The following is a 57,671-nucleotide window of genomic DNA, read 5'->3' as shown; positions in this document are numbered from 1 at the left end:
GGGGGGCGTTTTCGGCCGATGTCACGCATGCCGACAGCATACTGGCGGACGAAAATCGTCATCGCGGACAGTCCGTGCGCTTTCTTTACAGTCGCGGATTTGAGACTACCGGCACAACCTTTCAGCTGGCAGGTTATCGCTACTCCACACGGGGGTTTTATACCCTGGAGGAGAGCCAGCGCAGCGTAATGCAGGGCTGGCAGTATGAACAGCGCCGTGATGCTGCTGGCAGGCTGATACCCCGGCCGCTCACCGACTGGTATGACCTGAATGACAATCGCCGTGAACGTATGGAAGTCAATATTAACCAGCGCATGACGGGCAATGCCTCGCTGTATCTTACCGGCAGCCGCCAGACCTACTGGCATACCAGGGGAGCAAGTACATCATTGCAGGCTGGAGTAAGCGCATCGGCAGGAGGGATTGGCTACAGCCTGAGTTACAACGAAAGCTACAGCCCGTCCCTGAAGAGCACGGACCGCGCGATAAATGTCTCACTGTCAGTGCCCCTGAACAGATTTCTGGCCGGGAATAGTAACTCCATTTACGCCTCTGTAAGCGCAGGCCATAACAGCCGCGGTGAACTGGCGCAGCAGACCACGCTGAGTGGTAGTGCGCTTGAGAGGAATAACCTCAACTGGAGCGTAAATCAGACTCACTCACGCCGGAGCGGTGGCAGAGCTGGCTTGAGACTTAACTATCGAGGTACCTACGGTGAGACGGCTTTCGGCTACAGCCACGGGCGTGACTATCAGCAGATAAGCTACGACGCCTCCGGTGGGCTTATCCTGCACCGCAATGGCCTGACAGCCGGCCAGTCGCTCAGCAGTGCCGCTGTACTGGTCGAGGTGCCGGGTGGCCCCGATATCCCGGTCATCGGGGGGAGCGGCGTAAGAACGGACTGGCGCGGGTTTGCTATTCAGCCGTGGGCCAGTGAGTTTCGTGAGAATCGTGTGGCACTTGATGTGGCGCACCTGGATCCGCGCACCGAGGTGAAAGATCCGGTGGTCCGGGTGGTGCCGACCCGGGGGGCGGTGGTCAGGGCAAGGTTTGTGGCGAAAACCGGGCACCAGATGCTGATGACGCTGAAGAAAGACGGTAAACCGTTGCCGTTTGGCACGGTTGTCAGCCTGGATAACAGCAGCAGTATTGTGGGTGAGGACGGTCAGGTTTACCTGAGTGGGCTCGCCGACAACGGAACCCTGACCGCAAAATGGGGAAATGGCGACGGGCAGTCCTGCCGTGCCGCCTGGCACATCAGTGGATCTGACGACACAGCCTCTGTACTGAGAACCAGTGCGGTCTGCCGCTGAGAAAATAAACCGATAATATTAACGCTGAAAACCTGCCTTTAAGGATAAATATGATGAGTACGTTTAAAAAATTCACGCCCGCATTACTGGCGCTGTTTACCCTGAGCCTGTCAGGATCGCTTCAGGCGGCCCAGGACACAACGGAGGTCCTGGTCACGGCCACGGTTCCCTCATGGGTGAAAGTAGACACGGCAGATTCTGTCGATTTGGGAAATGAGAGCAATAAAGAAACGTCACATCCAATCAGGATAAGCAGTAATAACACTAATCAGGTGACGCAGATTACAGTGAAGCAGAAAGGGACTACGGAAGATCATATGATGCTGAGCCATACGGATAAAAACAAGACAGACAGGATGAAAGTGAAGGTTGATATAAAGGAAAGTGAGGTGAAAGAGGGTGAATTCTCGTCAGGCCAGATTGTCAGTAAGAAACTTGCAGCCACTCAGGCCGGTGCAAAAATGACACTTTTACTTACGCCCGTATCGGATTTCAGTAAACTGGAAACGGGTTCCTATCAGGGAACACTGTCAATAACCGCCCTGGTGAATTAATCAGGCCCATCAGCCCCTGTCGGCAGATTACCCGGGGGCAGTCTTCCGGCAGGGGCCACAGACGCTGCGTTAAGTAAAAAGTCGATTATGGCTATCCAACAGAGACCTGCCCGAATCACTGTCCAGACTGGAAGCTCTTTTTTTTCTGTGGAGATTTATGAAAAGTAAACTGCTGGCCGTGTGTCTGTTTTTTTATTCGATAGCCTCTTCAGACGCGTCTACGGTCATTACCGCAACCGATCATCAGAGTAGTGAAATATATACGGTGACACGCGTAACAAACATGCATGGTGACAATGGTAAGAGAACTAACAAATTGTATTTTTGGGTGAAACTCATGAACGCACCACCATCATGTGAACTCGTTGAAATAACCGGGGGTAACATCTCATATAAAACAACGATACTGATTTGGCAAGAGGTAAAGAAATGGTCTCTGGACTCATCTGACTTTAATCACCAGTCAGATGGTTCCTTTTTTTTCGAGAGTAATTACCTGGATAGCCGGACTCTTTTGGATGTGAAGGTCACTGCCAGAATAAGGTGCCGGGCACCAACACCCGAAACGAGAGCCACACTTCACTTTTCTCTTTCCAACCAATATTATGGCATCGATAAGGATGTTTCTCCTCCCGTAATGATAGATAACTTCAACCCAACAGTCAGCATTGATGTCTTTGATGAACAAAATTTCGGAACAATTTTCGACACAAAACCGACTGAATGGAAATCCCTCTGGCGTGGAAATACGCCAGAACATGCAAAAGTCACCGTTGACGGACACAGAGTGCTGGCTGAGGGGAGCGTGGCGGATCGCTTTAAAATTAACGATGATATTGGAGACCTGGAATTTAAAATTAACGGATGGGTAAGATTTATCCCGAACGGGAAACCCGGCATATTGCGTCGGTATTTACATATAAAAATAGAGTATGAATGAAATACCGGCTTTAGACAGTAGCGTATTCTGCTGTCCGGGCTGCTCGTCACGGCAGTGATTTTATTAATCCGGATTATGATACTGCCATTAAACCATCTGTGTACTGATGTTATTAACAGAAGAAAACCTGGAGTATCCAAACACTTTAATGGCTGAAAAAAAAGGATGAAATATGAAATTTAAATTTAAATTTAAATTTTTATCATTAGCACTGACCCTTTCGGCGGGCATCGTTCATGCTGATCCTACGATATTTTATGAAGCCCCGAGTGGACATGGCTATGATTCCATGTCGGCGGCAGTTCAAATTGACAGCATGACTAAACAGAAAGGGTATTTCTGGGCAAATACGTATATCTTTTATGAAGGAAACCATCAGGGATATATAGGGATCCAGCCTCGTGCAGAGGGGGAATCAAATCTTGCCATCTTCAGTGTATTTGGTTATGGTGCTAAATCTACTTCACCAAACTGTAATTCTGGCGCTGATGCAGGAAAGGGCGTTTCCTGTCGTGTGGCTTATGAATTTGAAGAAGGGCGAAAATATTGGCTTAAGATTGAAAAAGAAGAAGGCGGTGATTCAGGTTACAATAAATGGCTGGGTACAATAACGGACCGTGATACAGGCGAACGGGTCACTATAGGAGAATATATGACCCCGAAATCCTGGGGGATGTTGTGGCGTAAATCAACGTTTTTTGATGAATGGTTTCCATTCAACGGGGGGCCATCCGATGCTTCAAAACGTAACTGCGTACCTTACGCAAAACTAACTACCTACAATCCCGTATTTAGCGTAAACGGTAAGCTGGTAAATACAGATGTAACCAGGTCACGCATAACCGCGGGCCAGGATAAATGTGCCGTAGCACATGGCTCCCCAAATGCCCGTCTGACACCTGGAGCAGATAGTCACCTGGTGGAAAATGGTATTTTTACGGAAAAATAGACATCATTAAAACGTAATGTGTTCGAAGGTGCTTTCACGATCGCGTGGCGTAGTGAGTTCAATCTCACCATCATCACAAAGCAATGTTTTTGACGAGTAGCCATTGCGGGTATTGGAGCCTGTTTTGGGGGCGTTCTTCTCGTGGGCGATGTGATCATTCAGCTCAGCATTGAGTGCTGTTTCAACGGTAAGCTTTGTCAGCATGCGGGAAAAATGATTGAGATCGGCTTCGGTTTTAAGGCCTTTAGCCAGTTCAGCCGCAAGGGCCCTGAGTTTCTTTTCGTCCATAATTTTCCTGTCTCCGTTGTTGGAGTGAAGATATTAAAAACAGGCAGATACACAATTTAAATTACAGGCTCGCAGTGCCGATTATTTAAGGTCCACTTTAATTTAGAAACGGCCTGGTAATATTCTTATTTTTTTATGAACGCGATCTCCCGCGTTAAGTTTATATGGATCTTTTCTCCGGGCAGTGATGATAATGCCATTAATAGTATTAATCTTATGCCGCGCTGCGTGAATGCCTGCTGAAAAGCGGGCATCGCTCTGGTATTACGGCGGGATTTTTTTAAGGCATGAATTTTTCTCTCTGGAGGATACATCCTTGTTTAAATTACATCCCCTTTTCCTGAGCCTTATTGCGGCGCAGGGAATCCTTATTCCTGTCTCACAAACCTCGGCGGCCACGCTGAAACCTTTCTCGCCTTATCTTAATGACAACAAGGCGGGTGTTTTCTGCGTCTGTAATGGCTCAACGCAAACGCTGAGCGGCGTGCAGCGGTTTGCCTCGGGACTGAGCGGCACGCAGAGCTTCACGCTGGGCGAGCTACAAAACCTTGGCGGCAGCACGGATTACTCTCTGGTGGGTAAACCGCGTCTCGATCCGGGAAATAAGGATTACCCTATTAGCATCCCCGCTGCCAACGGCGACACCGACACCTTCGAGGTCTATAATTCAGCCAATATGATCGATTTGCCACCCGTCGGGCTGGATACGCAAGTGCCCAATTACATTGACGTTAAAGGCGGACAATATATCAATGCCCGCGTGGCGCAGGTCAGTAAAGGGACAATCAACGTTGATATTGGCGCAAAAGGCGCGACAACTACCGCTGAAACCAACGGCTGGAGTATGGCTGCTAAGCAGAGCCGACTGTTTGCCGCCACCGGCAGCGGGAATATGAACTGGAATAGCGACAACCGCATTACCTTCACGTCCATTCTGCAGCCCGACGGCGAGCCTTATCTGACCCTTCCTGCCGACAGCGTGGCGACCTATAAAGGCGAGTTTAGCGTCACCACAAGGGATAACGAGACCACCCGTTTTAACGTCACCCGCTTCAGCGACTTTCAAAATTACAATAACTGGCTGATAAATCAGTTAAAAATTGGCAGGCTCAGTCCGGACAGCTACAGCAATGAGCTGGATAAGGCGGTTTCGATCACCAGCGGCGAAATTGTCTACAGGAGGGTAGCGCAGGACCCTGGCGATGAGGCCGCACAGGATATTGGCGAACTGGTGGTGCTCAGCGCCGACGGGGCAAAAGCGACCGCGACGGTGAATAAAACGCTGGAGGTGATCAACGGCAGCAGCGCCGTACTGGCCGCTAATGGCGGTAGCGCCGTGATTAACGGTAAAGTCTCGAGCATCAGTACGGGTACCCCTGGCGGCAGCGCGCTTACGCTGCAAAGCGGTGCTACCGGCATTAATAATGGTGTCATTAATGGCAGCTTCCTCAACCTGGCGGATGGCACCGGCGTGGACAGCGCCACGGTAAACAGCTCCGTTTTCAGTTACACCGTGCTGATGGGAGATAACAGCCGTTTTCGCAACAAGGGTGTGATAAACACGGCAGGCAACGGCACCGCGCTGGGCGTTTTTGCTGGCAGCGCCATTAATAATGGCAATATCAACGTCGGCGTAGCGAACTGGTCGACGGCGGATGGTATTTTTGTTAATGGCAAAGAGGCCAGTTTTGCTAATGCCGCGGGCGGCACGCTCTATCTCGGACGTGCACTGCAGAATAGCCTGACGGATGAGGCGGCGGACGTCAGGCTGAACGATTCGCTTGGTATTCGCGTGGGAGGAGACGGCAGCGCCATCAATGACGGTCATATCGTGATTGGCTCACTAACTCAGGGCAGCACCGCAATGCGGGTGGATGCTGGTCCGAACGCCCGTTTGCAAAATAACGGTATCCTCGATGTCAATGGCCATGCAGATTTCCGGCCGGATGAAAATATTGCTATGTCGGTAAATGACTCCGGCAGCGGCGGGCTGGTCGGCAACGCGGGCACCATCAATCTGAATGGCGATAACAGCACGGCGATTAAAGTCCTTGCCACCAGCGGCAACCGCGCCAGCGCGTATTCGGACGGCACCATAAACGTTAACGGCAGCGCCGATCCGCTCAACGGCACTTACAACACGGCGGTGTGGGTAAAAGGCGAGGAGGACGGTAGCGCTTATGCCAATATCACCGGCCCGATAAACCTTGGTGGTAAAGGGGCCGTCGGTATCCGCGCGGAAGGCAATGCGACGGTGGATACCGAAAGCCTGTTCAATATCCGCGGCGGCGAGTATCAAACCGGCTATCTGGTGATTGGGCCAGAGGCAAAAATCAATCTTCCGGTAAACGGTCGCTATGGCGCTTACGATACCGCCTGGTACTCCACAATTTTCAACTATCAGAACGGCGCGAAGTTTGATGGCGCGGGTATGACCATCACGCCGGACGCCTCTTTTTCAACCGGGATTGCCGGCAGCGGTAGCGGAACCGGGATCAACACCAGGGGCGCGATAATTAACGTTGGGCGGTACTCAACCGGTATCAACCTCAGCGGCGGCGCGCAGGGTACCCTTGATGAGGCGACCCGACTTAATCTCACCAGCTTTAATGCCACCGGCGCAGCGGTGGATGGCGACAGCACGCGGTTAACCAACTATGCCGACATCAGCGGTTTTTTCAACGGTGAAGTGGGCCTGACGGCGCAAAATAAAGGCCAGATAACCAACACCGGCAATATCAGCCTGCAGGGAGAAGAGGCATCGGGTATCAGGGCGCTAAGCAGTGCCTCAGTTGATAACAGCGGCACCATTGATGTCAGCAATGGCAGCACGGCACTTTATGCCGAAGGATTCTGGTTTCCCGGCGACGACTCGTCAACCACCATTACCAACAGCGGTACGCTGAACGTAACGGCAGGCAATGCTCCCGATTTTGCCTCGACGCACGGGGCGATCGCCCGGGGAGAACTGGCCCGCGTCAACCAGAACGGCATTGTTAATCTGTATGGTACCAACGCCATCGCCGGGCAGGTCCTTGACGGCGGCACGATTGTTACCGGCGGCTCGGTGGTGTTCCACGATCCGCGCCAGAGGGGGTATGTGGCAGGCGATTGGGAAGCCAGACTGGTCAGCAATGGCGGCAGTACCGATGTCAGCACGGCGAACTCAACGCTTTACTGGCTGAACGACCACGCCTGGCTGCAGCAGATCAATCCGGCGGAGGTCACCCTGAGCGGCGAGAATTCCGTGGGGATTGCCGCCTTCAACGGCGCTTACGTGGAGGGCACCGATCGTTTCATCGTTAACGGCGAGGGCGCAACGGCAATCCGGCTGCAAAACGGCGCCAGCGCGGTGATCAACAACCCCATCACTTTGAACGGCAACAATACGCTTGGCGGATTCAGCGACGCGGCCTTTAGCAACTTTGATAACCGTTCCGTGGTTCAGGGGGCGGGTAATAATGTTACCGGCTTCGATGTGGGCTACAGCATGACCAACAGCGGGACCATCGACCTGACGGGCGTGAACAGCACCGCTGTCCGCCTGCATGGTGGATCACTTTATAACAGTGGCGTGATAAAAGTGGCATCGGGAATAGGTATAGAGGCCAGCGAGGGTGAGAATACCTACTTCCCTGAAAGTGCGCAGCTTGCTGCCTCAGACGGCATCGCCGCCGTGCGGGTCAACAATAACGCCAGCTTCAGGGTGCTGGGCGACGGCATTTTCCGCAACTCAATCGAGGGTGACGGCAGCGCCGATGCTATTTTGCTGGATAAAGGGGCGACGGGGCTGGCGATTGATGGCACCACCCTGACCTCTATGGGCAGCGGCAGCGCCATTAATAACCTGGCCGAAACCAGCAATATCGCCATGACCAACACCTATATTTACGCCAGAGGCAGCGGTAGCGGCATCCGTTCCGCCACGTCGTTTAATCCGCAGGGTTCCGTCACCATCGAACCGTCAGGAAGCGCCACGGGCTACACCTTTGCTAATGCCGACGGTTCTACCACCCGCAATGATATGGTTATACCGCGCGGCATCGCCATACTGGTGGGATCGGGCGGCACGGGGGTGCGGGCGAACACCAGCGGGCAGGTTATTTCAGAGGGCAATATCTACGTTACTACCGAGAGTGGCGGCTCGGCGATTGTCACCAGCACCGCCAGCGAAGTGATTAACCGGGGGGATATTTACTCCTGGAGTACCGTTGCGCCCGTTATCGATCTGCGCGGGGGCAGCACGCTTTTTATCAACGAAGGGACCCTCGGCACGCAATATCCCGAGACGCCGCTGGTGGTTGGTGGGGCCACTAACGATCGGATCGCGTTAATTGATGGCGCGGTCAATGGTGATGTCGATACCGGTAACGGCACCGATACGCTGGTGCTAACCGGGGGCACCATTAACGGCAGCCTGACCATGGGCAGCGGCGTGAATAATCAGGCTTACGTACAGAATGTCAGCCTGAAGGACGTCAGTCATATCACCACGGCGGGCGGCGAAGGCAGCACGCTGAGCCTGAGCGACATCGCGGCCAGCGGCGGCTCCTTCACCCGCGACGATCTCAGCCGCGGCGTCAATCTGGGCGCGGGCTGGAGCACCATCAACTTTCTTGACACCGACTGGACCCTGACCGACAGCCTTAAGCTGGCGCACAGCACTATCAATATCGACGGTGGCTCGACGCTGTTTGCCGGGAACGGCGTCAATCCGGTACTGGCGGGCGCAACCGGCGATTCGCTGGTGGTGAACAACGCCGGAACGCTGGATCTGACCAACGGCAGCGGATTACCGGGCGATACGCTGACCATTAACGGCACGCTGAATTCGCTTTACGGCCGGCTGCGGCTTAACAGCGTGTTAAACGGCGGCGGCGCGTTAAGCAACCAGAGCAGCGATACCCTGCGCGTGACCGGCGATGCTAACGGCACCGCGCTAATTGAAGTGACGCCAGCGGCGACCAGTACCGGCTTGCTGAGCGATATTAACCATAACGCGGTTATCGAAGCGAATGAAGGCGTATCGCTGGCGCAGGTCGCCGGTAACGCCAGTGCCGACAGCTTCGCCTTGCAGGGGGGATATCTGGCAGCCGGGCCGTGGAGGTACGCGCTCTACAGCTTTGCGCCGGGCAGCAGCGAGGCCGACCAGCGGCTGGTGGCGGGCAGCGGTAACCAGTTCTGGGACTATCGCCTGGCAAACGACTTCGTCACCCGCGGTGCCTCCTCCCGCGCTGCGGTAGTGCCACAGGTGCCAGCTTACGTTTCCGCACCGGTCGGGCTGATGTATTACACCGCCGCTGTCCTCGGCGATTTGCAACAGCGCCTGGGCGAGCTGCGCCATCAGCAGGATTTGCCTGCCGGAGACGGCGGCGACATGTTCGTGCGCTATACCGGCTCGAACCTGCGCTATAAGACCAGCCAGAGCTTCAATGACTTCGGCTACAATTTCGATCTGGATTACAGCGCGTTACAGGTGGGCGGGAATCTCCTGCGGCTGGACGGCGACAAAGATAGCCTGCGCGGCGGGATTGCTTATACGCGCGGCAATACTCGTCTGCGTCCTGATGCGGCTGACGGCTACAGCAGCACCACTTTCAACAGCGACAGCCTCGCGCTTTACAGCAGCTGGCTACGGGACAGTGGCCTCTATCTGGACGGCACGCTCGCTTATCACTGGCACCGTGGCGAAACGGACATTGGTCGTAAGCAAGACGTGGCGAAGATCAAAGGCAAGGGCTGGAGCGCCTCATTGCAGAGCGGCTATCCCTTTGCGCTGGGCAACGGCGTGCGCCTGGAGCCGCAGGTACAGCTGATCTACATGCATCTGGCGATGGACAGTTTTACCGATAAGGAGAACCTTGCTGTCAGCTACAACGATTATAACCAGACCGCTGGACGCATTGGCGCGAAGCTTGATCGTAGCTGGAGCGATGACGGCGGCCGTCAGTACACGCCATATCTGCGTGCTAATTACTTTAAAGGCTGGGGCGGCAATGCGAAAACGACCGTTGGCGCGAAGGATATCGACGGGCTCGATCACACCTTCACCAGCGGCAAGTTCGGGCAGATGTGGGAAGCTGGCATCGGCGGCACCGCTACCTTTAGAAATGATGTGTCGCTCTATGCCGAAGCGGACTACCGCAAAGAGATTGACAGTAACGGCGCTAAGGGCTGGGACTACAACGTTGGCGTAAGGTGGACATTCTGATCGGGAGGGGCCAGGCGAAAGAGACCTGGTCCCCGTTGATTAACACACCGCGATGTGAGTAATGTCTTCATTCCGTCCGGGACGATTATTATGGTGGCAAACTGAATCACTCATAATTTTTAGCACCGTTTTATTTAGGTGTATTCTGTTTTATCTCAGCGTAACGGGCCGTTAATTGCTTCAGATGCATCTCCAGCTGAGCCCTGGCAGCAACAGGTAAAGGTTCTCCTGCAGGGTTTTGTGACAACATCCGCAGTTGCTCTTCAGCCGGTATAGAGTGATTAAATGACTGCATGGTGGAAAATACCACTGATTTCAGCTCACTGACCGTCATGTATTTCCCCTTCTTCTCATCCAGCTTGCTCAGCCGGTCGCTCAGTTGCTGTAGCTTCGTCATCCCCTGATGCCAGCCATTCAGGTTTTCCGACGGTATGCTGACAGCGTTCAACTGCCGCTGCCACTGTTTCACCAGAGGCTTAGCCTGCTCCGGCCACAGTGCGAACGCCTGTTCAACCAGCTGACGACTGTAGTCGATACTCCAGTCAGGGGGTAACTGACCCAGACGGGCTAGCTGCTGCTGTGTTTGCGTGATAAAGGCCTGCGATAAGGGTGATTGCTGGCGCAACGTATCCCGCTGGGCGGGTGTGAGTAGTTGAGGTATCGGTGTGAGGGATGCGGCAAACTGCGTATATAGCGGGTTAGGTCGGTGTAGGGCATGCCAGCCCCATGCTGCTCCCGCGCTCAACACCAGCATGGTACACATCCCGGCGGCGAAGGATTTCCAGGGTTTTATCGGCGCCGGTACCGGCGTCAACACTTCAACATTCGGCTGATGTTCCGGCTGCGCCACATACACCCATTTCACCATGTTAACCGGTTCGTTTTTCCCTACAGCGGGAATACCGGACAAAGTATCCGCAGACGTGCCCGCGCTATTCATTGCCGTTGCAGGCAGCACCATCCCGGGCTCAATGGCAGTCCCTGGACTGGATGTACTGTCACTGTTTTCCAGACGAGCCGCACTGTTGTACATCAGGGTACGCAGCGCATCAAACTGACTAAGATGCTTAAGCTCCAGACGCTGTAGTACCGCGCCCAGGCGGGTCAACTGCTGCTCCGCAAGATAAAGCTGGCTGAGGTCGCTGTAGCTTAGAGGGAGTGTACGCATCCGTTGCTGCAGACGCTGGCTCAGGCTACTGAGGATTTCCATACGCGCATGGACCGGCTGCGGCCAGAGCGCGCCCCACTGAAGGCTAATCAACGCCTCCAGGATGGACAAACCTTCAGTCAGGCCAAACAGCCCAGCCAGTTGCGTACGGGCAAGCGTGTACCAGGCTGCCGTCTGCAGCTCCACGCCATTTTGCTCAAACAGCGAAAGACAGAGTTTTTCAACATACTGCCAGTTCACATCCGGGCGCGCCGGATGTGACAGTTTGCTCAGCTCATCGCGCAGGGCGGTATAATCCGTTAGTGCGCGCGGGTCGCCGCCGGTTTTAAGATAACGTTCAGAAAAATGCGGCATAGGGATAGCTCAAGGAAGTAAAAAAATAAAAGTTTTTGCCAGTCAGTATGCTGACGTCAGAGGATCAAGGAATTGTTGTTGCTTTAGATGCCGCAGCAGAATTTTCCCCTGAGGCATAAATTCAGTTCCATAACGCACGAGGCCGAGATCTTTCAGCTCGGCATCAATGGCGTAACGAAGTTCACCGGGCTGCGTCTGCTCCAGTATCACCACATCAATGTTTTTCAGGCGCGGCTCATACTTAAGCAGTACCTCTGAAAGCGTACCCATCATCTGGTGTGCGGTACCCGGCATTCCCTGCAGGATTCTGGTCATATCCGGCAGGCCGTAGTCCGGCAGATGCGCCAGCGTACCGGCGCGGCAGTTAAGGATGCGCTGCATGTTGTCGAGTACCGACAGAATGATCTGGTTTTCTTCGCTGACCTGATGCAGGTGAAGCCCGCCGGTAAAATTGCCGTAAAGTATTTCACATAGTGAGGGATTCCTATGCGACATGAGTGGTTCTCCTCTCAATAGCTGACTTCGATACACTGAAAAGCATTAATATATAAAACATTAATAGTCCGGCATCGATTAAAAATGATATTAGATTTATTCTTACCATGATACTAAGCACCTCCGAAAACAATGCTAATAAAATCAGCACAATGCTGATAACTCCCGGATACCGATATCCTATATCTCGCAGTCGCTGGATATCAAGAATCATTAAAACACCTACTCCAACGATTAAAATCGTCGAATAAATAAATCCATAACAAGGGGATATAGAAAACCCAAAATCAGGCAACCTGTCTACTGGTTGTTTGATTTTAATGGCAGGGAAAATATTTACGTAAACTGAAGTGGCCGTATTAATGGTTATAAAAATTAATATACGAACCATGAGACTGTTAAAAAAATAACTCAACCTTACTCTTTTGCGGAGTAGAATTGCATGTTTGATTTTACTTAACATTATGTGACACCCCCTAAATTTTATTAATGTAAATTACCTGCCAGTTTATCGATTCTTTCGCATTAAGACAGCCCTCAATAACCTATCGCTTCTGATGCTGCTCACCAGAATATTTCTTATTCATAATCCATTTAGATATCTATGCAATCGATGTTATTTCTCAGTCTGTTTGTTGGTCTCTGACTTACGCAATGAGTTTGTGTAATCCGAAGAGTTCATGGCTGAGCGCGAGGGTAAACGGGCATAGCCACGATTGGCGGCACCATCAACTTTGTTAAAGGTTTTAAAAAAAACCATCATTTATATCCCGTGTTAGTCGCACACCCTTGCTTTATGGGTTTAAATATCTGTGCCGATGCTCAGCATTTTTAAGCTATAAAGTGAATCAGCACATCTGCCAGCGTTACCTGTTCAGAGGTATCATCATTACCGCCTCGGGGAATGGGCCGCCGTAACGGCTCGACCCGTCAGACAGAGCCAGATAGTTGTCCCAGAAACAGGCGACTGATTAATTTTCTTCCGGTTTGATATAAACACTGCCTTCATCTTCCCTTTGCAAAAGGCTCCATGTTGCCGGAATACGTATTTCAGGCGCGTACATATCACTCTGATATTTCGTCGCCTCCGGCATCAACGTCCCTGCCTCAACATCAATAAACTGCTGATGCCCTCCGGCGATGGTTGCCCAGTGGCCGGAGTGCAGACAACGCTCCCCGCTCTGGCAGGTAATACGTTTACCCGGCGCATCATCCAGAAAGTATTCCGATTCATCAGGGATAATCCCGTCACAATAACGGGTATCCTCCCAGACCAGGCGCCAGTGAACATTGCGATAGCGAATGGGATCGTCGGTTATCAGCATTTCCGTAGTACTCTCCATTAACACGTCGTAATAAACCTGGCGGGGAGCATTCATTCCACGAATAAAATAGTTATAGGCACCCAGATTTTTAAACCCGCTGATACCAGCTTTAATCACCAGAAGTTTATGGTTATACAGAATCTTCACCGGCTCCCAGATACCGTCGCAGGGAACCGGATCGTCGGTTTCGATAACAATGTCGCTACGCTCCGGTACGGGCGGGAGATTTTTCGGGAATACCGGATAGGTTAAGTGGCTTAAATTATAAATATAATTACTGGGGTCCAGTAAGCTCGCTGCATCAAAAAAATTACAAACGTTATTTTGTGGTGGATAGAGCAGATTATCGCCTTCAAATTCTGCCGCAACCCGCCACTTATTAATTTTTTCTATTTCCGGAGGATAGGGCTCCCGTTGCCCGCCCCGTTCACTATGACAGGGCCAGTAAAAATAAGCTCTTATTAAACTAACCGGCCGAAAGAGTTGATCGAACTCACCTGTTTTAATTTGCCATACCTGCCGATTTCCCGCCGCCAGTTCCGTTAGCCCTTCATCATAAAGACGCAGGGCATCGTATGCCCAGATAATAACCTTAGGATGAAAACCCTTGGTTATTTCCTCCGGCCAGGTTTTCAGCGCCTGTTCATAGAGTTGTGTAAAATAAGCCCAGTTATCCCGTTTGCGTTGCCACAATGTATAGCTGCTTAGGCGCTGTAACAGCCAAAATAACCTGCGCCTCACGACATCATCGGTCATCGGGTATCTGGTTTTTTCAATGGACATCATGGTTCATTTCCTGTGGTGGTCTGGTGTTCAATGCGGGCCGCGTTAATCATCATCCGGTCCTTCACTTTGCTGCGCAGCTCATCGTCATGCAGTTGCCGGGTATAGGTGGCATAGGGCGGTTCAACCCCCTCTGGCCGGGTATAACCATGCACACCTTCAACCTCTTTCCAGCCGGAAGGATAAAATTCCGCTCTGACGCCATTAATTTCAATACTGGCAGGTTTTCCGGTCGCTTTTACCTGCTCCCCGATTCTGTTCAGTTCTTTTTTTAGCAGTTCATCCAGATTAATAATGACCTGCTCACCACCACCTTTCAGATACTGAGCAGGAACCTCGTTCCCAAATTGTTCCGCAATTCTGCCGTGCCAGGCGTTAGTACCGGGCATTCTTGCAGCCAGGTCTTCCGGCAGATGCAGTACCACCAGAAAACCATTGCCATTCCACTCATCCAGTACCGCCGATAATTGTCGCCATTCATTTGCGTCACCAGGCACTTTTTGATAGCCCCAAAATCCCCCTGCCGCCCAGGAGCCGCCGGACTTAGTTGCCAATGCAGTCTCGTTTCCGAAAGCCCGGAAAATCGTACTGCCTGCCATCTCCCGGGCACTTTTAGCAGTGATTTCACCGCTAAAAGAAGCGATATCTGTAAAGACCTGTTGTCCTTTAACGAATGACGGGCTTTCTCCTTTCCAGTTAACAATATCTGGATAACCTTTTTTCGAATACTTACGCCGTAACCTGTCTTCATGAAATTTTTCCGCATGAATACTCGGAAAACGCGTTCCCTGCTTTGGCGCATCCCGCAGCGGGCGTTCTATCAGATAGGCTTCCGCTTCACGCCGCACTTCAGCCCTGCCCTTACCCGTTGCCACCGTATGGATTTCACCTTTATACACCAGCGCCTGCAATACCCGCAGTTTCGCATTCAGCTCCTTCAGCGCCTGCGGGATCATCCTGGATGCCAGCGGTTGCAGGGCGGCAAATCCATCCCGCACACGCAGTAAATCGGCCTGCCATTTCTCCGGCAAAATCCGCCCCACTCTGGCTTTCAAAATCTGGTTTATCGCGGTGATCATCGTGGTGCAAAAATCGCTCATTTTCTCAATCAGCTGTGCCTGATACTCCACCACGTTCAGTTTATTCAGCCACTTCACCGCATCGCCTTCGCCTACACGATTCAGAAACTTAATCACATCACCAAGCGTTTCCACATTCTCTGCCGCTTTGGTTGTGACACGCAGCGCCAGACGTCCCACCCCTTTAATCACCCCACCAATTACCGGGATCAGCGCAAACAGTAAAATAACCAGAAATACCCATTCAGTAACGCTTTCCCGCTTCTTTGGTTCTTTGGCAAGCCCAATGGATACCGCAATCAGATCGCGTACAGCAGTCACATCACCAACCAGCGGGATCATGCCAGTTACCGCATCGACAATGATCTGTCCGATGGTCTGTTTTTCATTAAACGCGCCCTGAAGCGTGCCCCAGATCCACTGCCCGGTTTCCAGGCTGGTTTCTTTAAACCAGGCAACACTTACCTCACTCATTGAACACCTCCGTTGTGTTTCTCTATCAGCGCATCGATATCAGATTCACTCAGTGATGACCCCGTAAATTGCTGATTATTTATGGTGCCTTTTCGCATATAACGCCGTGTATCCGGCCCAAACTCCACCTGCATACTTCCTGCCGGAATATCGTCCAGATGCAGATACCCCGCACCGTCCAGATTTCCGGTACGTACTGACCCATCCGCCAGTGTTGCCATAAACGGCGCCCCCACCACAGGCGCGTCGTCGTGATAGCGATATTGCATCAGCGCATCCGTGCTGTTTTTGACCGGATCTGCCAACCACAGCATGTCCGGTTCTTCTGTCGCTTTCCCCGTCAGGTGAGTACGCTTAACCTTCCGCGTATAGGTCATATCCGTGCCGTACTCTATCTTTCCCGCCTTCTATTATCAGATAGCTGCCCCCACCTATCAGCGTCACTTTCTTCTTACCCGCAAACAGCATGTCGCTGGCCGATATCAGGCTCAGCTTCTGCTCCGCACTGATGTGCATCTTCCCGTTCTGCGCCTGTATCTGCACCGGGCCTTCGCTGGCGTTCAGGCTGAGTTTGCCCGCTCTGGCAAACAGGCCTGTCTGCTCAGTTCGCGCTCGTGGTGAATACGGGCATAAAACGCCCCGCTTTCGGTTACCGGCTCAGAGATGTTGTCGTCGCCCGCCTCGGGGAATGGGCGGCCGCAATGACTCTGCCCGTCAGACAGAGCCAGATAGTTGTCCCAGAAACAGGCGACTGATTAATTTTCTTCCGGTTTGATATAAACACTGCCTTCATCTTCCCTTTGCAAAAGGCTCCATGTTGCCGGAATACGTATTTCAGGCGCGTACATATCACTCTGATATTTCGTCGCCTCCGGCATCAACGTCCCTGCCTCAACATCAATAAACTGCTGATGCCCTCCGGCGATGGTTGCCCAGTGGCCGGAGTGTGGGCAGCGCTCACCGCTCTGGCAGGTAATGCGTTTACCCGGCGCATCATCCAGAAAGTATTCCGATTCATCAGGGATAATCCCGTCACAATAACGGGTGTCCTCCCAGACCAGGCGCCAGTGAACATCGCGATAACGAATGGAGTCGTTCGACAAAATAGCCTCCGTATCACTTTCAATCAATACATCGTAATATATCTGCCGGGGGGCATTCATACCGCGAATAAAATAGTTGTAAGCCCCGAGGTTTTTAAAACCACCGATGCCGTCTTTAACCACCAGAAATTTATGGTTGTACAAAATCTTTACCGGCTCCCAGATACCATCACAGGGTACCGGATCGTCGGTTTTTATAATAATGTCTCTGCGTTCAGGAACGGGGGGAAGGTTTTGGGGGAATACCGGGTAGGCAAAAAGGGTTAAATTATAAATATAATTTTCAGGTTCCAGTAAATACTCTGCATCAAAAAAATTACAGACATTATTTTGTGGCGGATACAGCAGATTATCCCCCCAAAACTCCGCCGCAACACGCCACTTATTAATTTCTTCTATTTCCGGGGGATAAGGTTCCCGTTGCCCGCCACGTTCGTCATGACAAGGCCAATAAAAGTACTTCTCAATTAAACTCACCGGCCGAAAAAGTTGATCGAATTCACCTGTTTTAATCTGCCACACCTGCCGGTTTCCTACCGCCAGTTCAGGTAAGCCTTCATCATAAAGACGCAGGGCATCGTATGCCCAGATAATAACCTCTTTATCAAACCCCTTCGTGATTTCCTCCGGCCAGGTTTTCAGCGCATGTTCATATTTTTCAGTAAAGCATGCCCAGGCATCCCTTTTGCGCAGCCACAGGCTGTAGCTGCTCAGACGCTGTAACAGCCAGAACAGTTTGCGGCGAACCAGGTCATTACTCATTGGATACTGAGTTTTGGGTATCGTAATCATTGTTCACTTCCTGTCGTTGTCTGGCGCTCCACACGGGCGGCGTTAACTATCGTTCTCTCCTTCACCTTGTTGCGCAGTTCATCGTCATGCAGTTCTCGCGTATAGGTGGCATAGGGCGGGTCAATTCCCTCAGGTTTGCTGTAACCGTGCACGCCTTCCACATCTTTCCAGCCAGAAGGATAAAACTGAGCTTTTACCCCGTTAATCTCCACGCTGGCAGGCTGCCCGGTGGCCTTGACCTTCTCACCGATGCGATTAAGTTCTGTTTTCAGCATTTCATCCAGATTAATTATCACCTGCTCGCCGCCGCCTTCAAGGTACTGGTTGGCTCTCTTTTGTCCGAACTGTTCAGCTATTTTACCGTGCCAGGCATTAGTGCCCGGCATCCGCATGGCAAGGTCTTCCGGCAAATGCAACACCACAAGAAAACCGTTGCCGTTCCACTCATCCAGTACCGCCGATAGCTGCCGCCACTCTTCCGCGTTACCAGGCACTTTCTGATAGCCCCAAAACCCTCCCGCAGCCCAGGAGCCGCCGGGCTTTGTTGCCAGCGCAGTCTCGTTGCCGAAAGCGCGAAAAATCGTACTACCCGCCATTTGTCTGGCGCTTTTTGCGGTGATCTCACTGCTGAAAGAGGCTATGTTTATGAAAATTTTCTCTTTTCCAAAGGCCGGGCTTTTTTCTTTATATCCCAATAAGTCCGGGTAGCCTTTTTTGGAATATTTACGCCGCAGTATAGTTTCGTGCTGCTTCTCCGCATGAAGACTCGGAAATCGCGTTCCCTGCTTTGGCGCATCCCGCAGCGGGCGTTCTATCAGATAGGCTTCCGCTTCACGCCACACTTCAGCCCTGCCCTTACCCGTTGCCACCGTATGGATTTCACCTTTATACACCAGCGCCTGCAACACCCGCAGTTTCGCATCCAGCTCCTTCAGCGCCTGCGGGATCATCCTGGATGCCAGCGGTTGCAGGGCGGCAAATCCATCCCGCACACGCAGTAAATCGGCCTGCCATTTCTCCGGCAATATCCGCCCCACTCTGGCTTTCAAAATCTGGTTTATCGCGGTGATCATCGTGGTGCAAAAGTCGCTCATCTTCTCAATCAGCTGTGCCTGATACTCAACCACGTTCAGTTTATTCAGCCACTTCACCGCATCGCCTTCGCCTACACGATTCAGAAACTTAATCACGTCACCAAGCGTTTCCACATTCTCTGCCGCTTTGGTTGTGACACGCAGCGCCAGACGTCCCACCCCTTTAATCACCCCACCAATTACCGGGATCAGCGCAAACAGTAAAATAACCAGAAATACCCATTCAGTAACGCTTTCCCGCTTCTTTGGTTCTTTGGCAAGCCCAATGGATACCGCAATCAGATCGCGTACAGCAGTCACATCACCAACCAGCGGTATCATGCCAGTTACCGCATCGACAATGATCTGTCCGATGGTCTGTTTTTCATTAAACGCGCCCTGAAGCGTGCCCCAGATCCACTGCCCGGTTTCCAGGCTGGTTTCTTTAAACCAGGCAACACTTACCTCACTCATTGAACACCTCCGTTGTGTTTCTCTATCAGCGCATCGATATCAGATTCACTCAGTGATGACCCCGTAAATTGCTGATTATTTATGGTGCCTTTTCGCATATAACGCCGTGTATCCGGCCCAAACTCCACCTGCATACTTCCTGCCGGAATATCGTCCAGATGCAGATACCCCGCACCGTCCAGATTTCCGGTACGTACTGACCCATCCGCCAGTGTTGCCGTAAACGGCGCCCCCACCACAGGCGCATCGTCGTGATAGCGATATTGCATTAGCGCACTGCTGCGGCTCTTCGCCGGATCAGCAAGCCAGGGCATATCGGCCTCAGCGCTCGCAGCCCCCGTCGTCGCCGAACGCTTAATCTTCCGCGTATAGGTCATGTCCGTCCCGTACTCTATTTTCCCGCCTTCGATAATGAGGTAACTCCCGCCCCCCATCAGCGTCACTTTCTTCTTACCCGCAAACAGCATATCGCTGGCCGATATCAGGCTCAGCTTCTGCTCCGCACTGATGTGCATCGCACCGTTCTGCGCCTGTAGCTGCACCGGGCCTTCGCTGGCGTTCAGGCTGAGTTTGCCCGCTCTGGCAAACAGGCCTGTCTGCTCCCCCGCCAGAATGGCGGTGTTACCCATCGACCCGCTGCTGAAATCCCCTGAAGCATTCATTGCGACGTTCTGACTGGCGGCCAGCTGCATATGCTCACCGCTGGTGAACGCCACGCCCTGCGGGCCGTGGCAGTGAATCATCCCGTTCAGCGGCTTCAGCCTCTGCTCAAACATCGCCTGCTGGCTGGCGATATCCGCCTCCAGCGCCTGCGCCTGTTCTGCCGCCGCCGCTAACTGCTGAAGCTGATTGCGGCAGACAGCGATTTCCTTCAGCGCCGTTTCCATGTCCAGTACCTCACCTGCCGCTTTGCTCTGCCCGTCTGTGGTAATAAACAGCCCTTTTGCCACGCGGATGACGCCGTACTCGTCGGTGCGCAGTTCAAAGCCGGTGCCCCGCTGTTTATTCTGCCCGTCGGCGATATGCCCCTGGTTCAGCTGCGTACTGCCGAAAGGCGTGGTCAGCGCGATATGCTCCTGCCCGCGCTGGTCTTCCATCCGCAGTTCATTGGCAGCAGGGGTGCGCAGAACGTTCTGGCTGCGGTTGTCACGGGTGACCACATCCTGATGCTCTGAGTCGTGAAACGCGTGGGCGATATACGGCCTGTCGATGTTGCCGTCGTCAAACGCAATGCCCACTTCAGTGCCATCGATAAGCGGCGTGTGCCAGCCGTAAGTGTCGCCGGAGTAAGGCTTCGCCTGGCGTACCCACAGAGAGTGGTAGCCCGGCTCTGCGTCTTCACGGCTGAAGTCCAGCTTCACCCGGTAGCGACCCTGGCTGTCCAGATGCGCGTAGATGTCGTGCTTCTCCCGGCTCTCGATACGGGCCGGCAGCGTGCCGTGTATCTTTGGTCGGGGCAGTTCAGCCGGACGAAAGCAGAACTGTTCGCTGTAGGGCATGCCCCATACCGACACGTGCAGGCGTGTGTCGCGGGCGGCGCTAAATGTGGCCAGCGTAATCAGCAGTCCGTCCTGCAGGTCATTCAGGGTGCTGTCGTCGGCTTCCAGAACCATCCCCGGCGTCAGATGTGCGGCGTTGCTGAACAGATGCAGACGGACGGACTGATTCAGTTCGCGCTCGTGGTGAATACGGGCATAAAACGCCCCGCTCTCCGTTTCCGGCTCAGAGGTGCTGTCGTCGCCCGCCTCGGGGAATGGGCCGCCGTAGCGGTAGTGCTCCCCGGTGGTGGTGGCACTGTTTCTGACGGCGACCGCCGAGTCCATCGGCGTGCTCGCCGTGCGGTAGTTATAGTCCCGGGTGCGGACCAGACCCGTCACCGTATTGTGCCAGCTGCGCAGGTCCCACACCGATTCCGCTGCGCCGTCATAAAGCGCCGACGGCTCCTGATACGGCACATGGACATCAAACTGATAAAACTGCTGGCTGGCCATCCACAAGATGGCCGATATTCAGCTGAGTCTTGCCGTATTCAGTTGCGAGCTTGATGTGCTCTTCCTGACGCTTATCTTCCAGGCGAAGTTTGTTGTTTGCCGGTGTACGCAGGACGTTACGCGTGTGGTTATCATTGGTGACGGGGTCCGGGTGTTCAGAATCGTGCTGGGCATAGGCGATATACGGGCGGTCAGGATCACCCGCATCAAACATCACCGAAACTTCGGTACCGTCAAGCAGGGGGGCATGGAAACCGTATTTATCACCCGCGTAGGGTTTCGCCATCCGTAGCCAGAGGTAGGCATAGCCCTGTTCACGGCCATTGCGGTCAAAATCAAGCTTCACCCGGTAACGCCCCTGACTGTCCAACCAGGCATAGATATCGCCTTTCTCGGTGCTTTCCACACGGGCAGGCAACGTACCGGCAATCACCGGGCGATTATGTAACGGTGGGCGGTAGCACACGGCTTCACTGTAGGGGATCCCGGTAAAGGTCATCGTAAAGCTTTGCTTACGCGAACCACTGCTTTGCACACCTGTGATGACGATACCGTCTTTCAGGTTGGCGGGAAGCGAACCCTGCGGTTCAAGCACCTCACCCGGTGCCAGCACCGGACTGGTTGTTTTCCCGACAACCCCCTGCTGCGCATTCAGAATGCGTTCATGACGCAGCCGGGCGTAATACGCGCCGCTTTCCGGGGTATCCCTGTCACCTTCACTGAGGAAAGGTTCTGCATAGTGATAAACCTCACCCGTCGTGATGCCCTCGATGCTGCTGACTGACGCGGAGCTGTCCAACGGCGTCAGTGCCTGACGGTAGTTGTAATCCCGGGTCGCCACGCTCCCGGAGACAACCTGCTGACGGGTTTTGATATTCCAGACGCTGAGCTGGCCGTTATCACTGGTGTGCGACGGCGGGATCAGCGGCAGAATCACCCCAAACTGATACTGTGCCGAGCTGTCCTGAAAAATCACCACGTCCTGTTCCAGGCGGCCATCCATTTCAAAGCGCCAAAAAATGCCCACTTCGGCCAGGAGACGCTGGATGAACTCCAGATCGGTTTCACGCCACTGTGTGATGAGCTCACGCACCGGGTAAGACTGCGACAGACGCCATTCAAAATCGGGCCCTTCCAGCCCGTGTGAACGCAGGATTTTCTCAACCACTTCCGTTACGGACTGATTGAGATATATCTCGCTACGCCTGGTATGCTGTAGCAGCGCAATACGCGGCACAATATTGAGCGTGTAGTGGGTCTCATCAGCCGACGTTGAAAGACGCTGAAAGGTGTGGACCACGCCATAGACAGTGCGCACTGGCGTGGCGGGCATTCCGTTATACAACGGTATCTGGAATGTAAACGCCGCCGGTTTAAGCAGCACGCTGTCACTGGCAATGTCACCCGCAGTACAGGTCACCCTGACGGTATAGTGCCAGGGCTCACTGAGTTTTTCTTCACCCCGAAAATTGAAAACATCGAGAAAATGCGGACACGCATGAACATCCAGCCTGTAGCGGGACATCCCCAAAAGCGCATCTATTTTGTCCTTTGCCAGGGCAATTACAGAATCAGTCATCCTCTCTCCCTCACTCCCGCTTTTTCTCAGAGGTATATTTTTAATACTGAAAAATACACCTCTCACGCAGCTTAGTTATTATTTCCGCTCAAATAAGAAATGCGTTCATTTGTCATTTTAGCCTGACATTGATAAATGCCCGTTCTTTGGCTGACATCCATCGTTTCTGAAGATGCATCAGAAATCTTTCCGCATTTTTTTACTTTGTCATTAATCCAAGTCAACTGCTCATTTTTCAGTGCATTTCTTGCTGAGTCAGGGAGTTCTTTCCATAGTGCATTCAATTCTCTGTCCGCGTTTTTATAATTTGATTGTGCCTGGCCCAGGGAACTCTGAGAGAGGGCCTTGACGATTCGCTCTTTATTTTCAGCTAATACGCTGACATTGAACATCACGTCGGAAATATCACTTCTGCTGAAATTGCTGAAAATGATGTCTTTGTTATTGTCTGCAAGCTTCGCGTTATAGCTAACATCGTTCCAGACCACGCTACCATTGTTGATTTTCCCATACGCGCCCGTGACAGAACGTAAATAACCAGGGGCGTTACTTACTACATCCAGTGTTTCCTGAGGAATTTTCAGTGATATGGTCGCTCTACAATTCAGACCATAGCTCCGACTCCCATCCGTCGACACATTTGTAATATTTAAGACGATGCTGTTAAGCGCGCTCTGATATGTTGAAACAGGCTTGTCATATCCATATTTATTTTTGGTCAAAAAATCACTCTGAAGCAAACCTGATGCATCATTCCTGATGTAATCAGAAAGCGCTTTAACTGCATCAACTCTTCCACATTTAAAATCATTGGAATCAAACAACCCGGCATTTGCCGCATTGGAGAACACACCAACTGCAACCAATAAGGCTAATTTTCTGAACATCATTTTCATCTCCCTTTTATTTTTCATTAAAACTGCATTTTATTGCTTGTGAGTCGCTTCATCATGACCGAATACAAGTTCAATCCCGTCGTCTTCATCCCACCCCAGGGTGAGTGTCTGCGGTTTCTGTTTTGCCGCCATGTGCGTCAGCAGCTGCTGGCTCAGTACCGGCAGGATTTGTTGATTGAGCAGGCTGTCAACGTTACGCGCGCCGGTGTCCGGCAGCAGGCAGGCGGCGGTCAGGGCGTCATACAGACTCTCATCGATTTCCGTTTTCAGACCATAATGCCGGTGCAGGCGTTGACTCACCTGGTCAACTTTCATCTCCACGATGGTGCGCATCGCGGTCTCATTCAGCGGGCAGTAAATCACGGTCTGGAAACGGGCCAGCAGTGCTGGCTGGAAGTGGTCGCGCAGAATGGGGCGCAGCAGTTCGTGCAGGTCGCCTTCAGTGGCTTCCGGCTGTTCATCCAGCAGTTGCATCAGATGATCGCTGCCAAGGTTGGAGGTCATCAGAATAACAGTGTTACGGAAGTCGATTTCGCGTCCTTCGCCGTCACGCATAAAGCCGCGGTCGAACACCTGGTAAAACAGGTTCATCACGTCGCGGTGCGCTTTTTCGACTTCATCGAGCAGCACCACGCTGTACGGACGCTTGCGCACCGCTTCGGTCAGGATGCCGCCCTGGCCGTAACCGACGTAGCCCGGCGGTGAGCCCTTCAGCTGGGAAACGGTATGCGGCTCCTGGTACTCCGACAGATTGATGGTGATAAGGGATTTTTCACCGCCGTACAGCACATCGGCCAGGGTGAGTGCGGTTTGTGTTTTCCCGGTGCCGCTCGGGCCAACCAGCAGGAACACGCCCTGCGGGCCGCTCTCGGACGTGAGTCCGGTTTTGGCGGCACGCAGACGCTGGGCGATGGCGTTGAGCGCAACGTCCTGGCCCACGACGCGCTTGCCAATTTCCCTTTCCAGGTTCAGCAGTTCGGTCTGTTCGTCCTTCATAAGTGAGGAGAGCGGCACCCCGGTCCAGTCAGCAATCACGTTGGCCACGGTGCGGGTGTCCACATCCAGCTGAATCAGCACATTATCCTGCTGGAGGGTATCCAGCTGCGCCTGCAGATTATGGATGTCGGCCTGATTCCCCTTCTCTGAACGGACAGACTGACGGCAGGCCATCAGCCGTTCACTGAGGCCTTTTTCCTCCGTGAAGCGGGTTTCAAGCTGCTCCAGGGCATCGGTTCTCTCCTGGCGCTGCTGTTCGATGACGGCCAGACGGTCACTGTGTGTATTGCCACCGACCGACATATCCTCCAGTAGCGCCTTCTCTTCCAGCTCCAGCGCCGTTAGCTGCGCTTTCAGATGAACCATCGCTTCCGGTAAGGTATCCAGGCTCATACGTACGCGTGCCGCCGCGGTATCGAGCAGGTCGATCGCTTTGTCAGGCAGCTGACGACCGGTCAGGTAACGGCGGGAGAGCGTGACGTCGAGGGTGAATTTATCCAGCGCATTTTGCAGGGCCGGGTTGAGTTCCCCTTCTTTCAGCTCTGCCCCGGCAGGACGGCCGACAAATTCCACCTCGCTGCCGTGATCCTGGGTCAGTTCGGCTTCCAGTTGCAAATCCGGACGCTCATCAGACTGCGCATCAAGCAGCGGCAGCAGCCGGGAGAGCTGGCTCATCCCGAGCGTCAGCAGTGGCCACAGACCATCACAGTGGGCAAGTTTCTGGTTTTCCGTCAGCGCCATCAGCAGGTGAACACTGCGGATACTCTTCTCTCCGGCAAGCGAGGCCAGCATCCAGGCTTCCTGCATCAGTTTCTGGATATCAGCGGATAACTGCGGGCGTCTGCGTACCGAGCGCGGTTGATTATCCAGCCAGCCGAGCAAATCCTGCCACAGCGCATCCATATCCCACTCGTAGCGACGCGCCAGCACCGTCAGGTCACCTTCGCCCTGCTCCAGCAGTTTCAGCAGCCAGTGCTCTGGCTGGATTTCCGCGTGCGCTCGGGTCTGGCAAAGCGAAGCCGCGCCTTCCATCGCACGGGCACAGTAAGGGTTCAGACGTCGCAGCAGGATGGCTGGATTTTCCATGAAGTTCTCTCTTTGTCGGTTCCTGGACACGCTACCGCCCATCGCTGTTTCCCGTGAAGGGGACCAAAGCGCACGCGGTCGGGCTGGCAGTTTGTGGGTTTCTTTGCTCAACGCCCGCCCGGGCAGAGGTTCAGCAAAGAACAGCGGAAAGGTCACCCCCTCCGCTTAAGAACGAGGATTACGCGATATATGACGCACTAAGCGATTACGCTAAATAGTTCGCGTCACAGGAAGGCGGCAAGGTCATGAGTCCCCGGGAGCATAGATAACTATGTGACCGGGGCGAATGAATGCAGCCAACGCACCTGTGGCGCGAAATATGACGCGTAATCAGGCGGTGGCGCGTTCGTTCCACGAATCGGAATGAATGATGTTGCCGTCTTTGTAGGTCCAGGTGATTTTTTCGTAACGCAGTTCGATGGCTTCGAGGTGATTATGCTTCTCGAAGGAGGGATCCTTGACGTCGTGCATTTTCGGCGCGACTTTCACCAGCTTGACGTTTTCCAGTTTGGTATTGAAATACTCCACTTCCTGGCCCGCATCGTTGATCTTGTACCACTTGAATTCGGCAGACTTCAGGGTCTGACCGGTGGTCACCGCCTTGTACAGGTACGGGCTGGAGGAGTCGATTTCCTTAGTGAACAGAAACGGGGTGTGAATACGGGTCCCGGTCAGCTTGCCGGTGTTATTGTCGGTCGGGATGTACAGGCAGTGATCCTGTGCAATCACTTCGATGCTGCCTTCACGATCTTTCACATCGACGGAACCTTTAATGTCCGCACCGCCGTCGTCTTTCAGCCAAAGATAAACAGGAATAGCCATGTGTTATTTCTCCATTTCATGGTCGTGCACGCCATCATCCTGCGATGACGCGTTGTGCATGACGGACAAGCCTGTTGCTGCCAGCGTACAAAGAAACAGGGCAATGACCACCCGGCGCCCGGTTTGGCCTCCCTGCAACGGCATGGCAAAAGGTGCCAGCAGCGGCAGTACCGGATCGGCAAAGTGCCACAACGCGGGATAAGAGATGACCTGCGGCGGTGGCAGCAATGCTGAATGACGGAAAAGCCACTGCGGCCACATGGAGCCAGAGAGGGTTCTGATTGCGCCACTGCGTAGCACCACTGCTAGCGGTACTACTGGCGGGCAGAGCCGGTCTGGTTTCGACAGCTCATCCAAAACCACCTGCTTTAGCAGGCTTACCATCTGAGTCAGATACGGCAAACGGGTCACGCTCTCCGGTAGCCGTTGCCATTCATCCAGTGTCAGGGCAGGCTCATCCACCAGGCAGACCAGAGAAATTTTTTCCCTGAGCACAATCCATGGCGTTTCCGGGCCTGAAAACTCCCCCGTCAGCACCACCGGTGGCGTATGGCCGGAAAGGTTCTTCAGCTGTTTCACCTGTTGACGCAGAGCTTTCAGGGAGGCGCACAGTAACCCTTTATCATCATGTAAATCAGGCATAACCCGGTACATGACAACCAGTTGCCCAGCCATGCGCGGTTGACGAACCAGTAATCTGTCAGCAAAAGCGCTCAGACTCTCCGGTATACCTACCTGCAGATAGCAGCCCTGCGCGGTGGTGCGACAGGGTCCGGCAGAAAACAGGTTGTCACTGAGGTCACCACAGACCAACAAAACCGGACCGGTAAACCCCTCCGGAGGATAAAATCCGCTTTCTTCCTGCGCTTTCATAGAGCCCAGCCGCCCATAGCGCCTGCACGTAATCACCAGCGCCGCAATGCAGGCAGCAACTGTCAGGCTGCCTTTTAGCAGTCCGACACCATTCAGGAATCCCCAAATCAGCCAGAGCATTGCAGCCAGACAAATCAGCACCGGATATAACGCCCGTAACAGTACAGGTATTCGCATCAGTGCAGCTCCGGCAGTTGCTGATGAAGCAGAACCTGTAGCCACAGATGGCCGCCGACCCAGACAGAGGCCGTCAGCAGCACGGCGATGATTATCCAGAACCACACAGAACGCAGGAGGTTGTAACGGCGTTTCCCGGTCTTATGGACTAACAGGGACACGCCGGGCTCCAGCGGCGGAACGCGATCATTCAGGGAAGCCAGTGTTTCTTCACGCTGCTTCTGCCCCATATGGCTGTTTCGGTGCCAGAGCAGACAGCTCGGCTCTGAGTTCAGCGCTGAGCATCGGATCGAGCAGAATTTTTTCCAGCTCTTTGCGGAATGTCGCGTTGTCCAGCAGGTTAGCCTTCAGGTCGCGCAGCAGATTACGCATGGCGAGCATGGCCTTGAGCTGGGGGATTTGACGGGCAATCTGCTCAGGTTCGAAGTCTTTCATTTCACTGAAGGAAAGGCTGACGTTTTCTTCACTGCCGTCACCCGCCAGGGTGTTTTTTACGGAAAGGTTTACTGAGGGAGAGTATTCAGATAACACGTTATCGAAGTTATTTTTATTGATGCTGACAGTCTCACGCTCAGACACCGGGCGCTGCTCGGCACCATTGCTGTAATCCCCCACCACCATAAGCTTGAGGGGCAATTCGACTTTTTTCTGAGCGCCGCCCGTGTGCAGGCTTAACTGGATATTAACGCGGGCTTTGGGGATCTCGGACTGATAGGAGTTAGACATGACTATCCCTGTTCTATGGAGTTATAGAAACGGTCAATGCCAGTGAGAAATAATAAGAAAGACTTACCCGGCCAGAATACCCTCCACGATCACGTCATCCGACGTGAATCAAAACCCTGGAGTTAAAAGCAAGCACAATCCATTCACCAGCAGGCTGACACTGTATTTTGGGTATTTATCTGAAAATAATAATTTCGGATAACAACCTATAGACGCGAGTGTAAGAATGTTAACCAGGGCAGTGGAAATGAAAATATGTAACAAAATATTACACACACTGCGTTTAGCAAGCAAAGATCATCTGTTTGATTTATAAGAATTTTCCTAGCATAAGCCCTTTAATCCTTATGGAATAAGGATGTACGGTAAATGATCAATTTAACTTAATGTTAAAATCCGTACAAAAAATCATCGCCTGCATGAATAATCTGATTTTAATTTTTATTAAAAAATCTTGATCCGCTCACTACCGGGCAAGAGGAATGTTCATAAGAGTCTTCAAAGTAAAATTTTTGTTATTCACTTAATTACTGTACCCGTTGATTCCAACCCCAAAGATACGGTTTTTTAGGCTGCTGCGGCTCAACGAGTATCTGTACATCGGGACGGAAAAATGTTGAATTATTGCAAGGCTATCCCAGGTCTCTAACCTGTTCACGTCCTCGCCAATTTTGCCGATCGGCAGATGTGGCGCAGGCGGTCACCTATTTGCTCTCAGCCCAGGCAAAACATATTACGGGCATTACACTACCTGTTGATGGCGGGCGCGCCCCGTAAGCGCCAGGCTAAACACCGCCCGCGCGGCGCGTTGCTTTTTCTGTCAGCCAGAAGAGAGCCAGCCCGGCCATAAGAACTGACTTTAACAGGGGAAAACTGAATGATGAGTTTAAAACAGTCGCTGGCTGCGTTGCCCGCCGGAAAGGTCGTTACGGTCGATGTGTTTGCTGCCGGACCTCATGGGGGAAACCCGGCACCAGTCGTCTTAAATGCCAGCGCGATGAGCGACGAGGATATGCAGGCTGTCGCTCGCCAAACCGGTCATGAAAGCGGTTTTGTTAAAGCGGCACCGGCGGGCAGCGATTATGATTTTTCGCTGCATTTCTGGGTTCCCAATCATGAAATGGAGATGTGCGGGCACGTGACCGTCGGAACGGTGTGGCTGATGACCAGTCTGGGGATATTAACGCGGGATAAAGCGACCATTCTTACGCGCAGTGGCAAGGTTTATGCCCGCATCGTGCGCAGTGCCATTGCAGATAAGTTCAGGGTTGAGATCACCCAACCCGCGGGGCAGATTTCAGCTATACCCCGTAGCGAAGTATTACAGCCAGAAATTCTGTCGCTGCTCGGCATCAAACCCGATCAGCTGGCAGATGTACCTGTCATCAACGCCTGCACCAGCCGGATTAAAACGCTTGTGCCACTCAAAGACAGTCAGACTTTACATAATTTACAGCCAAATTTTAGCCTTATTGCCGAACTCTGTCAGCATCTTGATTCAACCGGCCTGTACCCTTACGCCCCCGACAGGGAGAATCCGGGCAGGTTCTTTGCTCGTCAGTTTCCCAAATCCTCAGGCTACCAGGAAGATGCCGCGACCGGGATTGCCGCTGCGGCACTGGCATTTGGCCTGCGCCACGGCGGGCAGATAGACCCTCAGCAAAAGCAGGTGATTATCTGTCAGGGACAGGCGATGGGCCGCCCGTCGCAGATAGAGGTGACCTTCCGCTTTAATTCACGGGGCGAAGCCGAAGGCTGCTGGTTAGGTGGAGATGTGCGCTATAGCGAAGAGCATTCAGGGTAAAAAGGATTATGCTTAAGTATTCCCTCAATATCGGAGTCTTCTATGTCTATGGATCCGCAGGTCAAACGGGTACTGGCTGAAATGGCTAAGGCCGACGGCCCTTCAATTGATGAACTGACGCCGGCGGAAATGCGTCTTTTTTATGCCACGGTCGGTGAACAGCTGGGTGGCGAGGCCCGGAATATGGCCGAGGTAAAAAACCTCTCTGCCCCGGGCCCAGCCGGAGCCATTCCGCTTCGTCTTTACAGACCGCTGGACCTGGATAGCACGCCTCAACCCGGATTAATTTATCTGCACGGCGGGGGTTGGGTTATTGGTAGCCTGGATACTCACGACAAGGTATGCCGCCGACTGGCCGAGACATGCGGCTGCATCATCGTCGCGGTAGATTATCGGTTAGCGCCCGAGCATCCCTTTCCTGCCGGGCCTGAAGACGTCATTGCCTCCAGCCGCTGGATCCTGCAAAACGCCGAAACACTGGGCCTGGACCCCGCCCGTATCGGTATCGCCGGTGACAGCGCTGGCGGTAGCCTCTCTGCCGTAGCCTGTCTGGCCAATCGTGAGATGTCAGGGCCAGGGCTATGCTGTCAGGTGCTGATTTATCCCAGTACCGATAACAGTGCTGAGGGCGAGCAACGTTTATCACGTTTAGAGCAGGCACAAACGCCTCCTTTGAATGCGAACGCGATGCAGAAAATGGTCAAAAGCTATCTGCCTGTCGCCGCCGACGCTAATGACTGGCAGGCTTCCCCGCTGCTGGCTAACGATCACTCGGGCCTTCCGCCTGCCCTGGTGATCACCGGTGGCTTTGACCCACTGCGCGACGAAGGCATTGCCTATGCGCACAGCCTGATTAATGCCGGGGTTGAGGTGCTGCATCGACATTATGCGGGCCAGGTTCATGGTTTTATCGAGATGGGCGGTGCCCTCGATGCGGTAGGGGATGCGATGCAGGTTATCGCCGCCTGGTTTTCCAGATGCCATGGCGATAAACAATCAACACCATCCGGAAAGGGATAGTCTAACTGAAATAATGACAGCCCTGCCGCACCCATAACAACTGTCAGGACAGGGGCCAGCCCTTATACAGACAAGGCCCCTGTCCTGATGCCCGGCTAGCTGACCACCTCCACGACTATAAATTCCTCCACCACCCGGTCCATAGCACCGCATAATCACCGACCCTTCAAAAAACGCCTGATGTTCTTTTCTCCACGGCCATTTCCGGGGTATCGCCAAATGCGCATGCGCTGGCTCCGGGGTATTTTTGCCTCAATTTTTCAACGTCCGTCATTATCACGCCTCAACATAGCGAAATCCCCGAGTCAGTCAGGCAGGATTTTAATATTCCAAAGGCTCTCAGAGCCTGTTTTTCATTCACACAGGCATAGCCGAGCAGCAGGCCGCGCTCGTGCTGAAGCTGCATATAGTACTGGGAAAGGGGCCGCACCTTGACGCCCCGCCGCAGGGCCAGCGCCGCGATAGCCACATCGTCGCTGCCCTGGGGTAACCTGATGACCAGGTGCAGCCCGGCGTCATGATCGCATGATGCCAGAAAGCGATCGCCGAGATATTGCCCGATCAGTCGGCAGAGAAAACGGCGGCGCTGCTGATAGAGCAGCCGCACGCGGCGGATATGCGCCGCGTAATGTCCCTCTTCAATAAATTCTGCCAGCGCCCGCTGCACCAGCAGGTGGCCGCCGCGATAAAGCTCCGAGGCCGCTACCCGCAGCGGGGCGATCAGCGCTTTAGGCACCACCATGTAGCCAATGCGCAGTGCCGGATAGAGCGTTTTGCTGAAGGTGCCCATGTAGATCACCGGCGCATCCGCCTTAAGGCCCTGCAACGAAGGATAAGGCTGCCCGGAAAAGCGGAATTCGCTGTCGTAATCATCTTCCACTATCCAGCTGTTGTGCCGCTTCGCCAGCGCCAGCAGCTGCAGCCTTCTTTCCGGGCTGAGATGCACCCCCAGCGGATACTGGTGAGAAGGGGTAACGAATATCATTCTGGGCGTCGGCGTGCCAGCGGGTAAGTCAACCACCAGCCCCTGATCATCCACCGGCACCGGGTGGATTTTTAAATCGTTTATCCGCAGCAGATTGCGCGTTCCCCAATATCCCGGCTCCTCAATCCATACCCAGTCGCCCCGATCGCACAGTACGCGGGAAACCAGATCGACCGCCTGATGTATGCCCTCCGTTATCAGGATTTGGTCGGCGTCGGCCTTGACTGAACGGGCAATGCGCAGGTAACCGGCCAGCGCCTGCCGCAGATCCGGGCAGCCGCCGTCGCTGCTGTAGATGAGCCGGTCAACGCTGGGCTGGCGGTTTAGCCGCGCCTGGATCTGGCTGAAAAGCTTGTGAGGGAATGCCGTAACGTCCGGCGCGCCGGGGACGAATGCCCCCCACTGATGCGGGGAAGCGGTGGCATGGCCGATAAGGCTGGCACCTCGCTTTGACAGCCTCGAGAGCGGGTTGGCGTTAGCCGTGACAGCGGTAAGGGTCTCGCCACTTTGCAGGCAGCTCTCCGGCAGCGTGGCGGCAATCCACGTCCCGCTGCCCGTGCGGGCTGTGACATACCCCTGAGAGGTCAGACTTTCATAGACGAAAATCACGGTATTACGCGATACCCCCAGTTCCCGCGCCATGTCACGCGTAGCGGGCAGGCGGCTTTCAAGGGGGAAGACCCCTTCCAGAATAGCGGCCTGCAGGCACTTAAGCAGCCGCTGCTGGAGTGTTCCTTCCTGCATAAGCTGCAGGCGTTCAGATATGTGATCCGCGTATAGCGTACGCAATTGGCTCTACTCCTTCGTGCTGAAATGGCTCTGGTATCAGGTGGCAACTCACCCGTAAATAGACCTGTTATTTACGTTTTGTAAACACATTATCGCGAGGACGTACGATGAGCGTTAAAAAAAATAGTATGCAGCAGAGAAAAGAGCAGGCAATCCCGCGTGGTGTCGGCGTCCTCTGTGACTGGTATGTCCAGCGCGCTGAAAACGCCACCCTGTGGGACGATACCGGACGGGCGTGGATCGATTTTGCGGGCGGCATCGCGGTTCTGAATACCGGACATCGTCATCCGCATGTTGAAGACGCGATTGCGCGTCAGCTACAGCTTTTTACCCATACCGCCTTCCAGATCACCCCCTATCAGAGCTACGTTGAGCTGGCCGAGCGCATTAACCGCGCCGTGCCAATCGCGGGGCCAGCCAAAACGGCGTTTTTTACCACCGGCGCTGAGGCCGTGGAAAACGCCGTGAAGATAGCCCGCTCCCACACTAAACGGCACGGCATTATCACCTTTGGCGGCGGCTTTCATGGCCGCACCTTTATGACCATGGCGATGACCGGAAAAGTCGCGCCCTATAAGCGCGATTTCGGCCCGATGCCCGCCTCAGTGTGGCATGGCCGCTATCCCAGCGCGGCGCATGGCATTAGCGTGGACGATGCTCTCAACAGCCTGCACGACATTTTTAGTCAGGATATCGCGCCGGAAGACGTGGCGGCTATCGTGCTGGAACCGGTCCAGGGTGAAGGCGGCTTTCGCATCGCCCCTACGGAGTTTTTACTTCGCCTGCGCGAGCTGGCGGACAGGCACGGCATTTTGCTGATTGCCGATGAGGTGCAGAGCGGCTTTGGCCGTACGGGCAGGCTGTTTGCGATGGAGCATCATCCGGTAAAAGCCGATTTGATCACCATGGCGAAAAGCCTGGCGGGCGGGATGCCGCTTTCAGCGGTGTCGGGTCGTGCAGAGGTGATGGACAGCCCCACGCCGGGCGGGCTGGGCGGCACCTATGCCGGTCATCCGCTGGCCGTTGCCGCCGCACACGCGGTACTCGACGTTATCGAAAAGGAGCAGCTCTGTGAGCGGGCACAGGATCTCGGCGCCCGGCTGATGGCGTTCCTGCATCAGGCGCAGAAGTCCGACTGTGGAATCAGCGACGTCAGAGGGGTCGGTTCGATGGTGGCCGTGGAGTTTTACCATGCGGACGCGGCGAAGGCGGTGCAGCAGCAGGCCATGGATCAGGGCCTGCTGCTGCTGACCTGTGGCCCGGCTGGCAATGTGATCCGCTTCCTTTACCCACTGACCATCCCCGACGAACAGTTTACCCAGGCGCTGGCGATCCTGTCCCAGGTGCTGGGGATGCATACCGCTGACAGCGCAAGCCCTGCCGTCACGGCCTGATACCGGGTCCGCCGTGCGGACCCCCTTACCCATCAAACAGGGTCTGCCGCTGCGGCAGGCTCTGGATGTACCGGAGGAAAAATCATGTCAGCGTTCCCATCTGAAAATGGTGCAATGTCACACGGCCTGAAACCACGCCACGTCCGTATGCTGTCGATTGCCGGTGTTATTGGTGCCGGTCTGTTCGTCGGTTCCGGTCACGCCATTGCCGCTGCGGGGCCTGCCGTCCTGCTTGCCTACCTGGCAGCCGGTGCGCTGGTGGTGGTGATTATGCGTATGCTGGGCGAAATGGCGGTCGACAGCCCCGATACGGGGTCGTTTTCGACCTATGCGGATAAAGCGCTTGGCCGCTGGGCCGGTTTTACCATTGGCTGGCTGTACTGGTGGTTTTGGGTGCTGGTGATCCCGCTTGAGGCAAACGCCGCCGCCACCATTCTTAATGCCTGGTTTCCGCAGATCGCCATCTGGATGTTTACCCTGGCGATCACCCTTGTCCTGACCGGCACCAACCTGCTTAGCGTAAAAAACTATGGCGAATTTGAGTTCTGGTTTGCGCTGATCAAAGTTATTGCCATTGTTGCCTTCCTGGTTGTCACGGCGCTGGCGGTCACGGGGATGCTGCCCCACAGCGGCGTCAGCGGCGTTTCTCATCTGTGGGATACGCACGGTTTTATGCCTAACGGTATGGGTGCGGTCATGGCCGCGATTCTGACCACCATGTTCTCCTTTATGGGAACCGAAATCGTCACTATCGCCGCCGCCGAGTCAAAAAACCCGGGGACCGAGGTCACCAAAGCAACCAATTCCGTTATCTGGCGCATCGCCCTGTTTTATCTTCTGTCGATCTTCTTTGTCGTCGCGCTGGTTCCCTGGAACACGCCCGCGCTGGCTAAGGTTGGCTCGTATCAGACCGTGCTGCAGGCGATGAATATCCCTCACGCCCGGCTAATTGTTGATCTGGTGGTGTTAGTGGCGGTATGCAGCTGTCTGAATTCCGCGCTCTATACGTCTTCACGCATGCTCTATTCACTGGCCCGCCGTAAGGATGCCCCGCGCGCCGCTGGCCGGACGGACGCAAAAGGCACGCCACGGGTGGCGGTACTGCTCTCCACCGCGGCAGCGTTTATTACCGTGATTGCGAATTACCTCGCACCCGCTGCCGTATTCGAGTTCCTGCTCGCCAGCTCAGGCGCCGTTGCCCTGCTGGTTTATCTGGTGATAGCCGCATCTCATCTGGTGATGCGCAAACAGCGCGAAGCGAGAGGAGAGAAAATCACCTATCGGGTCTGGCTTTTCCCGGGGCTAACGTGGCTGACCATCGGGTTTATCATTACCATCCTGACGGTGATGATCTTCTCGGTTGAACACCGCTCCGAGATGATTGCCACCGCCGTGCTGGCTCTGACCGTGGTGATTATTGGCCGGATAGTACACAGCAGGCAGACGGTGGCAAAGCGAACCCGGCTTAAGCCTCTGCACTCATCGGATCATCTCTGACCAATAAAAAAATCCCCGCAGGCGGGGATTTTTTCTTATCGGGGAAGCAGACTGGTTAGCCTGCGCCAGCAGCGATTAATCAGCCTGCGCCAGCAGCGATGCGATGGTCTCCAGCGTCTGTCCATTGTAAGGTGCCCGCATCAGGAGATTCGATTCACCCTGAGGGCTCTGCTCAATAACGGGCTGCGCGTGGCTGAACCGGCGGAAACCTTCAATCCCATGGTAGGCCCCCATACCCGATGCGCCCACGCCGCCAAACGGCACGTCGTGATGTAAGACGTGACTCATCACATCATTAATCACGATGGCACCCGAAAGAATGCTCTGCTGGAAACGATGTATCGCTTCGCGATCCTCACCGAAGTAATAAGCCGCCAGCGGGTTGGGCCGCGCATTGATCAGCTCGACGCATTCGCCTGGCTCTTTGTAGGTCACTACCGGCAGCAGAGGACCAAAAATTTCTTCGGTCATCGCCAGCGTGTCGCGGGGGGGATTTACAATCAGGGTTGGCGGTAGCTTATGATGCTGCTCATCAAAGACCTCACCGGCCGGGTTAATCTCAACGATGTCAGCACCACGCTCCCGCGCCTGGGTGATATAGCCCTGCAAACGCTGATACTCGCGAACGTTGATGACCGCCGTATAGTCCGGGTTATTCAACAGGGTGGGATAGTGCTGGGTCACAAAGTGTTGAGCCTCGCGGATAAAGGCCTCTTTCTTCTCTTCGGGCACCAAAACGTAGTCCGGACAGATACAAATTTGTCCGGCATTGAACATTTTCACCGTCATGATGCGTTCTGCCGCGATACGAATGTCCGCATCCTTACCGATCACGGCTGGTGACTTCCCGCCCAGCTCAAGCGTCACCGGCGTCAGCGTGGCCGAGGCCGCCTGCATGATTTTACGGCCCGTTTCCGTACTGCCGGTGAACATCATATGGTCGAAGGCCTGAGCGGAAAAGGCCGAGCCTGCGCCGCTGCCCTGTAGCGTAGAGAATTCATCCTCATCAAAATAGCGGGCGATCAGCTCACACAGCAGGGCCGAACCGGCAGGCGTGGTACTGGAGGGTTTAAGCATCGCCACGTTACCCGCCGCGAAGATCCCTGCCAGCGGGCCAAACGCCAGCACCAGCGGGAAATTCCACGGGCTGATCACGCCAACAACGCCAAGCGGTCGGTAGTCAATACGCGCGTGGACGCCGGGGAAGGGGCTTTCCCGCGTTTCGCTTTGCATCCAGCTTTCCAGATGCTGTTCGGCATGATGCAGGGCATCGACGGACCCAAGGATATCGGAGATAAGCGTCGTTGCCTGACTGCGGTGACCGTAATCTGAAGAAAATGCTGCGACCAGCGCGTCCTGATTATCTGTCAGTAACCGGATACCTTTTTTCAGACGTGCGCGGCGGGTGGCGATATCGGGTATTACTTTACGGTTCTGCAAACGCATGGCGGCGATATTATCCGCAAGCTGCTGTTCCGTCGCGGGTGTATTATTGAGGATTAATGTTGTGTTACTCATGGTATGAACCTTGTGTCTGGCAAAATGGTGTGACAGCCGCAGCGGGTATTTCACTGCATAGCGGGTGAGAATAAAGGCGATCGGGTAGTCGGCAGGCGTGGCCTGGCCGTCAGCGCAAGGGGCGATGAAACAGAGAGCGTGGCAGAGTGAAATATTCATGGAGGCGGCTCTGTATCAACGGGTATTACCCAAAGAAATTCGACGCTTCATTTTGAAGCGTTGTGAATGCCCATAGCGCTGTTACCGCGCATTTTTGATACAGTTTTTAGCCGCGCGCATTTTACCGTCGATAGCCTACTGCGTCCAGATCCCACGCCCTGCGCGGCTATTGATATTCGTCATTGAGCACAAAACGATTACTATTACCTCGGGATTGACCCCGCAGACGTAAACCTGCCGCCAGTAGCCTAAGCCGTGAATGCCTTCGGCTCCGGCACGGTCATAAGCAGGCCTGCCGTTGTACCAGGGTTAATGTATGCCATGTTTTTTTTGATTATCATTCTTCGCTCGCCATCCGGGAGCGCAGCCCTCTTTGCGATCGGCACCGAATTGCAGGGTAGAGTCCGGCTCCCCTTTATCGCTTTGGAATAAAACATAACATCATCAGGAGAGGGAACAGAGATGAAACGCGTACTGATTATCGAGGATGATGCCGATGCTGCGGGCGTACTGGAAGCCTACCTCCTGCGGGAAAACTATCAGGTGTCCATTGCTGGCAACGGGCTGGCCGGGCTTGAGATGTCACATCGCTGGAAGCCGGATCTCATTCTGCTGGATGTGATGCTACCCGGTATGAACGGCACCGAAGTGCTGGCTGCCGTGCGCCGCAGGACCGACATCCCGGTTATTATGGTGACGGCGATGAGCGATCCTTCGGATAAAATCGGTGCGCTACGCTACGGGGCCGACGATTACGTGGTTAAACCCTATAATCCGGGAGAGGTGGTCGCCCGCGTCCAGGCGGTGCTGCGCCGCACAGCGGCCCATGCTCAGAGCGCGATGCGGCTTCGCTGGCTGAATCTTGAGGTCGATCCGCTAGCGCTGACGGCAGTGGTCGGTGATGAGGATCAGGGCCAGCAGTGGCTGGATCTTACGCCAACCGAGTTCGCCTTACTGGCCTTTACCATGCGCGCACAGACTCAGCCTTTCTCCCGCCAGCAGCTGCTGGAGCACTGCCTGCCCGACAGCGAGGCGCTGGAGCGCGTGGTTGACACCCACGTTTATAATCTGCGAAGAAAACTTGAATCAGCGGGGATCACTAACGTGCTACACAACGTTCGCGGCGTCGGCTACCGGTTCCGTCAGCCATGAAGACGCCACATCAGCAAACGCTCTGGCGCTGGATTTGTCTGCGGGTACTGACGCTGGCCATTGGTTCAGTTGTCCTGATTGCCTTTAGTATGTGGCTGCGCTTTGTTATTCAGAATCTCTGGGTGCTCCACCATATGCCACCGGCGAAGCGCAGGGAGTTTGCACTGCTGCTGGAGCATCCGGAACGCGACCTGGCCCGTTTCCACCATCTGATGGATGCCGGCTGGGGGATCAGCTACTCCGCCCCCAACGTTGCGTCGGCAGACTGGCTGATGCTGGGCGTGCTGGTGGTGATTGCCATCCCCTTTATCGTGCTGTTAGGGCTGCGCTCTGCGCGCCCGCTCTCTTTGCAGTTCAGCAGGCTGGCAACGGCGGCGGGTGCGATTGCCCGGGGGGAATTTTCCACCCGGGTGGGCATTGTCGACAAAGCTCCGGCGGAACTTGCTCGTTTTACGCGAAATTTCAATACCATGACTCACCAGCTTGAACGATACGATCGGGAGCTTCGCGCCTCCCATGTGGCAATGGCCCATGAGCTACGTTCTCCCCTGACGGCCGCTATCGGGCGGTTACAGGGGATGATTGACGGCGTGTTTAAACCCGAGCCTGCGCAGTTGCAGATGGTTATGAAACAGTTGATCCTGCTTAATACCCTCACCGATGAGTTGCACCTGCTGTCGCTCGCCGATGCCGGGCGCCTGTTATTAACCCACAGTAAACTGGACCTGGTCGAGCTGCTCCAGGAGCGGGCTGCCTGGCTAAAACCGCAGGCCGGGGCGGCTGGCATGGCGATCGCCATCAGCCCCTCATACCCCGTCCCCTTTATGGGCGATAGCTTTCGCCTTGGGCAGGTCTTTACGATTATTATGGAAAATGCCCTGCGCTACGCCTGTGAAGGCAAGCGGCTGGAGGTTGGCGTAAGCCGTCGCCCGGAAGCCTGTGAAATTACCTTCAGGGACTGGGGGCCGGGCGTGACGGAAGCCTTCTTACTGACCATGTTTGAGCGCTTTACCCGAGCCGAATCTTCACGCGCCAGGCACTCTGGCGGCAGTGGCTTAGGGCTGTCTATTGCGCGAGCCGTGTGTGAGGCCTGTGGCGGCACGATTTACGCCAGCTTGCCGCCCGGAGGAGGTCTGCAAATCACCCTGCTTTTACCGGTTACCACCGCCGTCGCCGATAAAAAAAGCGAAACTTGACCGTCTCTTGATAATAACTACAGGGAATCTTGACACTCTCTTGATGAAATAGCCGCATCTCAACGGAGGATGCAGGCTATGACCAACACATTCATTCATTATGCGCAGCAGGTTTTTCATCATCTCTTTGTGCCCGCACGCTTTACCGGGCTATTGCCGGTAATTGCATTCGTCATTCCGGCCATATTTGCGCTCACCGGCTGCCATGATAGTCCACATACCCAAACGACACCCGGCTGCCCGGTTTGCTATGTGGATTAAGGAAAAACAAACGCTATCCATACGCCAATTGGCAAAGCGGGCTGGCACTTCAGCCCGCTTTGCTATCGAATGAGCGTATGATAACGCTTTCCGGCAGATCAATATTCTCATCCGGCAATTCAGCCGTGTCCGCACTATTGAAGGTAAACTGGTGCGGCACCGGTCTGCCCTGACAGGGCTGATGCGTCAGGGGTGCAGACTGGGCCAGTGAAACCGAGGATACGCCAAGCAGAAATAAACCGACAACAAGCCGTGAAATCTTCATTTTTTCTTCCCGAATCAGTGCGATGGAAAGAACTTACGCTTTTAATTCTCAGTTATTGTCAGCCAATGCTAAAGTTTTGGCAGCAGTTGTGATAACCGTTTATTCGCACTCAATATTAGTGAGCGACGGATTTGGAGAAGAGCTGGATAATAATGATGCCGGCAGCAATAAAAGCAATACCTATCAGCGCAGGCAGATCGAGCTTCTGCTTATAGAGGAAAAATGACATAACTGACACCAGAAAAATGCCCATACCGGCCCAGATGGCATAGGCAATACCGAGGTTCATCGATTTAACGACGTGAGAAAGGCCGTATAACGAGACCGAGTAGCCGATAACCACCAGCATACTCGGAAGGGGCCGGGTAAATCCTTCGGAGGCTTTCATCATGGTCGTCGCCAGCGTTTCGGCCACAATAGAAATAAATAAAATTGCGTAAATATTAAACATTGTGCCTTCTTTATCCTGTCTGGGCGCGAGTGAACGCGGATTATTGATACCTTCAACGGCTATTCTACGTTTAAATTGTTCCGGGACCAAATGTACCCGAGAAGGATCACCCCCGCGGTTATCGCGACTACACTCTTTTTTTCCGGACTGAATATAAGAACCCAACTGAAAATGAAATCAGCCATTAAATATTTAATCACGCTCTTTATTATTTTTACTGCCCTGGCCGCGCGGGCCAGCGCCGCTGATTTATCCCTGGGTGTACAGGGAGAGGCTAACGCCCTGCCCTGGCGTAATTATAAAACCACCTGGTCTGCCCTGCCCTATGTCGGCTATGACAACGCCCACTGGTATGTTGATGGGCTGGACGCGGGGGTTTATGCCGTTAATGACGATGTAAATCAGCTTAAGGCACGGCTTTTTTATCTCGATATGGAATTTGACCCGAAAAGAAGTCACGCATCCCGCATGCGCGAACTGGACAACCGTCACGCGACGATGATGGGCGGAGTAAGCTACCAGCGTATCACCCCGGTCGGCGCATTCAGGGCAGAGCTTTCAACGGACACGCTGGGAGAAAGTAACGGCCTGCTGGGCACCCTCGCCTGGGCGGGCCAGGTTTCCCTCACCGGAGTGGATATCTACCCTGAGGCCGGGGTCGACTGGCTTAATGCCCAGCAGGCTCGCTATTACTACGGCATCAGCCGGGAAGAAGCCTCCCGCTCCGGTATGTCTGCCTATTCACCCGGCCAGGCGTTTTCACCCTGGCTGGCGGTGGCCGCTGACTGGCATGTCACTTCGCACCTGCATTTTTACCTGCAACCACGCATCACCTTCCTGCCCGCGCCCCTGCGCCACAGCCCTATGGTCTCCCAGAGCCACTTCTGGACGCTAAACTCGGGGCTGGTCTGGACGTTCTAAACGCGGCCGCTGGCGGCTATTTGCCAGCGCGGCCCTGCTGGTGGGAGTAGCGCCACTTCCACGGCATCCTCTGCGACCAGGGCAGGGCAACGGGATGGACTACCGCGCTAAGTGCGCGCGCATAGTCCATCACCAGACCGGGCGTCCAGGCCATCATCAGGGCGCGCTTGCGGACCTGGGAAGCGATCCAGAGTTCAGGCATAAAGAATATTTTGAGAGTATGGGTCCAGCTCTTGCTCCGTGATGAGAGAACGCCCTCCAGGGCAGCCTCCAGCGCATAGGCCACGCTGCTGGAGCAGTTACGGTAGGTCAGGTTATAAATTTCATGCCGGGAATAGATCTGCCAGAAAGCCGACAGCGAGGCTACGTTGTAATTGGTGAACATAACCCGCCTGTCCGAGTGACACCAGTCGGCGGCTTCGGTTTCGTAGCTGGGCTGAAACGACCCCTTAACGTCATTGTCGTGGGTGGCCTTCAATACGCGGAAAAACTCTGAAGGGGAGCGGTCAATATCTTCGGCAGGATAGAGGCTGATGTAAAGCAGTGAGGGCACCTCAAGAGCTGCATGCCCCGTGGAGATCACGCCATCCTCATCAACGGCCGCGATATAGCGGTTAATGACCGGCCGGGAAACCGGGGTATGTTCTGCCGATCCCTCTGGCGTCCAGATATGCACGATGAGCGTATTCCCGGATAAGCCGGTTTGTTTTTCAGCCAGTGCCGCAAGCGCAGCACTCTCCTCGAGCGTCCACTCCCTGTGCTCTAAGGTATCCTGAGGCTGTATCAGCTGAAACACCGAGCTGGCATGACGGATACGTCTTGCCCGCACGGCGGTAAATAAGCAGCTCAGGCCGCTACCGGCCATTAAGAAACCGAGAAAAAATGAGACGGCAGCCTGGTTATGGATAAACAGAAAGAAGGCAAAAAACATCTGTACCAGGCCGTAAAAAATATTCAGATGCCAGCGCGGATAGCGAACGACCCAGGCCGAGACGCCAACAAACAGGCCGATAATGAAGAATGAAAAACCGAACATAACCGACAGCAGCAGGTTGCTGTATTTCTGGTTGATAATGATGACCAGCGCACAAAACAGGAACGTCACCCCTTTAAAATAGAGCACCGCTTTTTGCGCCCCTGCCCCGCTGGAGGCGACGCTCAGGGTCACAATGCTCTCGACCATCAATAAAAAGCCGAAGGTTTTCAGTGGGAAGTAGAGCTGACCATCCAGCCCGTCGAAAAAGACCAGCGCGCCCAACGTGCCCCACAGCAGGCCGATAAACCACAGATATTTTGACTTGGTTCTGACAAAGTCAGCACCAAAGAGTAATAAGGCGATCTGAACCATTTTTACTTATCCATCTGGTCAGTTTTGAAAAGCGGCAGGGTTTTAGTTATGCGCCATTTCCCTACTATCATTTGCGGCGTGTTTTGGCTAAAAAAGAGGCTTCCGCTGTCGGTGACTCTGATCCAGGCCCCCTCATCGGTGCTTAGCCGAAACTGGATAATCGGCAGATTGTTCTGGTTGGACGTCCCTGCCCAGTGAGCGGCAAGAAGGTCCCGGTCATCCGGATGGACCCGCTGCATGAGTGTTTCCCGGTGTGAAAAAACGTCCTCATCAATAAGGCCTAACTCCCCCATGAGATTGCCCCAGGCGATCTCGCCGGTGGCCAGGTTTAACTGATAAACGGCATACTGCCTGGCCTGAATGCCGTTTGCAGCGTCAAGATGAGAAATATCCCGGGTAATGACCCGGATAAACACCATTAACAGCGTGGTTGCCGTTAAATAGCCCTGAATCAGCATCAGCGGTTCATGCGGATACAGCCCTCTCATGAAGAAAGGACCCAGTTTGTTTTTGGTGAAATACATCGCAATGGCGGACAGCGTCAGCAGCGCCAGCGAGCCGCCCCGATTGCCCCACAGCAGTGACATTAACACGGCAAAAATGACCGGTATGCAGGCCAGTGAAAAAATCAGCGCGTCACTGTAAAGATGAAGATTATTATGGGCAAAAGCTTTAGCCGTATTATTAAAAATCAGCAGGCTACTCAGGCATAATAGTATCCAGGTCATCAGGCCCGGAATGATATTTTTAACGATCGAGGTGCGGGTGCGCAGGCGGGTGTTCATAAACCCCATGATCACCGTTGTAGCAAATATAATCCCCGTCGCATCGGCGATAAACCCGCTCCAAAAAATTTCTTTGAAATTGGCATTTCTGAAGAAGTTCAGCCCCGCTGAAAAGAGCAGCGCATCTACAAAACTGACCAGAATAGTAGCAAAAAGCCATAAGAGAATAATATGCAGATCGTCGCCGGGACGGGAAAAGTAGCGTGTAATCCAGGCAATTAGCATACTCGCCGGCATAGCGACAATAGCGTAGATAATTGAAAGAGTTAAATTATTATCAAATGCATTGTCGAGAATAACGTTAATAATAACAAAGGAGAGTAACAGCACCGGCCATAAACGCCACCTGGCGCAGAGAAAGGCCGCTGTCGCCACCCCTGCCGGAAACCAGACAATGGAAATTTGTGCGTCAATGGCATCGACTTTTAATGAAATAACGCCTGAAATATAGTAAACAATCATCCACAGCGCGATGGAAACTGCATTATGCTGAAAGAAAGAAGCCGCGCGATTCATTTTCATTTCTCTTAATTCTCATGTGACCTGCCCGACAGTATAAACTCAATCTTTTTTTCTTCAACAGAACGGGCGTGGAGAGTAACAGGGACAAAAAAATGAATAACGTCTCGCTTGACCCCGCTGAAACTGTATCAGAGTTCAATGGCGTAAGCCCCGGTAATTGTCAGGAGCTGGCTCTGAGCATTGTGGCATTGTGGCATTGTGGCATTGTGGCATTGTGGCATTGTTACTGAGTATGCCCGTTAATCGGCAGGCAGCACGCCTGCCGATTAACGGGCGTCAGGCTGCGGGGTTAATCTGCCAGGCTGGCGGCGATAGCACGGCCCTGCGCACGGCCAGCCATTGCAGCAGGAAGGCGAGTTTCGGGCGACAGCGGATTCTTGCCCATCGCTTCGCGAGAAGCCTCGTCAGGTTCAACAAGGGTAACGTCGGCCCCGCCCTGGCGCAGCGCCTCAGCCTGACTGGTCAGGTTTACACTACCGGGTAGCGTCATCCCCTGCGTCCCCAGCGGGGACAAAATCAAAACCTTAGCGCTGCCAGCCGCCAGATAAGCGTTATCCGACGAGTGAATGCCGCCGTCCATATAGCGTTGACCGTTTATGCTCACCGGGGGCCACATGCCCGGTACCGCACAGCTTGCAGCGACGGCATCGATCAGGCTGACGCCGGAATCTTTATCGAAAATCTGCGGCTCGCCGGTAGCGATATTAACCGCAACGATCCTGAGCTGGCGGTCGGGCCAGTGATGCGAGGGCAGCCGGTCGGCGATGACTGCGCGGCGCTGCGCCTCGTCCACGGTTGTGCTATTGGCCGCCAGTTCGCCAATGCGCCGCGTCCTTTCAACCGCATCGGTAAGCCTGAACAGCACCGGCAGCGCATTACCGATCAGCTCAAGCAGATGCGGTTTCGGCACTAGCTCTGCTACCTGCCTCTCGGGGAGGGTCTGCCGCTGGAAGAGATCGTCCAGATCGCACCCGCACGCAATCTGTGCGGCGACGGTCGATCCTGCCGACGTGCCGATCAGCACGTCAGCTGTGTGCCCAGGCTCAACCCCTTCGTCCCGCAGACCGAGCAGCAACCCTGTCATCCAGGCTATACCTGCCACGCCCCCACCACCTAATACAACTGCTCTGCCCTCACCCGATCCGCTATGACTCATTACCTGCTCCTCGCAACTGAAATTATATCCGCACTTCCCGCGTCACAATGGCACCTGTACAGGCATACATGACAGAAAGGTTATCCTGCCTGGGCGATTCGGATTGCCCTTAACGCCTGCACATATCGCCGGACGCAGTTTATCTATAATAGCGTTCGGTGTTTAAACCGAACGCTATTTATTGTTGCAGGGTAAGGATTACCGGTCAGGACTGGAGGCGGTGGCGGACAAACAGGCCGTAGCTCAGTGCGCCAATAAGAAGTAAGACGGCACCGAGTAAAAATACGTTGGTGAATTTACCGGTCATATCCAGGATCACGCCGGTGACAATCGGTGCCATTGCCGCGCCGAGGAACCCGCCAAAGTTCTGAATAGCCCCCAGGGATGCCACCTGCTCTTTCGGTGCGATATCACTCGCCAGCGTCCAGAGCGCGCCCTGAGGCATTTGTGAGAAAAAGTAGCCCAGCGCCAGGAGGGTAATCGCCAGCGGCGTACTGTTCACAAAGGGGACAGGAGCAACGAAGCAGGCCGCCAGTGCCGCACCCAATACTATCGGGATCTTGCGCGACGTAATGGATGCCACGCCGCGACGCACCAGACGGTCGGAGAGCATGCCGCCCACCAGCACGCCGAGGATCCCGGCAAAGAACGGGATAGAGGCAATCCAGCCGGTGGCTTTCAGGCTGAAGCCCAGCGATTTCTCCAGATAGCTCGGCAGCCAGGTCAGATAGACCCAGATGGTGAACATAATGGAGAAGTTGCCAATGACCATCGCCCAGGTAGCGGGAAAGCGAAAAAGTGCGCCCCAGCTGGTGCGAACCTGCTCTTCCGGCGGTGCCACGCTGCGCTGCCCGGCGTGCAGCAGGGCATCTTCCCGCGCATCGGGATCGCGATAAAATTTCCACCAGGCCAGCAGCAGCGGCAGCCCCATCAGGCCAATCGCCACGAACATGCCGCGCCAGCCCAGAGTAAGCAGCAGTACGGTTAGGATTGGCGGTGCAATGGCGTTGGCGATTTGTGAACCGGTGTTGATAATCGCCGTCGGCAGGCCACGCTCGCGGTCGCCAAACCAGCGATGGGTAATTTTAATGCCGGAGGTAAAGAACGGCGATTCTGAAATGCCCAGCATCATACGCAGGCCATAGAAGAAACTGTAGCTGTTGACGAAGGAAGCCAGCACGGTAAAGCTGGACCACAGGCAGAGCGCCCAGGCGAACATGCGCTTTGGTCCGTATCTGTCGACCAGCCAGCCAGCCGGGAGATTAGCCAGCGCATAGGGCCACAGAAAGGCCGACAGCAGCAGGCCCATCTCGGTTTGCGAGAAGCCGAACTCGGCGGCGATGGTGGTATTGGCAATACTGAGGTTAGCGCGATCGAGATAGTTTACGATCGCCGCCAGCAGCAGAATCATCACAATGCCCCAGCGTAAGCGGCTGACGGCGGGCGCCTGCGTCATCGCCGGGGAGGATGCGCGGGCAGCACTGGATGTACTGATAACGGTGGTGGTATCTGCTTTCATCATGCATCTCCCTGTCGAAATGGACAAAGAGGTGCGCGGGTGTTATTTGGATCAAAAGCGAGTCTTTCTTTCGCCCGGTCATTGCAGTTGCAAAGAGTCATGATTGTTCCCCGTATCGTTATTATTGGCGGGCAGCAGGATCAGAGGGATGGCCTTGCGCCATCCCGTACGCGGCTTATTCCGCGATTTTCTTTTGCCAAAGCGAGGTACCCTGCTGGATCTGCTCCAGCAGCACGCCAAGTCCCCAGAATTTTTCCAGTACGTTGTCGTTATTTACCCGGCAGTATTCACTGTCGAAGGTGCCGAGACGCTGATGCCAGATCTTGGCATTTTTCGGGTAGCCCAGGGTTTCCGTCACCGCGCTGAGGGAGAGGAACAGCGACAGCTCATGGGCTTTTTCCGGCTGGCTGGCTCCCTGGTGATAGAGCCAGTGATAAAGTTCAGGATGGAAGTTGGTGAAAACGCCGCTGAAACCTTTCGATCCTGCCTGAATGGCAGGCCAGGCAATGGCCGCATTGGCATTGATCACCGCCAGCGGCGTACCTTCCGCCATCGCCACGCGGCGGGTTACCGTCTCCAGGTCGCAGCTGACGTCTTTCAGCACCACAAAGCGACCGCTTTCGGCACAGAAACGGAACTCCTCATCACTCAACAGGCGACGGTATGGAGCCGGGCATTCATACAGGCCCAGCGGCAGATCGGCGGGCAGCGCGTCCAGCAGGGTATTGATGGTCTGATAAAAAACGTCCCTGCCCTGATTTTGCGGATCAAGGTGGTTGGTCACCAGTACCAGGGCATCTATCCCGGTACGGGACATCGCCAGCAGCTCCTCTTTTTGCCTGGCGATATCATCACTGATATGGCCGGAAGCGATAACCGGCACCCGTCCCTTCACCTGTGCGACGACAAACTGCGCCAGCTCAACCCGCTCGGCCAGCGACAGCGCCTGCATTTCACTCGACTGGCACACGGCAAATAGCGCATCCACCCCCTGGGTCAGGTACCACTCAATCAGTTTTGTCATCCCCGGGTAGTCAATCTGGTTATCCGGGGTAAACGGCGTCAACATCACCGGCACAATGCCTTCAATTTTTTTCATTATTTTCTCCTGCCAGCAGCCTTTGCCGCTGTGATAAATACCTGGTTTCAGCGTTGATTCAGACGGGCGGCGACCTGCTCCCGGTCTGGCATATTAGAAGCACCTTCCCGCTCCACGGCCAGCGACGCGAAAGCTGATGCCCGCGTGGCGGCCTGGGTGATGCTCTCCCCCGCCGCCAGCGCTGCGGCGAAAGCCCCGTTAAAGGCATCGCCTGCACCGGTGGTATCCACGCTGACCGCCGGGAAAGCGGGAATATGCTGGAAATGCTGATCCTCACAGATCAGCGCGCCGCGCGATCCCATGGTGATGATCACGCGCTTAGCGCCGAGGCGCACGATAGCCAGCGCCGCTTCCCTGGCGCTGTCGACATCCACCACTTCGACGCCGGAGAGCAGCGATGCCTCGGTTTCGTTTGGGGTAATCACGTCGATATATTCCAGGCAGGCCAGCACATCGTTTGAAAAAGGGGCCGGATTCATAATCACCCGCACGCCGAGGGTGTGGGCCAGCTTGATAGCGTTAAGCGTGGCGGAGAAGTTGTTCTCCAGCTGGACCAGCAGCACATCGGACTGAGACAGTTCGGGTGTCATCTCGGCGATCTCACCGTCCGTCAGGGTTTTATTCGCTCCCGAGTAGATGGCAATCATGTTTTCGCCGTTTTCCTGCGAGACGTAAATGATTGCGCTGCCGGTGGGTTCATCAGCGGTCTGATACAGCTTAAAGGAGTGAATATCCGACGCGGAAAGGTGGTCAAAGGCAAACTGGCTGAACTGGTCCGTGCCGACTTTGGAAACAAAATGCACGCGTGCACCGGCCCGGCTGGCCGCCATGGCCTGATTCGCCCCTTTGCCGCCCGGCCCGAGCGTGCTGCCTGATGCCAGCAGCGATTCTCCGCCTTTGGGAAAACGCGCCACCCGGGCAACGATATCCACGTTAAACGATCCTAAAATACACACCTTGCCGCGCATCTTTTTTCCCCTGGGTTGTACTGGTCGCTGCTGCCTGCGCCCTTCCAGGCGCTGGAGCAGCACTTCAAAATCGCCGCCCGTTTCACTGATTAGACGTGCCTGCATGTTGCGTCGGATAATGATTGCGCCGCCGTGACAGCGCTGGATCAGCCCCTGACGGGCCAGCGTATTGAGATCCGTGCGGATGGTTTCTTTTGTCACCCCCAGCGCGCTGGCCAGTCCGTTCACCGTGACGCGCTCCTGCTCATCGAGCCACGCCAGAATTTGATTTCGTCTTTCTTCAGTAAACATGGCCACCTCTGCGTGCACAAAAGAATATGAGACTCTGGTTTAGGGGAACGTGACTGAACTCCCAGTGAAAAGGTTAAAACAAAAGCAAACAAAAATAACTCGTTTCGGGGGGCCGGTGGATAATCCCAGCGGGTGACGGGCGTCGCAGCTACAGGTTTTGCCTGGTGGACAGTTTCGACGTTTGCCGGTTGGTTGTGTCGGCTGCAATTTCTGCTGTGCCGGTGGATAATCCCTGCGGGTGCCGGGCGTCCTCGCGCCAGGCTTTGCCTGGTGCCTTTGGCTCCGGCTCCAGGCCGGACGGCCCGGTCGCGAGCGGGCATCCCTGCCCGCCGCTCCCTGAGTGCAGCATCCCTGCTGCCCTCGCCTGGCCTTCCGTCTTCGCCGCAGCGCTGCGGATTACCCGTCACCCGCAGGGATTATCCACCTCTCAGGCTTCCGGGCCGCTTTGAGTAAAACCGTTTATCTGTCCGCGGGCTGCTGAGCTGCTCCGGTAAAACCGTTTATCTGTCCGCGGGCTGCTGAGCTACTCCGGTAAAAACGTTTATCTGTCCGCAGATTTCATAGCCTATCCCCGTTAAGGTTTGCTCTCGGGCAGGATTCGGCTCACTTTTCGATTTAGTTTTTGGTGCCGCTATTCAGGTCATTTATCTGCACCACGAAAAAACCAGTCACAATAAACTGTGCATTCCCAGTCTTCTGATTTTCTTCATATCCCAACTATTTTGGTCATTGCATATTTCCTGTACGCATTCATATCTGGCGAAGAGTTTCCGGGAATCTCCGACACCGCCCTTACCCGCAGCCAGCACAATGCAATAAGCCGACGGGTGGGGCCCGGTGACAGGCAATCCGCAGCGCTGAGCGCAGGGAGGAAGACCCGGATGGGCCAGCAGGGAGGCTGGCACAAGGGCATGCCGGGACAGGGATGTCCCGTCATGCCCGCTCCGAAAGGTCGACGAGCGGAGCGAAGGCACCGCGCCACGCGCGGCGCGAGGACCGCCAGGCACCGGGCACCAACCGTAGGCGACCACCCCAGGCCTGTGCAGCACAGGGCCCCACCGGTAGGCGACCACCCCTGCCCTTACAGCTATGGGCTCAATACACAGGCAATATTCGCCAGATCTCCCGAATACCAGATACGACCAGCTGGCGACGGCACTGAGCCTTTAGCAGAGGAGTTTTCTTGTTTTTTTGCAGACTTCTTTCCGTTTTACAAACCTGCCGAAAGAGTTTATGTAACCCCCCGGAATCGCCCTTAACCGCAGCCAGCACAATGCAATAAGCCGGCGGGTGGGGCCCGGTGCCTGGCATTCCGCAGCGCTGAGTGCAGAGAGGAAAACCCGGATGGGCCAGCAGGGATGCTGGCACAAGGGCATGCCGGGACAGGGATGTCACGTCATGCCCGGTCCGAAAGGTCGACGAGCGGAGCGAAGGAACCGGGCGAAGCGCGGCGTGAGGACCGCCAGGCACCGGGCACCATCCGTTGGCGACGGCACCAGACTTTAGCCAGCCGGGCACCATCCGCTGGCGACACCCCGGATCTTTGCCGTATCAGGCTCCATCCACATATGGCATCCAGGGCCATACAGCATCAGGCACAACCCGCAGGCGACAGCACTGAGCCTTTAGCGCACCGTGCGCAACCCCCGGGCTACGGCCCTGAGGCTTTGGCACGGAGGTTGTCTTATTTGCAGAGTTCTCTTTGCTTTAAACCTGCCAAAGAATCGCCTGTAACCCCGGAAACCGCCCTTACCCGCAGCCAGCACAATGCAAAAAGAGCAGACGGGTGGGGCCCGGTGACAGGCATTCCGCAGCGCTGAGCGCAGTGAGGAAGACCCGGATGGGCCAGCAGGGATGCTGGCACAAGGGCATGCCGGGACAGGGATGTCACGTCATGCCCGGTCCGAAAGGTCGACGAACGAAGCGAAGGAACCGCGCCACGCGCGGCGCGAGGACCGCCAGGCACCGGGCCCCACTCGTAGGCGACACCCCAGGCCTGTGCAGCATCGGGCCCCACCCGTAGGCGCCCCCCCAGGGCTGTGCAGCACCGGGCCCCACCCGTAGGCGCCCCCCCAGGGCTGTGCAGCACCGGGCCCCACCCGTAGGCGCCCCCCCAGGGCTGTGCAGCACCGGGCACCACCAGCAGCTGATCACCAGGCCTTTACCGCACCGGGTCTCTGTACCCCACGAGGAGACTTTCGGCTAAGACGCTTTCGGTAACAACGCCAGGCTATGAGGTAAAAAAACTTTTTATCTCAGCGGCAGCGGCAACCGGCTGCTCCTCCTGAATAAAGTGACCACAGCGGCTAATGGTTTTCCCTTCTACATTGGCGAAAAAAGGGCTAAGCGGCACGCTCATATCGGGAATCGAACCCTGATCGGCGCTCAACGCCAGTAGCGGAACGGTCAGCTTCCCACCCGCAGCCAGCACCTTATTCTGATCTGCGGAATGAGCGGCAGAACGATAGAAAGCCAGCCCGGCGCGCAGGGCACCCGGCAGGGTGAAAATACGCTCGTACTCATCAAGATCCTCTTCGCTAAAACTAAAGGGATTGGCCGTTTTTCTGCGTAGAAACCAGTCGAGATAGACCCGCTCTTTCCCCGCAATAAGCGCTTCGGGTAAGTCAGGCAACATATGGAAGGAAAAATGCCACGTTTTCCATGAACGATCCGGCGCTGCGGGCAGCATTTCTGGCAGAGTAACACCCGGAATCCCGGCATCCATCAGTACCAGCCCGGAGAGTTCATTCTGATACATTGCCGCATAAGGAAATGCCACCCACGCGCCAACATCGTGCGCAACCAGACCATAATGCGTGATGCCTCTCTGCGAAAGCAGCCCGTGTACATAACGGGCTACGGTCTCAGTATCGTAGCCGTCAGTCGGCTTATCTGAATCGCCCTGGCCCGGTAAATCAATGGCAATCAGGCGAAATTTCTCAGCCAGCAACGGCATGACTTTGCGCCAGGAATACCAGCTCTCAGGATACCCCGCCAGCAGAACCAGCGTATCGCCATGTGGATTGCCGGACTCAACGAAGTGAAGACGTACGCCGCGTACCGTTTCAAATTGATGCTGGAAACCTGACAGCCGCGTTAATTCTGTATTAAATGCATGATCTACCATGTGATCCTCCGGGTTATTTAATGGCCTTTCAAACCTTAGCTCTGACGCCGACCAGTATGGAAGTAATCGTTTCCATATTAACGCTTATTATGGAAATGATCACTTCCATATGCAACGTCAAATTCTGGTAAAACAAATAAATTTAATACTCCCTTTATTTTCAATAAATTAAGCAGTCATTGAGGCCACCTTCAGCCCTGACTCTCATCACATACCCGGGTAGTCACCGGTGGCAGGCGAGCAAAACACCCGATATCTGCCCACCTATCTTCTTTGCATCGTCCTGGCTTCGAATAATTCGGTTCCGGCAGGAACGGGAAGTCCTTCGGCAGGTTTGAAAGCGGACAGATGTATTTAAAAATCATGCAAACAGGAAAACGGATGTGCCTTAAAGCAACTAAGAAGCCAGAGAGGGGGAGCATCCCTGCGCTTGACGGGCACTCCACAGCGCTGCGGCACAGATGGAGGGCCAGGTGAGGGCAGCAGGGATGCTGCACTCAGGGAGCGGCGGGCAGGACGCCCGCTAGCGACTGGGCCGTTCGGCCAGGAATCGAAGCCAAAGACACCACGCAACGCGTGGCGAGAGGATGCCCGGCGGCCATATTCAGTGACACTGACAGGTAACAGGGAAAAGCGGCTTTGATGTGCTTAAAGCGGCTCTTTCATGCGTGAGAACAGGACATAACTGGAAGTCGTTTACATTTCTGCGGCCAGACAAACTGGTGCACTAATAGCGATTCAGACGGGTAAATCAAGGATCGCCCACAAAGCCGCTCAGAAGCCTGCCTGAAGTTAAATGGTTTTACTCAAAGCCACTCAGAAGCCTGCCTAAAGTTAAATGGTTTTACTCAAAGCCGCTCGGAAGCCTGCCTGAAGTTAAATGGTTTTACTCAAAGCCGCTCGGAAGCCTGCCTGAAGTTAAATAGTTTTACTCAAAGCCACTCAGAAGCCTGCCTGAAGTTAAATGGTTTTACTCAAAGCCGCTCGGAAGCCAGAGAGGGGGAGCATCCCTGCGCTTGACGGGCAATCCGCAGCGCTGCGGCGCAGACGGAAGGCCAGGCGAGGGCAGCAGGGATGCTGCACTCAGGGAGCGGCGGGCAGGGACGCCCGCTCGCGACCGGGCCGTCCGGCCTGGAGTCGGAGCCAAAGGCACCACGCGAAGCGTGGCGTGAGGACGCCCGGCAAGCGCAGGGATGCTCCCCCGCCACCAGCACCGCCACCGCAGATACGGCAGCAGAATCAACGGCCTGAAACTACAGAGACGCCCTGCCGTTCGCCCGCGCGGCAAAAGCATCAGCCGGAAGTTTGAAAATAGACACAATACCGGTCAAATGTCGGGCCTGCTCCTCCAGCAGCGTTGAGGTTGCCGATGACTCCTCGACCAGTGCGGCATTCTGCTGGGTCACCACATCCATCTGCGAAATCGCCGTGCCCACCTGGGCAATACCCTTACTCTGCTCGCTGGATGCCAGAGCAATCTCACCCATAATCGCGGTTACGCTGGTCACGGACTTAAGGATATTGTCCATTGAATCACTGGTCAGCGAAACCTGCCGATAGCCATTATCGACGTTAGCAACAGACTCATCGATCAGGGCCTTAATCTCCCTGGCCGAGGCGGCGCTGCGCTGGGCAAGATTGCGCACTTCGCTTGCAACCACCGCAAAACCACGCCCCTGCTCACCTGCCCTCGCGGCCTCTACCGCCGCATTGAGCGCCAGAATATTGGTCTGAAAAGCGATGCTGTCAATTACGCTAATAATGTCCGAAATCTTACGCGAACTGCCGGTAATGCTCTGCATACTGCCGATCACCGTCTGCACCACTTCGCTTCCGTCATTAGCGGCCGAGGAGGTCGTCTGCGCCAGCACGCTGGCTTTTGCTGCGTTATCGGCATTTTGACGAACGGCGGCGCTCAGCTCTTCCATACTCGCCGCCGTTTGCGTCAGTGCGGCGGCCTGCTCCTCGGTTCGTGAGGAGAGATCGATATTTCCGGCGGCAATTTCACTGCTGCCCTGATGGATCTCCTCAGCGCTACGGCGGATCTGTGACACCGTCTTCACCCAGTTTGCCTGCATGATATCCAGCAGCGGAAGCAGCTGCCCCACCTCATTATTTCCCAGAGCAATGGTATCCTTATCCAGATGCCCTTCGGAAAGCACCTGAAGATGCTGCTTCACCCAGTTGAGAGGACGTGCCATAAACAGCGTCAGATAGCGCTCCGTCAGCAGCAGGATCAGCACACCACCGACCATCGCCATGATAATGATCAGCTTCGCCAGAGAAACCCAGTGGCTGATACGATCGTTGGCGGTCGCTTTAAGATCGTTAATTTCCTCATTGTAGGCGGTGATTGATCGAGTGAAATCAATACGCTGTGGAAAATAGTGCTGCTCAACCCGATCGGTGTAAGCCTGCTTATTATTGGCTTTGACCGCCTCAAACATCGGCACAATCGCCTGGGTAAACAGGGTCAGCGAACTGGTGTAAATCTTGTCAATCGAGCCACTGCTGATATTGGCATGATTCGTTACCTTAAATTTATCCAGCCCGCCCTGCAGAAAAGTGATATGCGCGTTGATCTGGCCCAGCATCTTTTGATAATGCTGCGTATTACCAGCCGCCTGGTCGACCATGGCCCGATCCATCGCCAGCTTAATTTGGTAATAGGTGTCGCTGGCGCCATTGATAATGTCGCTGTTCATCTGCTGAACATTGGTCAGGTCCACTTCTTCTCTGAGTGCGTTTAAAGCATGCAGGGAGAAGAATGACACGCCTCCCCAAAGCGCAGTAAAAACGATCAACACCGCGAGCATCATCACTTTAACTTTAATGTTGCGTAAATATTTCATGTAACCCCATAAAAGTGAATTCTGTTTAATCATGATGAATATCAAAAGGATATTTAAATACCCTATATATTATCTGGTTAATTAACTGATGACTTTTTTAAGATGCGGCACATCCGTCCGCCTGTTTATCGGCAGCAGGCGGTTTTTATTGATGATTAAATTCGGGATAAATAAATGAGACGATTTAAAAAGCCGCTCTTTCCACCGTCTCATATTTACATTTTGCAATGCAGCGTAAATATAACGTTATTATTTTTAGTTAAATTCGACAAGACTGGTTAATAAACCGTATAAGGCTGTGTTAGCTGTATATTTTAAGTCTGCCTGTTCAATATTGAAACATTGCCAGCTTTACTAAAGATTAATTTACGCTCAGTAATTTAAATTAGCATTTTTATGCAACAAGCCGTTCTGGAATAATTTATCGGGTGGGAAAAGAGGTGTACCCAGGAGTGCAACGGGTGGCGCCACGTCGCCGGGCAGACCGTTGGGCGCATGGATGCGCGAGTCGGAGCACAAGGGAAGGAGATTCTGGGGGCGCAAGGGGTGGACACCGGAATGGCGCAAGGGATGGGCACAGGAGAGGCGTAAGGGATGGGCACCGGAGAGGCATAGGGGAAGCCTCCAGGAGAGGCGCAAGGGATGGACACCGGAGAGGCATAGGGGATATCCCCAGGAGAGGCTTCAGCCGTTGGGCCCAGGCCAGACAAAGAGCGGTGAGCCCTGGCAGGCTTACCGCTTGTGACCTCCCCAGCCGCAAAACCGTCCGGGTCTGCTCCGTACGCGTCTATTGCTGGCTGTTACCCTTCGCCTGGCTTATGTTCCCGCCCAGCGCGCGATAAAGCGTCACATAGCTCACCAGATAATCCTGTAGCAGAGAAATATTATCCAGCTGGCTGCTATACAAACTCCGCTGGGCATCCAGCACCGTCAGATAGGATGCATAGCCATTTTGATAACGGTCCTGTGCCACGCTGAGCGAGCGGGTTAACGTGGCAACCCGCATGTCGCTGTGCGCCCGCTGTGCCTGTAAGAAATGTTGGGCGGCATAGCCATCCTCGACCTCATCCAGCGCCTGCAACAGCGTGGCGCGGTAGCTCCAGGCTGCGCGATCGCGCTGGGCCATCGCCACATCATAGCGGGCCTGCAAACGTCCGGCGGTAAACAGCGGGGCCAGCACGCTGCCGCCGTAGCTCCAGATGCGCACCGGATCGTAATTCAGTCCGCTGGTATACACCTCCCCGATGGAAGCACTCAGATTAAGCTGTGGCAGGAAATCTGCCCGCCGCGCGCGAAGCGTCTCATCAGAGGCCATCAGGTTTTTTTCGGCTTCCACAATATCCGGACGCCGACGAAGCAGCTCCGACGGCACAATCCCCGGCAGCGCTGGAACGGCAAGATGCTGCAAACTCCCCTTGCGGATGCTGCCAGGCACTCGCCCCGTTAACACGCTCAGCGCATTCTCCTGCTGGCGAAGAGCCTGCTGGAGACGGGGTACAGACTGTAACACGGACTGATACTCGGACTCCGCCTGCGTCAGCTCCAGCGCAGAAGCGTAGCCTCCATCGACCTGAGAACGAATGAGATCCAGCGCCTTACGGCGGGATACCACCGTGTCCTCGGTTAGTTTTAGCTGCTGATCCATGCCGAGCAGACCAATATAGGACTCCGCCGTCGCCGACGCGACGGAGAGCATCGCCCCCTTCTGCGCCGCTTCACTCGCTTCCAGCTGTGCCTGGGCGGCACGATTTTCCGCGCGCGTTTTGCCCCATAAATCAACCTCCCACGACAGTTCGGCCTGGGGCTGCCACGAGCGACTTTCACCCGGGCCGAGCACCGTCAGGCTGCGGGCCGACTGACCGCTGGCGGCAAGATCAACCGAGGGGAAAAAGCCTGAACGCGCCTGGCTCAGGGAGGCTCGTGCCTCTCTTACCCGGGTTGCAGCCACCGCAAGATCGGCATTATTTTGCAGCGCCTCCGTCACCAGCGCCGTAAGCTGGGGATCGTTAAAGGCGGTCCACCAGGCGGGCGATCCCGGTGCCGTCATATAAAACGCCGGATTATCGCGCCA

General features: G+C 54.6%; 42 protein-coding genes and 3 pseudogenes (2 of these 45 cut by a window edge). 15 read left to right on the top strand and 30 right to left on the bottom strand.

What is annotated here, in order from left to right; translation table 11 throughout:
* From AAGR22_RS05355 to AAGR22_RS05340, 4 genes are all read left to right on the top strand, one after another.
* Positions 1–1,313 carry the 3' portion of a fimbria/pilus outer membrane usher protein gene (locus AAGR22_RS05355; RefSeq protein WP_345830765.1) on the top strand. 1,255 nt of this gene lie to the left of the window's left edge, so 1,313 of the gene's 2,568 nt are visible here — the last part of the coding sequence; the start codon falls outside the window, past its left edge; its stop codon occupies positions 1,311–1,313.
* Positions 1,314–1,363: 50 nt separating this feature from the next.
* The gene (locus AAGR22_RS05350; protein WP_345830763.1) at positions 1,364–1,867 is read left to right on the top strand and encodes a hypothetical protein; all 504 of its coding nucleotides are present in this window, start codon (positions 1,364–1,366) and stop codon (positions 1,865–1,867) included.
* A 157-nt stretch (positions 1,868–2,024) separates the two neighbouring features.
* Entirely contained in the window at positions 2,025–2,807 is a 783-nt protein-coding gene (locus AAGR22_RS05345) for a hypothetical protein (protein WP_345830761.1), read from the top strand.
* Between the two features lie 172 nt (positions 2,808–2,979).
* Complete coding sequence (locus AAGR22_RS05340; RefSeq protein WP_345830759.1) at positions 2,980–3,756, top strand: hypothetical protein; 777 nt, start codon at positions 2,980–2,982, stop codon at positions 3,754–3,756.
* A 21-nt stretch (positions 3,757–3,777) separates the two neighbouring features.
* On the opposite strand, the pseudogene AAGR22_RS05335 reads toward AAGR22_RS05340, so the two are convergent.
* Positions 3,778–4,044: pseudogene (locus tag AAGR22_RS05335) on the bottom strand (transposase); the annotation flags it as partial.
* Positions 4,045–4,360: 316 nt separating this feature from the next.
* Here AAGR22_RS05335 and AAGR22_RS05330 point away from each other — a divergent pair.
* Positions 4,361–10,255 (top strand): autotransporter outer membrane beta-barrel domain-containing protein, encoded by a 5,895-nt coding sequence (locus AAGR22_RS05330; protein ID WP_345830757.1) that lies wholly within the window; start codon positions 4,361–4,363, stop codon positions 10,253–10,255.
* A gap of 130 nt (positions 10,256–10,385) precedes the next feature.
* Here the strand turns inward: AAGR22_RS05330 and AAGR22_RS05325 are convergent, their stop codons facing one another.
* The 16 genes and pseudogenes from AAGR22_RS05325 to tssB all read right to left on the bottom strand — a co-directional run bounded on the left by AAGR22_RS05325 (position 10,386) and on the right by tssB (position 28,521).
* Positions 10,386–11,777: a VasL domain-containing protein gene (locus tag AAGR22_RS05325; protein WP_345830755.1), complete on the bottom strand. Its 1,392-nt coding sequence runs from the start codon at positions 11,775–11,777 to the stop codon at positions 10,386–10,388.
* Between the two features lie 42 nt (positions 11,778–11,819).
* Positions 11,820–12,272, bottom strand: a complete 453-nt coding sequence (gene tssE / locus AAGR22_RS05320; protein WP_345830754.1) for a type VI secretion system baseplate subunit TssE — start codon at positions 12,270–12,272, stop codon at positions 11,820–11,822.
* Between the two features lie 971 nt (positions 12,273–13,243).
* On the bottom strand, positions 13,244–14,383 hold the full coding sequence (locus AAGR22_RS05315) for an Imm72 family immunity protein (protein ID WP_345830752.1): 1,140 nt from the start codon (positions 14,381–14,383) through the stop codon (positions 13,244–13,246).
* Positions 14,380–15,933 (bottom strand): hypothetical protein, encoded by a 1,554-nt coding sequence (locus tag AAGR22_RS05310; protein ID WP_345830750.1) that lies wholly within the window; start codon positions 15,931–15,933, stop codon positions 14,380–14,382. Before AAGR22_RS05310 ends, AAGR22_RS05315 begins: the two co-directional genes overlap by 4 nt.
* Positions 15,930–16,247 (bottom strand): hypothetical protein, encoded by a 318-nt coding sequence (locus tag AAGR22_RS05305; RefSeq protein ID WP_345831648.1) that lies wholly within the window; start codon positions 16,245–16,247, stop codon positions 15,930–15,932. Before AAGR22_RS05305 ends, AAGR22_RS05310 begins: the two co-directional genes overlap by 4 nt.
* A gap of 33 nt (positions 16,248–16,280) precedes the next feature.
* Positions 16,281–16,536, bottom strand: a pseudogene (locus AAGR22_RS05300) (DUF2345 domain-containing protein); the annotation flags it as partial.
* A gap of 152 nt (positions 16,537–16,688) precedes the next feature.
* Complete coding sequence (locus AAGR22_RS05295; protein WP_345830748.1) at positions 16,689–17,828, bottom strand: Imm72 family immunity protein; 1,140 nt, start codon at positions 17,826–17,828, stop codon at positions 16,689–16,691.
* Positions 17,825–19,375, bottom strand: coding sequence for a hypothetical protein (locus tag AAGR22_RS05290; RefSeq protein WP_345830746.1), 1,551 nt, complete (start codon positions 19,373–19,375; stop codon positions 17,825–17,827). The genes AAGR22_RS05295 and AAGR22_RS05290 overlap by 4 nt, the downstream gene beginning before the upstream one ends.
* On the bottom strand, positions 19,372–21,366 hold the full coding sequence (gene vgrG / locus AAGR22_RS05285) for a type VI secretion system tip protein VgrG (protein ID WP_345831551.1): 1,995 nt from the start codon (positions 21,364–21,366) through the stop codon (positions 19,372–19,374). The genes AAGR22_RS05290 and vgrG (AAGR22_RS05285) overlap by 4 nt, the downstream gene beginning before the upstream one ends.
* Positions 21,365–22,945 (bottom strand): annotated as a pseudogene (gene vgrG, locus AAGR22_RS05280) (type VI secretion system tip protein VgrG); the annotation flags it as partial. The pseudogene vgrG (AAGR22_RS05280) and the gene vgrG (AAGR22_RS05285), both read right to left, overlap by 2 nt.
* 71 nt (positions 22,946–23,016) lie before the next feature.
* Positions 23,017–23,835, bottom strand: coding sequence for a lysozyme inhibitor LprI family protein (locus AAGR22_RS05275; RefSeq protein WP_345830744.1), 819 nt, complete (start codon positions 23,833–23,835; stop codon positions 23,017–23,019).
* A 36-nt stretch (positions 23,836–23,871) separates the two neighbouring features.
* Positions 23,872–25,923: an AAA family ATPase gene (locus tag AAGR22_RS05270; RefSeq protein WP_345830742.1), complete on the bottom strand. Its 2,052-nt coding sequence runs from the start codon at positions 25,921–25,923 to the stop codon at positions 23,872–23,874.
* A gap of 330 nt (positions 25,924–26,253) precedes the next feature.
* The gene (locus AAGR22_RS05265) at positions 26,254–26,745 is read right to left on the bottom strand and encodes an Hcp family type VI secretion system effector (RefSeq protein ID WP_067704760.1); all 492 of its coding nucleotides are present in this window, start codon (positions 26,743–26,745) and stop codon (positions 26,254–26,256) included.
* Positions 26,746–26,748: 3 nt separating this feature from the next.
* Positions 26,749–27,795, bottom strand: a complete 1,047-nt coding sequence (locus AAGR22_RS05260) for a hypothetical protein (protein ID WP_345830740.1) — start codon at positions 27,793–27,795, stop codon at positions 26,749–26,751.
* On the bottom strand, positions 27,795–27,956 hold the full coding sequence (locus AAGR22_RS05255) for a hypothetical protein (RefSeq protein WP_345830739.1): 162 nt from the start codon (positions 27,954–27,956) through the stop codon (positions 27,795–27,797). Before AAGR22_RS05255 ends, AAGR22_RS05260 begins: the two co-directional genes overlap by 1 nt.
* 49 nt (positions 27,957–28,005) lie before the next feature.
* Positions 28,006–28,521, bottom strand: coding sequence for a type VI secretion system contractile sheath small subunit (gene tssB / locus AAGR22_RS05250; RefSeq protein ID WP_345830738.1), 516 nt, complete (start codon positions 28,519–28,521; stop codon positions 28,006–28,008).
* Between the two features lie 877 nt (positions 28,522–29,398).
* On the opposite strand from tssB, the gene AAGR22_RS05245 reads away from it, so the two are divergent.
* Both AAGR22_RS05245 and AAGR22_RS05240 read left to right on the top strand, forming a co-directional pair.
* On the top strand, positions 29,399–30,325 hold the full coding sequence (locus AAGR22_RS05245; RefSeq protein ID WP_345830736.1) for a PhzF family phenazine biosynthesis isomerase: 927 nt from the start codon (positions 29,399–29,401) through the stop codon (positions 30,323–30,325).
* Positions 30,326–30,367: 42 nt separating this feature from the next.
* Positions 30,368–31,345 (top strand): alpha/beta hydrolase, encoded by a 978-nt coding sequence (locus tag AAGR22_RS05240; protein WP_345830734.1) that lies wholly within the window; start codon positions 30,368–30,370, stop codon positions 31,343–31,345.
* Between the two features lie 283 nt (positions 31,346–31,628).
* On the opposite strand, the gene AAGR22_RS05235 is transcribed toward AAGR22_RS05240, so the two are convergent.
* Positions 31,629–33,119 carry a PLP-dependent aminotransferase family protein gene (locus AAGR22_RS05235; RefSeq protein ID WP_197473311.1) on the bottom strand — a complete coding sequence of 497 codons (1,491 nt, stop codon included), beginning with the start codon at positions 33,117–33,119 and terminating at the stop codon, positions 31,629–31,631.
* 107 nt (positions 33,120–33,226) lie between these two features.
* On the opposite strand from AAGR22_RS05235, the gene gabT reads away from it, so the two are divergent.
* Together gabT and gabP are read left to right on the top strand one after the other, a co-directional pair.
* Positions 33,227–34,513, top strand: coding sequence for a 4-aminobutyrate--2-oxoglutarate transaminase (gabT, locus tag AAGR22_RS05230; protein ID WP_345830731.1), 1,287 nt, complete (start codon positions 33,227–33,229; stop codon positions 34,511–34,513).
* Between the two features lie 84 nt (positions 34,514–34,597).
* Positions 34,598–36,010, top strand: coding sequence for a GABA permease (gene gabP / locus AAGR22_RS05225; protein ID WP_067704743.1), 1,413 nt, complete (start codon positions 34,598–34,600; stop codon positions 36,008–36,010).
* A gap of 75 nt (positions 36,011–36,085) precedes the next feature.
* Here gabP and AAGR22_RS05220 read toward each other — a convergent pair whose 3' ends face one another.
* Positions 36,086–37,687 carry a coniferyl aldehyde dehydrogenase gene (locus tag AAGR22_RS05220; RefSeq protein WP_345830728.1) on the bottom strand — a complete coding sequence of 534 codons (1,602 nt, stop codon included), beginning with the start codon at positions 37,685–37,687 and terminating at the stop codon, positions 36,086–36,088.
* A 462-nt stretch (positions 37,688–38,149) separates the two neighbouring features.
* On the opposite strand from AAGR22_RS05220, the gene AAGR22_RS05215 reads away from it, so the two are divergent.
* From AAGR22_RS05215 to AAGR22_RS05205, 3 genes are all read left to right on the top strand, one after another.
* The gene (locus AAGR22_RS05215) at positions 38,150–38,839 is read left to right on the top strand and encodes a response regulator (protein ID WP_345830727.1); all 690 of its coding nucleotides are present in this window, start codon (positions 38,150–38,152) and stop codon (positions 38,837–38,839) included.
* Complete coding sequence (locus tag AAGR22_RS05210) at positions 38,836–40,035, top strand: ATP-binding protein (protein ID WP_345830725.1); 1,200 nt, start codon at positions 38,836–38,838, stop codon at positions 40,033–40,035. Before AAGR22_RS05215 ends, AAGR22_RS05210 begins: the two co-directional genes overlap by 4 nt.
* A gap of 78 nt (positions 40,036–40,113) precedes the next feature.
* Entirely contained in the window at positions 40,114–40,296 is a 183-nt protein-coding gene (locus AAGR22_RS05205; RefSeq protein ID WP_156484972.1) for a hypothetical protein, read from the top strand.
* Between the two features lie 49 nt (positions 40,297–40,345).
* Here AAGR22_RS05205 and AAGR22_RS05200 read toward each other — a convergent pair whose 3' ends face one another.
* Both AAGR22_RS05200 and AAGR22_RS05195 read right to left on the bottom strand, forming a co-directional pair.
* The gene (locus tag AAGR22_RS05200; protein WP_345830722.1) at positions 40,346–40,561 is read right to left on the bottom strand and encodes a hypothetical protein; all 216 of its coding nucleotides are present in this window, start codon (positions 40,559–40,561) and stop codon (positions 40,346–40,348) included.
* Positions 40,562–40,676: 115 nt separating this feature from the next.
* The gene (locus tag AAGR22_RS05195; protein ID WP_345830720.1) at positions 40,677–41,012 is read right to left on the bottom strand and encodes an SMR family transporter; all 336 of its coding nucleotides are present in this window, start codon (positions 41,010–41,012) and stop codon (positions 40,677–40,679) included.
* Between the two features lie 171 nt (positions 41,013–41,183).
* Here AAGR22_RS05195 and AAGR22_RS05190 point away from each other — a divergent pair, with 171 nt between their 5' ends.
* Positions 41,184–41,933, top strand: coding sequence for a MipA/OmpV family protein (locus AAGR22_RS05190; RefSeq protein WP_345830718.1), 750 nt, complete (start codon positions 41,184–41,186; stop codon positions 41,931–41,933).
* 16 nt (positions 41,934–41,949) lie between these two features.
* Here the strand turns inward: AAGR22_RS05190 and AAGR22_RS05185 are convergent, their stop codons facing one another.
* From AAGR22_RS05185 to rbsK, 6 genes are all read right to left on the bottom strand, one after another.
* A complete protein-coding gene (locus AAGR22_RS05185) occupies positions 41,950–43,281 on the bottom strand; it encodes a peptidase (protein ID WP_067704727.1) in 1,332 nt (443 codons plus the stop codon).
* A gap of 2 nt (positions 43,282–43,283) precedes the next feature.
* Positions 43,284–44,588, bottom strand: coding sequence for an MASE1 domain-containing protein (locus tag AAGR22_RS05180; RefSeq protein WP_345830715.1), 1,305 nt, complete (start codon positions 44,586–44,588; stop codon positions 43,284–43,286).
* Positions 44,589–44,877: 289 nt separating this feature from the next.
* Complete coding sequence (locus tag AAGR22_RS05175; protein ID WP_345830713.1) at positions 44,878–45,744, bottom strand: patatin-like phospholipase family protein; 867 nt, start codon at positions 45,742–45,744, stop codon at positions 44,878–44,880.
* Between the two features lie 205 nt (positions 45,745–45,949).
* Positions 45,950–47,200, bottom strand: coding sequence for an MFS transporter (locus tag AAGR22_RS05170; RefSeq protein ID WP_345831550.1), 1,251 nt, complete (start codon positions 47,198–47,200; stop codon positions 45,950–45,952).
* 238 nt (positions 47,201–47,438) lie between these two features.
* The gene (locus tag AAGR22_RS05165; protein ID WP_345830711.1) at positions 47,439–48,362 is read right to left on the bottom strand and encodes a dihydrodipicolinate synthase family protein; all 924 of its coding nucleotides are present in this window, start codon (positions 48,360–48,362) and stop codon (positions 47,439–47,441) included.
* A 47-nt stretch (positions 48,363–48,409) separates the two neighbouring features.
* Positions 48,410–49,621 (bottom strand): ribokinase, encoded by a 1,212-nt coding sequence (gene rbsK / locus AAGR22_RS05160; RefSeq protein WP_345830709.1) that lies wholly within the window; start codon positions 49,619–49,621, stop codon positions 48,410–48,412.
* Positions 49,622–49,785: 164 nt separating this feature from the next.
* Between rbsK and AAGR22_RS05155 the strand changes: the two genes are divergently transcribed.
* Positions 49,786–50,070: a hypothetical protein gene (locus AAGR22_RS05155; protein WP_345830707.1), complete on the top strand. Its 285-nt coding sequence runs from the start codon at positions 49,786–49,788 to the stop codon at positions 50,068–50,070.
* Between the two features lie 1,781 nt (positions 50,071–51,851).
* Here AAGR22_RS05155 and AAGR22_RS05150 read toward each other — a convergent pair.
* Entirely contained in the window at positions 51,852–52,748 is an 897-nt protein-coding gene (locus AAGR22_RS05150) for an alpha/beta fold hydrolase (protein WP_345830706.1), read from the bottom strand.
* A 1,074-nt stretch (positions 52,749–53,822) separates the two neighbouring features.
* On the opposite strand from AAGR22_RS05150, the gene AAGR22_RS05145 reads away from it, so the two are divergent.
* Positions 53,823–53,999 (top strand): hypothetical protein, encoded by a 177-nt coding sequence (locus tag AAGR22_RS05145; RefSeq protein WP_345830704.1) that lies wholly within the window; start codon positions 53,823–53,825, stop codon positions 53,997–53,999.
* A gap of 2 nt (positions 54,000–54,001) precedes the next feature.
* Here the strand turns inward: AAGR22_RS05145 and AAGR22_RS05140 are convergent, their stop codons facing one another.
* Positions 54,002–55,600, bottom strand: coding sequence for a methyl-accepting chemotaxis protein (locus tag AAGR22_RS05140; RefSeq protein WP_345830703.1), 1,599 nt, complete (start codon positions 55,598–55,600; stop codon positions 54,002–54,004).
* Positions 55,601–56,387: 787 nt separating this feature from the next.
* On the bottom strand, positions 56,388–57,671 hold the 3' portion of the coding sequence (locus AAGR22_RS05135) for an efflux transporter outer membrane subunit (RefSeq protein ID WP_067706372.1). Its footprint extends 120 nt past the window's final position; only the last 1,284 of its 1,404 coding nucleotides appear in the window; its start codon lies off the right edge, out of view; the stop codon is at positions 56,388–56,390.

Origin of the sequence: Erwinia sp. HDF1-3R, assembly GCF_039621855.1 — a bacterium.
Taxonomy (GTDB): domain Bacteria; phylum Pseudomonadota; class Gammaproteobacteria; order Enterobacterales; family Enterobacteriaceae; genus Erwinia.
The sequence above is the reverse complement of the archived record's forward strand: the minus strand, read 5'-3'. Positions and strand labels throughout refer to the sequence as shown.

Coding starts and splice junctions, on each gene's coding strand:
- AAGR22_RS05175 (WP_345830713.1), bottom strand. CDS start 45,744: ATGAGTCATAGCGGATCGGGTGAGGGCAGAGCAGTTGTATTAGGTGGT.
- AAGR22_RS05210 (WP_345830725.1), top strand. CDS start 38,836: ATGAAGACGCCACATCAGCAAACGCTCTGGCGCTGGATTTGTCTGCGG.
- AAGR22_RS05180 (WP_345830715.1), bottom strand. CDS start 44,588: ATGAAAATGAATCGCGCGGCTTCTTTCTTTCAGCATAATGCAGTTTCC.
- AAGR22_RS05170 (WP_345831550.1), bottom strand. CDS start 47,200: ATGACGCAGGCGCCCGCCGTCAGCCGCTTACGCTGGGGCATTGTGATG.
- tssE (WP_345830754.1), bottom strand. CDS start 12,272: ATGTCGCATAGGAATCCCTCACTATGTGAAATACTTTACGGCAATTTT.
- gabT (WP_345830731.1), top strand. CDS start 33,227: ATGAGCGTTAAAAAAAATAGTATGCAGCAGAGAAAAGAGCAGGCAATC.
- AAGR22_RS05325 (WP_345830755.1), bottom strand. CDS start 11,777: ATGCCGCATTTTTCTGAACGTTATCTTAAAACCGGCGGCGACCCGCGC.
- AAGR22_RS05215 (WP_345830727.1), top strand. CDS start 38,150: ATGAAACGCGTACTGATTATCGAGGATGATGCCGATGCTGCGGGCGTA.
- AAGR22_RS05145 (WP_345830704.1), top strand. CDS start 53,823: ATGCTGCACTCAGGGAGCGGCGGGCAGGGACGCCCGCTCGCGACCGGG.
- AAGR22_RS05190 (WP_345830718.1), top strand. CDS start 41,184: ATGAAATCAGCCATTAAATATTTAATCACGCTCTTTATTATTTTTACT.
- AAGR22_RS05275 (WP_345830744.1), bottom strand. CDS start 23,835: ATGATGTTCAGAAAATTAGCCTTATTGGTTGCAGTTGGTGTGTTCTCC.
- AAGR22_RS05340 (WP_345830759.1), top strand. CDS start 2,980: ATGAAATTTAAATTTAAATTTAAATTTTTATCATTAGCACTGACCCTT.
- AAGR22_RS05260 (WP_345830740.1), bottom strand. CDS start 27,795: ATGCGAATACCTGTACTGTTACGGGCGTTATATCCGGTGCTGATTTGT.
- AAGR22_RS05310 (WP_345830750.1), bottom strand. CDS start 15,933: ATGAGTGAGGTAAGTGTTGCCTGGTTTAAAGAAACCAGCCTGGAAACC.
- vgrG (WP_345831551.1), bottom strand. CDS start 21,366: ATGGCCAGCCAGCAGTTTTATCAGTTTGATGTCCATGTGCCGTATCAG.
- AAGR22_RS05265 (WP_067704760.1), bottom strand. CDS start 26,745: ATGGCTATTCCTGTTTATCTTTGGCTGAAAGACGACGGCGGTGCGGAC.
- AAGR22_RS05195 (WP_345830720.1), bottom strand. CDS start 41,012: ATGTTTAATATTTACGCAATTTTATTTATTTCTATTGTGGCCGAAACG.
- AAGR22_RS05205 (WP_156484972.1), top strand. CDS start 40,114: ATGACCAACACATTCATTCATTATGCGCAGCAGGTTTTTCATCATCTC.
- AAGR22_RS05200 (WP_345830722.1), bottom strand. CDS start 40,561: ATGAAGATTTCACGGCTTGTTGTCGGTTTATTTCTGCTTGGCGTATCC.
- rbsK (WP_345830709.1), bottom strand. CDS start 49,621: ATGTTTACTGAAGAAAGACGAAATCAAATTCTGGCGTGGCTCGATGAG.
- AAGR22_RS05140 (WP_345830703.1), bottom strand. CDS start 55,600: ATGAAATATTTACGCAACATTAAAGTTAAAGTGATGATGCTCGCGGTG.
- AAGR22_RS05220 (WP_345830728.1), bottom strand. CDS start 37,687: ATGAATATTTCACTCTGCCACGCTCTCTGTTTCATCGCCCCTTGCGCT.
- AAGR22_RS05315 (WP_345830752.1), bottom strand. CDS start 14,383: ATGATGTCCATTGAAAAAACCAGATACCCGATGACCGATGATGTCGTG.
- AAGR22_RS05345 (WP_345830761.1), top strand. CDS start 2,025: ATGAAAAGTAAACTGCTGGCCGTGTGTCTGTTTTTTTATTCGATAGCC.
- tssB (WP_345830738.1), bottom strand. CDS start 28,521: ATGTCTAACTCCTATCAGTCCGAGATCCCCAAAGCCCGCGTTAATATC.
- AAGR22_RS05240 (WP_345830734.1), top strand. CDS start 30,368: ATGTCTATGGATCCGCAGGTCAAACGGGTACTGGCTGAAATGGCTAAG.
- AAGR22_RS05245 (WP_345830736.1), top strand. CDS start 29,399: ATGATGAGTTTAAAACAGTCGCTGGCTGCGTTGCCCGCCGGAAAGGTC.
- AAGR22_RS05350 (WP_345830763.1), top strand. CDS start 1,364: ATGATGAGTACGTTTAAAAAATTCACGCCCGCATTACTGGCGCTGTTT.
- AAGR22_RS05295 (WP_345830748.1), bottom strand. CDS start 17,828: ATGATTACGATACCCAAAACTCAGTATCCAATGAGTAATGACCTGGTT.
- AAGR22_RS05305 (WP_345831648.1), bottom strand. CDS start 16,247: ATGCTGTGGTTGGCAGATCCGGTCAAAAACAGCACGGATGCGCTGATG.
- AAGR22_RS05150 (WP_345830706.1), bottom strand. CDS start 52,748: ATGGTAGATCATGCATTTAATACAGAATTAACGCGGCTGTCAGGTTTC.
- AAGR22_RS05270 (WP_345830742.1), bottom strand. CDS start 25,923: ATGGAAAATCCAGCCATCCTGCTGCGACGTCTGAACCCTTACTGTGCC.
- AAGR22_RS05165 (WP_345830711.1), bottom strand. CDS start 48,362: ATGAAAAAAATTGAAGGCATTGTGCCGGTGATGTTGACGCCGTTTACC.
- gabP (WP_067704743.1), top strand. CDS start 34,598: ATGTCAGCGTTCCCATCTGAAAATGGTGCAATGTCACACGGCCTGAAA.
- AAGR22_RS05290 (WP_345830746.1), bottom strand. CDS start 19,375: ATGAGTGAGGTAAGTGTTGCCTGGTTTAAAGAAACCAGCCTGGAAACC.
- AAGR22_RS05185 (WP_067704727.1), bottom strand. CDS start 43,281: ATGGTTCAGATCGCCTTATTACTCTTTGGTGCTGACTTTGTCAGAACC.